The organism is Streptomyces sp. NRRL S-1813 (assembly GCF_000719605.1).
Classification (GTDB): Bacteria; Actinomycetota; Actinomycetes; order Streptomycetales; family Streptomycetaceae; genus Streptomyces; species Streptomyces decoyicus.
Window position 1 is genome coordinate 1 of record NZ_JOHB01000011.1, and the last position, 57,328, is coordinate 57,328.

The following is a 57,328-nucleotide window of genomic DNA, read 5'->3' on the forward strand; positions in this document are numbered from 1 at the left end:
CACCACCAGCACACCCATCGAGAACAGCAGCTGCTGGAGCTGCATCAGGCAGAACGAGATGGGCAGGCAGGCGCGCGGGAAGTGCAGCGCCCGCACCAGGCCCAGGTTGCCCGAGATCGACCGTGTCCCGGCCATCACCGAGCTCTGGGTGAAGGTGAAGATGAAGACACCGGTCACCAGGAACGGCACGAAGTCGGGGACGCCCTTCCTCGTGCCGATCAGCAGACCGAAGATCAAGTAGTACACGAGCGCGTTCAGCAGCGGCGTCGCCACCTGCCAGACCTGTCCCAGCTTGGCCTGGCTGTACTGCGCCGTCAGCTTGGCACCGGCAAAGGCGGAGATGAAGTGCCGCCGGTCCCACAGCTGCCGGACGTACTCCGACAGCGAGGGGCGGGCCCCGCTCACCGTGAGGCCGTGACGCTCGGCCAGCGCGCTCAGCTCGGGGTCGGGAGAGGTGCCGGAGGCGGGCGCCCCGGCCGGTGCGGGAGCCGGAGGCGCGAGGGTCTGGGGCATGGAGGAGGCCGCTTTCGCTTGCGTACGGGGGCGGTGGAACGAGAACGGGGAGCCTACGACGGAACGGGTCCGTATCGTCGCGACGCCGACACTAAAGGGAGCTCACGTCGAAACGCAACCGTAGCGTCGTGACGCTATGCTCCCGGCATGGCAAAAGACGGCAGCGGGAACGACTCCGTGGCAGCGCGCCGGACCCCGGCAGGCGCCGCCGTACTACGCGAGGACAAGACCGAGGCGATCCGCGCCGCGGTCTTCGAGGAGCTCGCCGCGGTGGGCTTCGCCCGGATGTCGATCGAGGGCATCGCGCGGCGGGCGGGCGTGGGCAAGACCGCCGTCTACCGGCGGTGGCGCTCCAAGCTGCACCTCGTTCTCGATGTGGTCTCCGCGGTGGCCGCGGCGGGCATGCCGACCCCCGACACCGGTTCGCTCCACGGTGACGTGCGGATGCTGCTGGAGGTCGCGGCCCGTGCGCTGCGGCACCCGATGGCCTCGCAGATCATCCCGGACCTGCTGGCGGAGGCGGCCCGCAGCCCCGAGCTGGCGAGTGCACTGAAGGCCGCGCTGCACGACAGTCAGCAGGGGATCGCCGCGGCGATGGTGGCGCGCGCCGTCGAGCGCGGGGAGATCCCGGCCGGTGCGGACGGCCGGCTGGCCCTGGACCTGCTGACCGGCCCGCTCTACTGGCGGCTGCTGGTCGTCCGTGACGAGGTGCCGTCCGGCTATCTCGACGAGCTGACGGCGGCGGTGGTCAGCGCGCTCGGCGGGCGCTGAGACGGCAGGACCGGGCCGGCCAGGAACGGCGTGCGGGGCGCCGCGGCGGGGAATCCGCCGCGGCACCCCTCTCCGGGTCGGGCCCGATATCTCCGTGGTGCTCCTCAGGGATCTGGTGAAGTGGGGAGTTCCGGGTGAGCGGGATCGCGCGGGCGACCGAATACTGATGACGTGTCACCCGCGGACCCGCCCCGTGTCTCCCGCCGCTGGCTGCTTCAGGCCACCGGCGGCGGTGTGCTCGCCGCGACGGCGGGTGCGGGCGTATGGGCCCGGCTGTCGGACCGCCCTCCCCGTACGGCCGAACCGGCAGGCCCAGGAGGGTCCCTGGCCGATCCGGCGGCCCAGTCCTTCCTCCAGGTCATCGCGCATGCCGATGACGGGCTGTACTTCATGAACCCCGACCTGGAGCAGTCCCTGCGCGGCGGGGCGCGCTCGGTCACCGTCTGCCTCACGGGCGGCGAGGCCGACGGCCGCAACGTCAGCCGGCGCGCCCCCGATCCCGCCCGCGTCCCGAAGAACCGGGCCGCCTTCGCCCGGGCGCGGGCCAACGGACTGCGTGCCGCCCACGCCGCGATGGCCACCGGAAACCCCGCCGCCCGCTGGGACGTCGCGGCGCTCTCGCTGCTCCCCGGCTTCGAGGTGGAGATCCAGACGCTGCGCGACGCCCCGCAGCACCAGCTGATCTTCCTGGGACTGGTGGAGGCCAGGGCCGTCTGGCAGTCCCGGGCGGCCAGTCTGCGCGGTCTGTGGCTGGGGGCCACCGGCACCCTCCCCACGCTGCGCCCCCTGGGCACCCCCGTGAAGCGGCAGTTCCACTACACCCGCGACCAGCTCACCGAGACCCTGGTGGCGGTGCTCGACCGGGTCCGGCCCACGGTCGTCCGCACCCTGGACCCCAACGCGGTGCACTCCCGCAGGCGGCCGCCGGCCACCCCGGACCGCGACCCGCGGCTGGTGGGACTGCGCTACTACGACCATCAGGACCACACCGCCTCCGCCTACTTCGCGCAGGCCGCGCTCGCCGCCTACGCCGGCCGCGGCCGCCCCGCGGTGGTGGAGAACTACCTCGGTTACGAGGCCGGTGCGCTGCCCAACGACCTCGACCTCAGGGCCGCCCGCCGCAAGGCCCGGCTGCTGTCGGTCTACGGCTGGGCCGACCACCGTGCCTGCGGCGACCCGGCGGGCTGCGGCGACCGCAAGGTGGGCGGCTCGGCGCTCAACGACGGCTCACGCAACTGGACCCGCAGCACCCGGCTGCGCGCGCCCGGCTCCAACGCCTGGGTCCGCCGGGCCGCGGACGGCCGGCTCGCCGCCTTCGCGGTGCTGGGCGGTACGGCGTACTGCTGGGCGGAGACCCGTCCGGGCAGCGGGAGTTTCGGTGCGCCGGTGCCGGTCGGCGGTGAGCTGTTGCAGGGGCAGATCCATGTGGTGCGCCGCCCCGGCGGTGCGCTCCAGCTGTTCGCCTCCCGCACCGTGCTGCCGGGCCGCAACGCCGCCCACCGCCGCGAGGTGCTGACCGCACCGCAGAGCGGCACCGCCCCCGACGGCAGCCCCGTCTTCGCGCGCTGGGAGTCGCTGGGTTCGCCGGACCCGGACCCGGTCCGGTCGCTGGAGACCGGCTTCCCGGCTGCGGTGGCCACCCCGGACGGCACGGTGCATGTCTTCGTACGGACCTGGGACGGCAATGTCGCCCATCGCAGCGGTCGGCACGGCGGGAACTGGTCGCTGTGGCAGCGGCTGGAGGGCCCGGTCAGCACCCTGAAGGCCTCACCGCGGATCGTCGACGGGCTGGATGCGTGTGTGGACTCCGACGGGCTGATCCATCTGGTCGCGCCGACCGTCGGGACCGTGCAGCACTGGGTGTCCAAGGAGCCCGGCCAGATCCCGCGGCCGGCCGCGGCCACCGGACTGCCGCAGCCGGCCGGCCCGGTCAGCATCGTCCCGGTGGCCGATGGCGCGGTGCGGGCCGTCTTCCGGCGGTCGGTCACGGCGCAGGTGCTGATCGCCGAGCGGCAGCGGATGATCGGCGGCTGGCGGGTGTCGGCACGCTGTGAGGCGGCCGGCGGCCACGGGCGGGTGGCGGTGGCGCCGGTCGGCAGCGGCGACCGGATGGTGCTCGCGGCGCGCGATGACGCGGGCGATGTACGGATGGCCATGGCCCAGGAGGGCCCCAGGCCCTGGCAGCGGGGCAGGGTGCCGCACTCGGCGGCGGCCGGTGTCGCCCAGGATGCCGTCGGGCGCGCGGTGGTGGTCGCGCTGGGCCTCGACGGCAGGCTGTACACGACGCGTCAGACCTCCGTCGGGCAGACCGCGTTGTTCGGCGGCTGGCGGGCTCAGGCGGGTCCGCCGGAGCGGACCGGTGGCGGAGCGGCCTTTGTGCTCGGACCGGTCCGGGCGGACGGGCGCAGAATGCGCCGGGAGACCAGATAGCTGAACGGGAGGGCGCACAGCGCCGCCACCAGCGGCGCCACCGCGGTGTTCATCCCGCACCAGCCCACCAGCGCCACCAGCCCCGCGCTCTGCACGCCGTAGTTGGTGACCTGTGTCAGCGGGAAGAGCAGGAACTTCGTCCAGCTCGGGCGGGTGCGGTAGGTGAAGTAGGTGTTCAGGAAGAACGAGCCGACCATGCTCGTCACAAAGGCGGCGGTGTAGGCCGCGAAGTACGGCAGCAGACGGTGCAGCGGCAGATAACAGGCGTAGAACGTCAGGGTGTTGACCCCGCCGACGGCGGCGAAGCGCACGATCTGGCACCGGCGGCCGGGCGTGGGCAGGGCGCGCATCAGCCGGCCCGTTGGCCGGGGGTGGCGGCGCCCGCCGGACCGCGGGCGGCGGGCGGGGCGGGGGTGGCGGGGGCGACGGCGTTGCTCTCCTTGACCAGGAAGTGCGGCCGCCGCTTGGCCTCGTAGTAGATCCGCCCGATGTATTCGCCGATCAGCCCGAGCATCACCATCTGTAGCCCTCCCAGGCCCACGATGATGGCCACCAGCGTCACATAGCCCGGGGCGGTGACGCCGCCGACGAGGGCCGCGCCGATGATCCACAGGGTGTAGACGGCGGCGAGCGAGGCGAGGCCGAGCCCGGCGTAGATGGCCAGCCGCAGCGGGCGGCAGTTGAAGGAGAGCATGCCGTCGATGCCGTAGTTGACCAGTGAGCCGAAGCGCCACTTCGTCTCGCCCGCCTCCCGCGCGGCATTGCGGTAGTCGAAGGTGACGGTGTCGAAGCCGATCCAGGAGAACAGGCCCTTGGAGAAGCGGTTGTACTCCGGCAGCGCGAGCAGCGCGTCCACGGCCTTGCGCGACAGCAGCCGGAAGTCGCCCACCCCGTCGGTGAGTTCGACATCGACCCAGGTGTTGACGGTGCGGTAGTAGAGCCGGCTCAGTACGGTCCGCAGCCGCCGGTCGCCGGTCCGGCTGCGCTTGGCGACGACCTGGTCGTGGCCGAGCTGGTAGAGGTCGAGCATCGTCTCGATGAGCTCGGGCGGATGCTGGAGATCGGCGTCCATGAGGATCACCGCGTCGCCGGTCGCCGCCTTCAGGCCGGCCAGTATGGCGGGCTCCTTGCCGAAGTTACGGCTGAAGGAGAGGTAGCGGGTGGTGCCGCGGTGCTGCTGGGCGAGGCCGCGCAGCCGGGCCAGGGTGCCGTCGGCGCTGCCGTCGTCCACGTAACAGAGCTCGTACTCGACGGCGAGCGAGGCGAGGACCGTGCGGACCGTCGCGTCGAAACGGCTCAGGACGGCCTCTTCGTTGTAGCAGGGGACGACGATGGAAAGCTTCATGAGCAGCCCTTTTCGCCGGGGCCAGGGGGCGGCTCGGACACCGGCCCCTGAGGGGTGATCCTGCGCATCTGCGGGGCGGTCGCCGGGTGCGGGGCGGGGTGGTGGCGGACGCGCCGCCGGCCGCGCAGGGCGCCGGAGACGGCCACCGCGGCGACCACGAGCGCCGCCGCGACGCTCCCGGCTAGCCCCGTGTGCAGGCCCGGCGGCAGGTAGGAGCACGACAGCCGCCCGGCCCCCGGGCCCAGCGGAACGGCCAGCAGACCGCCGAACGAGTCCGGTGCGTGCCGCGGCCCGCCGTCCACCGAACAGCCCCACCCCGGCACGGCCGGCAGCGCCAGCACCGCGCTGCCCCTGCTGCCCGGGTGCAGCCGGGCCGTCAGCCGGTGGCCGCCCGTGGTGAGCGCCACCGGGCCCCGGGCCCGCAGCGCGTGCACCGCCGCCGTCAGCTTGCGCCCGGACAGACAGCCGAGCGCCTGCCGGGGGACGTGCTGCGGGCCCTTGCCGAGGAAGCGCACCGCCACCGTGCCGTCCGCGGGCACCCGGCCCAGGGGCCGCAGCGGATTGGCGGTGACGTCATGGCTGCCGATGCCCGTGGAGCGCCCGCCCAGGCCGCTGACCTCTCCGAAGAACCAGGGCGCGGACCAGAGAGCGGTGCTGCCCGGGGTGCAGTGCGCCGTGAAGGTGGTCCCCGCGCTGTCCGGGTCCGTCCCCGGCCGCCGCGCGGCGGGCAGCAGCCAGCCGCCACGGTCGGGCACCGGGGCCGCGCCCGCGGTGGGCGTCAGGGCCGGCACCTCGTACACGGCCGCTCCCAGCACCCGCTCCTGGCGGGCGAAGACGGTCTCCTCGCCGGCGGCGGGCGGGAGCGTGCGGCGTACGGTCAGCAGCGGGGCCGGGCGCGCCGGGCGGGGGACGAACAGGGCGCGGTGCTGCGGCACCGGGGACAGATAGCTGCCGACGCCCATGAGCGCTTGGCCCACCGGGTCCTCGAAGCTGAGCGTATGACGGCCCTTCATGTACCAGCCGGCGCCCAGGCCTTGGAGGGTGCGGGCGGTGGCCGCGGGCACGAAGCTGCTGTAGTACGAGCCGCCCTCGCCGCCGAGCAGCAGCGGGTCGTTGTCGGCGAACTCGTGCGGGCCCGGATCGGTGCGGGAGCGCGGCCAGTCGGCGCGGGCGAGCAGCCCGTCCCGCGCCGCGAGCGAGGGGCCGGCCAGCGTGATCTTGGGCTGGAACCAGTCGATCCCGTCCCGTACCGCGGTCACCGACAGCGCGGTGTACGCCGAGCCGAGCAGGACGGTGCAGGTCAGCACGGCGGTGACGGCGGTCCGGGTGCGGGAGGTGTGCGGCGCGGTGAGCGCGGCCAGCCCCAGGAGGGTCACCGTGCCGGCGCCGGCCAGCAGGATCCAGGTGGTGGTGCCGACCGCGGCCTGGTCGCGGCAGAGCCAGGCGAGCAGGGCGACCAGCCCCGCGCCCGCGGCCAGTTCGCGGGGCCGCGGGTGGTGTGCCAGCGCGAGCCAGGCGATCATCACCAGGATGCCGCTGAGGACGAAGGCGGCGCGGTAGAGGCTGCCGTTGGGCAGGGCGAAGCCGTGCCACAGCAGGATCGTCGGCTCCCAGGTGAACGAGGCCGCGACGGCCGCCGCCAGGCCGTACCAGCCGAGGCGCACCCGGAGCGGCAGGGCGCGCACGAACGGGAAGACGGCCACCAGCAGCAGCCCGGGGATACCGGTCGAGATGTTGGGGGCCGAGGTCCCGGCGGGGCCGCCGGGCAGCAGCTGCGCCCACTGGTCGAGCGGCGACGGCGGGTCGTCGTAGGGCATCGCCGGGGCCGGCTGGGCGGACCGGCCGGCCTGGAGGGTGACGGTCAGTACGGGGGCGGCGAGCAGGATGCCGGTCAGCGCCATCGAGGCGGCGCGGGCCAGCGCCGCCCCCCGGTCGCGCCACGCCATCCGGGAGGCCGTCAGCAGCCGTACCGCCAGCACCAGCGCCATCGCCAGGGTCGCCATCGCGGCCGTATAGAAATTGCCCGCCCAGGCGAGGGCGACCAGCAGGGTGCCGGCCACCCAGCGGGTGCGGCGCAGACACCAGTCCGCGGCGATCCCCAGCAGGGGCAGCGCGACCAGGCCCCACATCCACATCGGGTCGGCGAAACCGTCGTTCAGCACCCAGGCACACAGCCCGTACCCCACCGACAGCAGCGCCCGCAGCAGGCCGGAGCCCTGGTGCAGCCGGCCGAGGAAGACGGTCATCAGGGCGGCGCCCAGGCCGATGCTGAGCAGGGTGACCAGGAAGACGGGGAGGTCGGCCAGCGCGCGGGGGAAGAGCCCGACGAGCCAGGAGAAGGGGTTCATCAGATAGGTGAAGAAGTCGGCGAGGAACGGGACGCCGTAGCCGCTGCTCCAGTTGAAGAACAGATCGCCGCTGGTGGTGCCGTGCATCAGGTCCCACAGCCGGGCGTGGAACGGCACGAACTGATTGCCCAGGTCGTTGACGGCGCGCGAGCGCGGGCCGAAGGGGTAGCTGCCGTACAGAGCGAGGGCGAGGCAGTACGCCCCCATGGACAGGGCCGCCGCGAGCCAGGGCGCCGTCGGCCGCCCGCGGGGCCGGTGCCCGGCGGGCGGGCGTTCCCTCGGGGGAAGGGGCCGGGCAACCTCCAGGGGCCGGACCGCCTCTTGTGAGGTGGCGGGCGTCGGAGCCACCGGCACTCCTCCACGATCGGCGAACGTTCACCCCACGTTATATGTCTTAATAGTCCCTTTTGCTCGGCTGAGACGCCGGGCAATTCGGGGGATTGAGTAAAGAACGGAGGGCACGTTGCCCGCCCCTGACGACCTCGTGGCCGCGGCTCCCGCCGCCCCGGACACCATGACGCCGACGGTCTCCGTGATCGTGCCGGTGCACAACACCCGGCGCTACCTCGACCGCAGCCTCGGCTCCGTCTTCGCCCAGACGCTGGAACAGCGCCGCATCGAGGTGATCGCGGTCGACGACGGATCCACCGACGGCAGCGCGGAATGGCTGGCCGAACAGGCCCGCCGCCACCCCAATCTGACCGTGCTGCACCAAGAGGCCTCGGGCGGCGCGGGCAAGCCCCGCAACGCCGGACTGGACCGCGCCACCGGCGACTACGTCTTCTTCCTCGACTCCGACGACCGGCTCGGCCCCGAGGCCCTGCTCCGCCTCACCCGGATGGCCGAGAAATGCGGCTCGGACGTCGTCTACGGACGGATCGTCGGCGCCGACGGCCGCGCCGCCCCCGTCGAGCTGCGCACCACCAGCGAAAAGGTCTCGGTCTTCGACTCCCCGGTCTACTGGTCCCTGGCCGCCTACAAGCTCTTCCGCCGCTCCTTCATCGAAGAACACCGGCTGCGCTTCGTCGAGGGCCGGCTGCTGGCCGAGGACCTGCCGTTCGGCATCAGCGCCCTGCTGCGCGCCGAGACCGTCTCCGTCCTCGCCGATCACGACTGCTACTACCTGCACGGACGCGAGGACAACAGCAACGCCAGCCGCCAGGACATGGACTGGTGCGAGTACCTCGCCTACATCGGCACCGTCCTCGACGGTCTCGCGGCCGAGGTCCCGCCCGGCGAGCAGCGCGACACCCTGATGGTCCGGCACTTCCACGGCGAGATACTCATGCCCTTCGGGGCCGCCTACCTCGCCCGCGACGCGGCCGGCCGGCAGCGGATGGCCGCCGCCGCGCGCCCGCTCGTCGCGCGCCACCTCACCGACCGGGTGCTGGCCGCCCTGCCGCCCGGGCTGCGGCTGCGCGCCCACTGTCTGCGCGCCGGGCTCGACGACGAACTGACCGCCGTCGTCCGCGCCGACACCGCACAGGAACCGGACCGGCCGCACCTCGACGGCGACGGCCGGGTGTACGCCCGCTACCCGTACTTCCGCGACCCGCAGCGCGCCCTCCCCGACGCCTGCTACGACCTCACCGACCGTGTGGTGCTGCGCCAGCGGCTGATCCGCCGGCGCTGGGCGGGCGGCGTACTGCATCTGCGGGGCACCGCCACCCTTCCCGCTCTCGGCGGCGACACCGTCGAGATCGTGCTGCACCGCAGCGGCGCCACCCACCGCCTCCCGGCCCACTACGCGGACGGCGCGTGGCAGGCCGCCGTCGACCCGGCGACCGCCGCCGACGGCGGGCCGCTGTCCGGCGGCATATGGGGCCTCAAGATCGCGGTCACCGCCCATGGCACCGAGGGCGCGGACGGGCCCGCCTTCCGCCGTGCGGCCTGGCTGGTCCCCGAGGACGACACGGAGGAGGAGTGCGTGCCACGGATCGTCGGCCGGGGCCCGGCAGGTCCCGCCGTCGCCGCGCTCTTCCTGTCCCGGCCGCACGGCCATCTCCACCTCGACCTGGACCCGGACGGGGCACGCCGCCCGCTCGGCGGCGATCTGCGCGGCGCGGCGGACTGCACCCGCTCCGGGCGGGCCACCCTCACCGCGCGCCTCACCCTGCCCGGCTGCCCCATGGACGCCGAGCTGCGGCTGATCCTCTACGACGCGACACGCACGGTGGCACTGCGCACCACCGTCGAACGCGGCGCCGCCGACCACTACACCGTGCGCTCCCTGCTGCGCAGCGGCCCCCCGGGCACCTGGCGGGTGGCCCTGCGGGTGACCGCGGGCCCGCTCCGCCGCGAACTGCCGGTCCGGACGGCCGGCGGCCCGGCCGACGGGCGGACACCGCTGACCCTCACCGTCCCCGGCGCCGGTTCCCTGGCGCGGCAGCTCCGCCGCTGGCGCGGCTGACCGGGACGGACCGCGTGCGCCTGCCGGCCGGCAGGCGCACGCTGGTAGCAGGGGCTCCGGAGGTGACCGTCATGTTGCAGACCACTGTCGGATGGCATGTCGACATGGAATTCGAGGAGGACACCCACCGCACCCGCGCGGCCGCCCTCGTACGGCTCCCCGACGGGAGCGAGGTGCGGGCCCACGGATACGCCAGCCGCCACCCCGTCGACTCGAACCAGCCGAGGGTCGGCGAGGAAGTCGCGGGAGCCAGAGCGCTCAACGAACTGGCGATGAAGCTGCTGACCAAGGCACACGACGAGATCGACGAGGCCTCGGGCCGGACCTCGCACCCGCTGGCCTGACCCACGTCCCCCGGGCACCTCGCGGGTGGCCCCGGGCGCCCGCGGAGTAGGGTGCCCGACCGTGACCGAACCGGATTTCCTGCGGACGACCCGGGCGTTCTACGACGCCATCGCGGAGGACTATGCCGATCACTTCCGCGAGGAGGTGGGGGCCAGACCGATGGACCGGGCGGTGCTCGCCGGGTTCGCCGACCTCGTACAGGCCGCCGGCGCCGGACCGGTCGCCGATCTCGGCTGCGGACCCGGCCGCGTCACGGCCCATCTGGACGCCCTGGGGCTGTCCGTGTTCGGGGTCGACCTGTCGCCGCGGATGGTGGCGCTGGCCCGGCGGACGCACCCGGGCGTGCGGTTCGAGGAGGGGTCGATGACGGCCCTGGACGTGCCGGACGGCGCCCTCGCCGGCGTGGTGGCCTGGTACTCGATCATCCACACCCCGCAGGAGCGGCTGCCGGACGTGTTCGCCGAGTTCCACCGGCTGCTGGCACCGGGCGGCCATCTGCTGCTCGCCTTCCAAGTGGGGGACGAGCCACTGCACTTGAAGGAGCCGTTCGGCCACCCGGTGTCGCTCGGCTTCCGGCGCCGGCAGCCGGACCGGATCGCCGAGATGGCGGGCCGGGCCGGTCTCGCCGTGCGGGCCAGGACGGTGCGCGAGCCCGAAGAGGACATGGGGGAGTCGACCCCGCAGGCCTACCTCATCATCCGCAAACCGGCCGCGGCGGGCGGCTCATGACGGGCGGTGGTGCTGCCAGCCCGCCCAGGCCGAGGTGATCATGTCGCGGACGTCGTGACGGGCCTTCCAGCCCAGCTCGGCGGTGATCCGGTCGGCGGCCGCGACCACCCGGGCCGGGTCGCCCGCACGGCGCGGGGTGACCTCGGCGGTGACGCCCTGATGCCCGGTGATCTCGGTGATCAGATCGACCATCTCGCGCACCGAAACACCCTCGCCGCGCCCGATGTTGAGGGTCAGATCGCGGACCGGGCCCGGCTCGGCGAGCTTGCGGGCGGCCGTCACATGGGCCTCCGCGAGGTCGGCGACATGGATGTAGTCGCGGATGCAGGTGCCGTCGGGGGTGTCGTAGTCATCGCCGAAGATGCGCGGTGCGGCGCCCTCGGTGAGCTTCTCGAAGACCATCGGGACGATGTTGTAGACCCCGGTGTCGGCCAGCTCGGGGGTGGCCGTCCCGGCGACGTTGAAGTAGCGCAGACAGGCGGTGCTGATGCCGTGCGCCTTGCCCACCGCACGCGCCATCCACTCGCCGACGAGCTTGGTCTCGCCGTACGGGTTGATCGGAGTGCAGGGGGTCTCCTCGGTGACCAGGTCCACATCCGGCATGCCGTAGACCGCGGCCGAGGAGGAGAACACCAGCCGCCCGACACCGCCCGAGGCCATCGCCTCCAGCAGCGTCTGGAGACCGTGCACGTTCTCGCGGTAGTAGACCAGCGGCATCTCGACGGACTCGCCGACCTGCTTCTTGGCGGCCAGATGCACGACATCGGTGACGCCGTGCTCGGCGAGGGTGGCATCGAGCAGCTCGCGGTCGAGCGTGGAGCCGACGACCAGGGGAACGCCCTCGGGGATCCGGGCGGCCACGCCCGTCGTCAGATCGTCGAGGACGACGACCGTCTCGCCGGCCTGCCGCAGGGCCCGTACGACATGGGCGCCGATGTAGCCGGCACCACCCGTGATCAAGTAAGACATAGCGCCAATCCTAGGTCGGGGTCGAAGAGTGCGGGGGGCGGGCCGGGGCGGGTCAGCCGCGCAGCCGTCGGGCGGCGATCCGCCATACGCTGCGCGGGCCCGAGGCGACCCGCAGTGACAGTGCGCCGCCGGTCGTCGCATACGGCTGCACCAGCAGCACGGCATGGCGGCGGCTGGGCAGCACCCGGCGGCGCAGGCCCGGACCCGTGGCCCGCAGCGCGGCCCGGAAACCGGCCCCGTCCACGCAGCTGACCTGCGCCATCAGGTCCCATGGCTCGGGGTCGGCACGGTGCCGGCCGCCCCGTTCCACCAGCGCGCCGAGATCCAGCACGACCTCGGCGGTCCAGCAGGCCTCCGAACCGCCGACCGCCGGGGCCGGGGTGAGCGTGGCGGTGTGGACCGGGCCGCGCCGGTCGTCCCGGCGGCGCCGCAGCTCGACGTCGATGCTCTCGGGACCGGCCGCGGCCAGCCGCCCGTACAGATCGTGCACCCGCAGCCGCAGCACACCGGGGCTGCTGACGGACGGCTCCGCATCTATGGTCACCGGCAGACGGTGCATCGGCTTGGTGCCGATCGCGTCCAGTTCGACCTCCGGCAGGTCCTTGGACCACACCGCGCGGCCGTCGGCCTCCGCGTACGGCGGCAGCAGCCGGCCGGGCCGGGCCGCCAGCTGGGTCAGCCGTCCCAGGTCCCGCGGGGCCGGCGAGGCCAGCACCACCCGGGCCAGCCAGCGCGCCGGGGCGCGCGCCGCCCGCAGATCGGCCTCGTCGAAACCGGCCAGATAGTCACGGGTCAGCCGCCACCACTCGGTGCGGTAGTCGGCGCCGCGGGTGTGCAGCTCGCGGACGTACATCCGCAGATCGTGGTCGAGGAACTTGGTGGCCGCGGCGTGCGCCAGCGCCTTGTGCCCGGCGTCCTGGAAGATCTGCACGCTGGCGCGGTGCGCCGCGATCCGCGCCTGCCAGTTGGCGACGTCCTTGCGGTCCAGCGAGATCGACTGCCTGGCGGCCGACCGGCGCACATGCCAGAGATAGACGCGGTCGGGGATCGTGACGACCCGCGGGGCGGCGGCCAGCACCCGCGCGGTGAACACGAAGTCCTCGTAGGTGAAGCGGCCCTCGGGGAAGGTGATGTTGTGCGCGGAGAGGAACGCCCGCTCGTAGAGCTTGTTGACGCACAGCGTGTCCCGGACCAGCTGGGGGCTGTCCTCGGGGGAGTGGTGGACCGCCGGCTCGCGGTAGAGGCCGGGCTGCCAGGCGACATCGCGGTGCGCGGGCAGCTCACGGCGTACGCAGGCGCCGGCCGCGACCGGGGCGTCCTGTTCCAGAGCGGCGGCCAGCAGCGCCCGGGTCGCGCCCGGGGGCAGCACATCGTCGCTGTCGAGGAACATCACGAACCGCCCGGTGGCGGCGCGCAGACCGTCGTTGCGCGGGGTGCCGCAGCCGCCGCTGTTCGTGTCGCGGTGGATCACCCGCAGCCGCGGCTCGGTGTGGGCGAGGGCGTCCAGGGCGGCGCCGGTGCCGTCGGTGGAGGCGTCGTTCACCGCGATCACTTCGGTGACCGTTTCGCCAGGGGGCCCCTGCGCGAGTGCGGAGCGCACCGCCTCGCAGACATGGCCGGCATCGTTGAAGGCGATGACGACGATGCTGACCTGTGCGGATGGCGTGATGGTGGGCCCCGTCAGCGGATCGAGGGCTTCTTTCACAGTCACTGAATCTACATTTCGTGTCGACAGCATCTCTGGGCGCGAGCGGGGTCCGAACCTGTTTCCGATGGTTCAGAGGGCGAATCCCGTCGAGCGGTTGCACCCCCTGCTCCGCTTTTCCGCCCTCTTGCCGTCTTGTTGCCGGGCGGGAGTCGGGGCTCGGGGGTGTGCAGGCCCGTAAGGGCACCTGCACATGCTGTAACGACGCGAGTGCCGCACGATGTTGATCCGCACGCCACCACCTTGCGGCGGACCGGTCCCGGTCACCGCTCCATCAGATCCGCGACCCGGCCCGCCGCACCTCCGTCGTCCCGGTGGCAGAACGTTTCCCGGAAATCCGCATACGCTTCCGCCCCCGCCGCGGCGATCGCCTCCAAGTCCCCCAGCGCATCGATCAGTTCACCGGTCGTGGTGAGCAGCGGACCCGGCACCCGGGCCTCGAAATCGAGGGTGAAGCCGCGCAGGGTGTCGCGGTAGTGCGGCAGGTCGGGCGTCAGAAAGAGCATCGGGCGCCCGGTGTTGGCGAAGTCGGCCGCCAGCGACGAGTAGTCGGTGACCAGGACGTCCGCGGCCAGCAGCAGTTCGGTGGCGTCCGGATGGGCGGACACGTCGAGGGCGAAGGGAGCGTGGTGGGCGGGCAGCCGGTCGGCGACCAGCGGGTGGCTGCGGACCAGCAGGACATGGTCGTCCGCCAGCTCCCGCCCCGCCAGCTCCAGGTCCAGCGGCAGATGCAGCCGGTGATGGCCCGCGTCGTAGGCCAGATCGTCGCGGGGGGTCGGCGCGTACAGCACCACCTTCTTCCCGGGCTCGATGCCCAGGCGCTCGCGGACCGCGGCCGCTCTCCCGTCACGGTCGGCGGCGAAGAAGGCGTCGGTGCGCGGCAGTCCGGTCTCCAGCAGCCGGCCGGAGTAGCCGAGCGCGGAGCGCAGCACGGGTGTGCTGTGCGCGTTGGGCGACAGCAGCACGCTCCACTGCCGGCTGACCCGCGGCCGCGGCGCCAGATGGGCCAGCCCCGCGCACAGCGTCCCGGCCAGGTCGGCGCCGATCCGCTTGAGCGGGGTGCCGTGCCAGGTCTGGATGATGCGCTGGCCACCGCGCCGGGTGAACCAGCGGGGCAGATGGGTGTTGGTGACCACCCAGCGGCTGTGCGCCAGCGCGCCGTGCCACTCGGCGCTGCCCACCAGCACCGCCCGCGCCGTCTCCGGCACCGCGGTCTGCGCATCGCGCACCGCCCACAGATGCTCCACGTCCATGCCCCGGCGCACCAGCTCCTCGTGCACCGCACGCGGCGAGTCCCCGTACGCGCGGCCGCCGAAGCTGCTGTAGAGGACGGTGTCGCGCAGCGGGCGCGAACGGTGCAGCGAGTAGTGCTGCTCGCGCAGCACCCGGCGCCGGTAGGGGCCGCGGTCGGTGGCGGGCAGCGCGGGACCCGCCACCACCAGCGCCTCGTCGTGCCGGTGCCGGTCGAGGGTGAGCGGCTTGCCGCGGACCGTACGGGCCGCCGGCAGCCCGTCGAGGAGGGACGGCGCACAGCGCACCGGGGCGTCCAGCGGGGAGCCGGGCGCGCCCTGCTCGCGCAGGTGCAGCGTCCAGCGGCCCTCGCGCAGCGGCACCGTCCCGGCGAGCGAGGGCAGGGCGCCCAGCGGCAGCGTGCCGTGGAACCGGCCGTCGTCGTGGACGGTGGGAAAGGCCAGCTCGGCGGCGTGCGCACCGTGCTTGAGGACCAGTTCGGTGGCGTGCGGCGCGGCGTCCGGCAGCCTCCCCGCCACCAGCAGGGTGCCGTCCACGCGCCACAACGCCCGGTCCGCGAACGGCTGCGGGGTGCGGTCGTGCAGCACGAGGTGCCCGGCCGGGGTGGCCGCCACGACCAGCTCACGGCCGTGCGAGAGCGGATGGGCGACGGGGGCGAGCCGGGGGTCGCAGGCGATCGGATCGGTGCCGCCGTCGGCCAGCACCACCTCGGCCGCCCAGCTCTCGGTGTGCCCCGGCAAGATCGCCAGCGGCGCGCCGTCCCGGGTGGGGCGCGCGGCGGCGAGGGCGTCGAGACGGACACGGAAGGTGAGCGGCGGGGACGGGGCGCCGGGCGCGCCGTCGGAACCCTCGCCCGCTTCCCGCTGCCCATGGCCCGGCCCCGTCCCCGCGGGACGTTCCGTCTCCACCGGGAACGACACCACCGTGCCGCTCCCCTGGTGGGTCAGCCGCAGGGCCGAGAGCGGCGGGCCGGGCGTGGTCACGGTCAGGTCCAGGGAGCCGGCCGCCGCCGCACGATGGCCGGCCAGCCGCCGGGCCGGACGGGCCACCGACAGCCGCAGCCGCCCGTCCGTGAACCGGGGCGTGATCCGTACGCCGTCCCCGGGCAGCTCATGGGCGCACGGTGTGGCGCCGGAGCCGGTCTCCGGGGCGTGCAGGGCCGTGGCCCGCACCACGCCTGCCGACGCCAGCACCACCCCGACCGTCCAGTCGTCCTCCTCCCAGCGCCCGCCCTTGCGCAGCCGGGCCGGATCGATCCGCAGCTCGAAGCCCGACCAGTCGTAACAGTGCAGCTCCTGACCCGACTCGGCGGTCGCCTCCACCATCGACACCGGCCGCAGCGGCAGCAGGATCCGGCGCCGCCCGCAGGACAGCACCGCCGTGCGGAGATAGCTGTGCCGGGCCGCGGCGTCCAGATTCCGGATGTAGGCGTAGCCGCGCAGCACCAGCACGCCGTTGCGCCACACCGCTTCCCGGACCCGGGCCCGTACGGGGAAGTCGGCGCTGTTCAGCCGGGTCACGCCCGGCGGCAGCTCCAGCGGCGGCGTCAGCGGCAGCACCGCGCGCTTGCGCAGCGGCGGCCCGGCGACGGTGAACCCGGCCGGATTGCGGGCCTCGTGCACGAGCAGGGTGAGCAGGTCGGCCAGGCGCCCGGCGCGGACCAGATACCAGCGCATCCGCAGCTCGACGGGCAGCGTGGGGAACAGCCGCGGGTCGACGCCGGAGAGGAAGTCGCGGGCGCAGTCCAGGAACGCGGTCCGCCACTCCGGCGCGGCCGCCGGCAGGGCGTCGATCAGGTCGAGCAGCCCGTCGGTGAGCTGTGCGCGGTCGTAGTCGCGCTGATGGACGTTCAGCCGGGCGTGGGCGGGGTCCGCGAGGAAACGCCGGATGCCGGCCACCGCCGCGAACCGCTCCCGTACGCCCCGGGCATCGAGCCGCCGGTGGCGGTCGGGCCCTTCCGGCAGCCGCCAGTAACAGACGTGCTCGTGCAGGACGTCGATCGCCCCGGCGAGGAAGAGCGCGGGCAGCGTCACCGCCGCGTCATGACACAACTCCCCCTCGGGAAAAGCGAATTGATGGGTGTCCCAGAAGGTGCGGCGGAAGACCTTGTTGCGGGCGAAGTGGTCGGAGAGCAGGGTGAGGTCCTCACCGATGTGGGTGCGCAGCGCGGTGGCGCGGGTGGCCGGGTGGTGGCCGGACTGGCTGCGTCCGGCCGCACCGAGCCGGTAGACATTGCCGGTCGCGAGGTCCGCACCGGACTTGTCCAGCAGGCCGACCAGGTCCTCGTACGCGCGCGGCAGCAGCACATCGTCGGCGTCCAGGAAGGCCAGATATTCGGTGTGCGGATAGGCGTGCCGGGCACCGGTGTTGCGGAGCGCGCCACAGCCGGGCGCCGGACCGCCCCCGGGATGGTGGACGATCCGGAAGCGCGGGTCGCGCTCGGCGAAACGGCGGGCGGGAGCGGCGGGCGCGCCCGCCACGGAGGCGGCGTCCCCGCCCGCGTCCGCGGGCGGACCGTCGTCCACCATCACCACATCCAGCGCGGTCAGCGTCTGGGCCGCGACCGACTCCAGGCACTCCTCCACATTCCGCTCGGCCCCCTCGAGGCGATGGACCGGGACGACGACGGTGAGCCGAGGCTTCATACGTGGACCGAGCCTTTCCGGACTGGCGATGCACAAGACCGGTCCGTTCAACTCGCCCGCGGCGGCACGGTCACCGGATCTGCGCTGAAAGGGTGAGAGACGTCTTCGACAGTCCGTGTGTGCACCGTTACGCTCGGTGTGCGAATTCGGCGCGCCGTAGTGCCGGGCCGCGTCCGATGCCGTAGACCCGTTGCACAGCTTCAGGGCGCCCCGCGCGCCGTGTTTCCCCAGGGAAGGTGACCGCGTCCCGATGCCCGGCCGAACCGACAGCTCCGCCGCGACCGACAGCCCCGACGCCGGGCCGCCCGGCAGCGACACCCGGACCGCCCGGCCCGCGCGCCCCACGGGCACCGCACCGGCCGCCTCCACCGCGCGGCTGCCGGCCGAACGGGGGCGCGGCGGCCCGGCCCGGCTGCTGCCCGCCCGGTCCCCGTACCGCAGCCAGCTGCGGCGGATCGGCACCGGCCGGGTGCTGGAGATCGGCTGCGGGACCGGCGACACGCTCGCCGACTGCGCGCCCGGCAGCGTCGGGGTGGACCACGACCCGCAGTCCGTGGCGCACTGCCGCGCACGCGGCCTGACCGCCTACACGGCCGACACCTTCCTCGCGAGCCCGCACGCCCGGCCCGGCGCCTTCGACGCGCTGCTGACCGCGCATGTCCTGGAGCATCTGGACGACGAGCAGGTCGAGGTCCTGCTGCGGGCCTATGTCCGGTACGTACGGCCCGGCGGCGGGGTGCTGCTGATCACCGCGCAGGAGGCCGGGCACCGGGCCGGGCCCGTCCCCGTGCGCTTCACCGACTTCGCCCTGCTGCGGGCCTTCGCCGAGTCCGCCGGCCTGGCCGTACGGCGTACGTACTCCCATCCGCTGCCGCGTCCCGCCGGGATGCTGCTGCGGTCCAACGTCTTCGTCCTGGTGGGACAGGTCCCGCGCTGAGGCGGGCCCGGCGCAGCGGGCCGGACGGCCCCGGGGTGCGGCAGGGCGCGGGCCGGGGCGCAGTTCCCCGCCCCGGCCCGCGCCCGATGCCTCAGTGCGTACGGGCCCGTCGGCGGGCCTTCACCAGCGCACGGGTGACGACCGGCGGCAGCACGTCCAGGGCGACCCGGCGCAGCGCGGCGCGCGAGCGGACCGGCGGGCGCGCGGCCGGGCGGGCCGCGGAGGCCTTCGGCGCCCGCGCCGTCGGCCGCTGCGGGGCGCGGGCGGCGGACTTGTGCCGGGAGACCGGATGAGCGGGCTCCGCGGCGCCCTTGGCGCTCAGCCGCACCAGCGGGGCGTCGTTGACGTACTGCACCTCGTGCCAGATGTCGCCGCGCGAGGTGATCCACTCCACCAGCGCCTTCTGGAGCGGCTCGGGATCGCCCCAGGTCCCGTAGAACTTGGTGCCGGTGATGCAGATGGGGCGCAGCCCCTCGTTCGCGACGGCCTGCCAGGTGGCGGCGGCCACCCCCGGGCAGTGCTCGGCGCGGTAGTCGTCCATCACCACGACGCCCTGGGCCGTGAGCAGCTTGCGCACCGTGAGGATGTCGCCGTGCACATGCTCGTACAGATGCGAGGCATCGATATGGGCGAAGCGCACCGACCCCTCGTCCACATGGTCGCCGACGAACGAGCTGAGGCCCTGGATGATCGTGGGCAACTCCTCATGAAAGGCAAGGTAGTTCGCCTCGAAGGCACGGCGCGTCAGCGTCGCGTAGGACTTCTTCATCTCCTTGGAGTTGGAGGCGTCCTCGGCGGGGGAGTCGAAGAGATCGCAGATCGTGAAGCGCTCGTCGGGACGCAGCCGCGCACCGAGGAAGATGGCGCTCTTGCCCATATACGCGCCCAGTTCGAGCAGATCACCCGGCTCCGAACGGTCCTGCTGGTGCGCCAGGAACCAGTCGAAGAGCAACTGGTCGGCGGTGAAGAACCAGCCTTTGACATCGGACAGCCGGGTGGGGCGCGGGAGTTGTTCGGCACTCTGGTCTGCGATGGGGGCAGTCATGTGCGGTCCGTCTCCAGACGGTCGGGAACGTAGGGCTGAGTACGACGCGTGCAGGGGGAGTACGTGCGGTATGTGCCGGCGCTGTCCGCCGTGGATGTACCTCGTGTGCGAGGAGAAAACCGAGAGATCTGAGGGATCTACGTGATCTGAGGGATCTGCGGGATCTGGGAAGGGATCTGCTGTTGTCGGCGTCTGTTGCAGTTATGGACGCGCCCGGCGCCATGGCAGCCGCGCACCGCCGCGCACCGGCGCGGCCTCGTGGCACGGCAGCGACGTCACTGTAGGCGGACGAAAATGAACGGGAGATGGCGTGACGACGGGGACCGCCGGGACTGCCGGGCCCCACGGGGATCTCACTTCACCGCGCCGGCCATCACACCGGAGACGAACTGACGCTGGAAGGCGAAGAAGACGATCAGCGGCACCACCATCGACAGAAAGGCGCCGGGCGCCAGCACATCGATGTTGTTGCCGAACTGGCGCACCTCCTGCTGTAGCGCAACGGTCACCGGCGGATTGCCGCTGTCCGCGAAGATCAGCGCGATCAGCATGTCGTTCCACACCCACAGGAACTGGAAGATCCCCAGCGAGGCGATCGCCGGCCCGCCCAGCGGCATCACGACGCGGGTGAACAGCCGCAGCTCGCCCGCCCCGTCCAGCCGGGCCGCCTCCAGCAGCTCGCGCGGGATCTCGGCGAAGAAGTTCCGCAGCAGGAACACCGCGAACGGCAGCCCGAAGGCCGTATGGAAGAGGATCACCCCGGCCGTCGTCTCGAACAGCCCGACCGCGCCGAACAGCTTGGCCACCGGGATCAGCGCCACCTGCACGGGCACCACCAGCAGCCCGACGACGACCATGAACCAGCCGTCCCGCCCGGGGAACTCCATCCACGCGAACGCATAACCCGCCAGCGACCCGATGACCACGACCAGTACCGTCGCCGGCACAGTGATCGCCGCCGTCGTCAGCAGCGAGCCCATCACCTTGTCGTTCGACAGCAGCTGGCTGTAGTTGTCCCAGGTGATCTGGGCCGGTGCGCTGAAGACCTGCCACCAGCCGGACTCGGCGATCTGCTGCGGGCTGCGCAGCGAGGACAGCAGCAGCCCCACCGAGGGCATCAGCCAGAACAGGGCGACAAGGACCAGGAAGACCCGCATCGCGCCGCCACCGGCCCGCGCCGCGATCCGGGCGGCAAGCGGCTGCCGGGCCCGTACGGCACCGGCACTGCCGTAGCGCCCGTCCGGTACGACACCGTCCACGGTCGTCATCGGCGACGCTCCTTCCGTATACGCCGGAGATTGACGTACATCACCGGCAGCACGAGCAGCAGCAGGAATACGGCGATCGCGCTGCCCAGGCCCTCGTCGACATCGGTACCGAACGACGACTGGAAGAGCTGGAGCGCCAGCACATTGGCGGATCTGATGCTGGAGCCCGGCGCGATGATGTAGACCAGATCGAAGATCTTCAGCACATTGATCATGAGGGTGACCAGCACGACCACCAGGACCGGCGCCAGCAGCGGCACCGTGATCCGGCGGAAGACCTGCCACTCGCCCGCGCCGTCCACCCGCGCCGCCTCCAGCAGCTCCCGCGGAACGCCCGCCAGCCCCGCCGCGATCAGCACCATCGCGAAACCCGCCCACATCCAGACATAGGACCCGATGATGGCCGGGGTGACCAGAGCCGGGCCGAGCCAGTCGACGCCGCGGTAGGCCTCGGCGAAATCGGCCGCGGGCAGCCGGAGGCGGGCGCCGTCGGCCTGGGCGGCGGGCAGCGCAAAGGTGCCGTCCGCCGCCGTCGTCGCCGAGCCGACCACCCGGCCTCCCCTGACCGCCTCGACCGTCAGCCCGGCCAGCGCCTTCTCGCTGCCGTCGACGACGTCGGGGCGGCCGCCGCCACCACGGGTGAAGTCCAGCCACACGGTGCCGGTGACCTGGCCGGGCCGGGACCCGGCGGCGGCCGCGGACCGGGCGCCGCGCAGATCGCCCGGCTGGACGGCGACCAGCGGCAGCTTCACCGGGGACCCCGCCCGTACGGCCGAGCGCGTGGTGAACGCACCGCCGCCGGACGGTGCGAGACCGGCCTTGGGCCGCGGTTCGGCACCGGGGAACGGCGCCGGGTCGGCGAACGTGTCATGAATGCCGACCCACACCGCGTTGCCGACCCCGCGCTGCGGGTCCTGGTCGTAGACCAGCCGGAAGATGATGCCCGCCGCCAGCATCGAGATCGCCATCGGCATGAACACGATCAGCTTGAAGGCGGTGCCCCAGCGGATCCGCTCGGTCAGCACCGCGAAGATCAGCCCCAGCACCGTCGAGACGGTCGGCGCCACCACCACCCAGATGACGTTGTTCCTCAGCGCCGTACGGATACCGTCGTCCGAGAACATCGCCCCGTAATTGCCCAGCCCCACGAAGCCGTTGCCGGACGCGTCGAACAGACTGCGGTACACGGAGAAGACGATCGGGTAGACGACCAGCGCCCCGAGCAGCAGCAACGCCGGCAGCAGAAACACCGCGGCGGTCCAGGGGCGGGTGCCCAGGACGCCGCCGCGTCGCTTGTCCCCGCGTCGCCTGTCGCCGCGCCGCCTGCCGCCGCTGCGCCGGCCGCCCTCGCTGCTCTCGCTGGCCTTGCTGACCTGTACGGCGCTCATCGTGACGGTCCCCCCGGTCCCGGTCGAGGCGGTCGGCGGCAGATGCTCTGCGTCCGGACGGCTTCGCGTACTCGGTGCCCGGACGGCTTCACGGACTCGGTGCGTCCGGACGGCTTCACGGGCTCAGTGCCCGGACGGCTTCGCGTACTCAGTGGCTGAACGACTTGGCGGCGTCCTTCTCCAACTGCGCCTGGGTGCCCGCGACATCCTTGGGGTTCTTCAGGAAGTCCTGTAGGTCCTTCCACTCGCCCTGGCCCGGCTTGCCGCCGAACGAGGCGGGCGCCTGGTCGGACATGTCGAAGCGGAAATCGTCACCCGCCGCGATCAGCGCCTTGGCGATCTCGCGCATCACCCCGTCGGCATACGCCGCCTGGTCGAGCTCCTTGTTCGGCGAGATGAACCCGCCCGCCTGCGCCCAGATCTTGGCGGCATCCGTCGACGCCAGGAACGTCAGCAGGGCCTGCGCGGCCTTGGTGTCCTTGAGGGCCACCGCCACATCGCCGCCGGTCACCACCGGGGACTTGGCGCCCACCGCCGGGAACGGGAAGACCTTGGCGTCGGTACCGACCTTGGCCTTGGTCTGGGCGATGTTGGCGGCGGCGAAGTCGGCCGAGGAGACCATCGCGGCCTTGGGGGTGTCACCGCCGCTGAAGGTCCGGGTCACCGACGTCGGGAAGTCCGTCTGGAGCGCACCGGAGTTGCCGCCCGCCAGCAGATCCTTACGGCCGAAGAGCTGCCCGAGCGTGATCAGCGCCTGCTTGACCGTCGGGTCAGTCCACTTGATCTTGTGCTGCGCCAGCTGGTCGTACTTCTCCGGGCCCGCCTGGGAGAGGTAGATGTTCTCGAACCAGTCGGTCAGCGTCCAGCCGTCCGAACCGCCCACCGAGACCGGCTCGATACCCGACTCGGCGATGATCTCCGCCGCCTTGACGAAGTCCGGCCAGGTCTTCGGCTCCTTGGCACCCGCGTTGTCGAACGCCTGGGTGTTGTACCAGACCAGCGACTTGTTGCTGGCCTTGAAGTAGACGCCGTACCCGGTGCCCTTGTGGGCGCCGAGATCCTGCCAGCCCTTGGTGTAGTTCTTGGCGAGCTGCGCCTTGGCGGCGCTGCCGAGCGGCTTGAGCCAGCCCTTCTCGGCGAACTCACCCAGTACACCGACCTGCTGGAGCATCGCGACGTCCGGCGGCCCGCCACCGGCGATCTTGGAGCCGATGAAACCGGCCATGTCGTCGCCGCTGGGCACGAAGTCGACCTGGGCGCCGGTGCGCTTTTCGAACTCGTCCAGCACCTTGACGAAGTTCTCCCGCTCGGGGCCCGTCCAGACTGCGGTGACCTGCAACTTCTGGCCCTTGAGCGGGGGGAGCTGCACGGTGGGGGCGGTGCTGCCGCCCTTGCTGCCGCCGCTGCCGTTGTCCTTCGTGCCGCCGCCGCTGCCGCAGGCGGCCAGTGTCAGGGCGAGCGCCGAGGCCGCTGCCACCGCGGTCGTGGCGCGTACAGCCGTGCGGTCGAGTCGTCTGCGCATCCCCGTAGCCCCTTATCGCTGCGCCTGCCGTGCCGGGTGCGAAGGGGGCCGTATCACGTCGTGCCGCGGCGCCCTTGCCGTGCCGTTCGCGTCGTGCCGTGCGGTGGTGCTGTGCGGTGGTGCGTCGTGCGTGCGTTGGTATGTGGTGCTGTGCGGCGGTGCGTCGTCGCGCTGCGCCTGGTCGTGCCGGGCGGTGGTGCGTGGTCGCGCTGCGCCTCGTCGTGCCGCGCGACGGTGCGTCGCCGCGCTGCGCCTCGTCGTGCTCTGCGGTGGGTGTGCGACAGTCCTACGCCCTGGCCACGGGGTCCGCAATACCGCGTTCCGTGTCAACCGGCCTTTCGTGACGGTGCTGTTATGGGCGGGGCCCGGGGCTCACAGGAGGGGCGGGGCGGAGGGGGCGCCCGAGGACTGTGCGGCCCGCTGGAGCGCGCTGGCCAGCAGGGCCAGGTCCGTCGGGCCGTTGCCCAGTTCGCGCAGCGGGCGCCGGGCCGGCGGGTCGCCCATCCGCTGCCACTCCAGCGGCACGACCGTCGGCCGGAGGGTGGACGTCCGGGGTATCCGGCCGGTCACCCGGCCCGCCTGGAACGGCGTCGAGGAGCCGTCCGCCGCGCGGTGCAGCCGACCGCGGCCCGCGGGCACCGGCTCGGACGGATCGCCGTCGGCGCCCAACCGGACCCGCAGACCGGCCCGTTCGCTGGTCGCGGTCTCCGCCGTACGGTCCGGATGGCCGGTGGCGGCTATCAGATGGACCCCGAGCGCCGCCCCGTCCCGGGCCACTGCCTCCAGGGCGCGCACCACGGAACCGGCGGCCGGCCGGCCCGTGCTGCCCAGTGCGGGGGCCACCAGGGCGTCGAAGTCGTCGACCAGGACGAACAGCCGCGGCATCGGCACCGCGGTCTCCGTGCCGTCCGCCGCCGGCGGTTCGCTGCGCGCCCGCAGGCGGAGTGTTCCGGTCGTCGAGGGGTCCGCCGGTGGGCCGCTTTCCCCTTCCTTGTTTCGGCAACGATTACGGAGAGTAGTTGGTTCCTGCTCTCTGTAATCACCGCCGCCTTCGGTCGAACGCCGCGGCGCGATGACCCGCGGCGCCGGCAGATGCTTGCTGCGCCACTCGGCGAACGGGGTGCCGGCCAGTATTTCCGCCCGCCGCTTCAGCTCGGAGGACAGCGCCTGGGCGAACTCCCGCATCCGGACCGGGTCCGAGGCGGCGAGATACGTCGTGACATGCGGCAGGTCCGTGCAGACCCGCAGCCCTTCGCCGCGCTCGCTGCCGCCGCCGTCCACCAGTACCAGCGACAGCAGATCCGGGCGGTCGGCAGCGGCCAGCGAGGCGGCCATCGAACGCAGTAGCTCGGTCTTGCCGGTGGCCGCCGCGCCCTCCAGGACGAGATGCGAACCGTCACCGGCGAGATCGGCGCACAGCGGTCCGTGCGGTCCGGCACCGAGCACCGCGGCGGCGCCGGGCCGGTCGGTGTCCAGCGCGGCGGCCCAACGGGCCATCAGGGACGCCGGGGTGGCGCGGGCCAGCCCCAACTCGTCCAGCAGCCGCGCCGAATCGGGCAGCGGGACGGCGGCACGGGGCGCCGCCCGGCCACCGGCCAGGGCCGCCGCATCGGTCTCGCGCAGCGGCGCCAGCGCCCGCGCGAACCGCTCGGCCCAGGCGCCGGAGACCGCGTCCACCGCCGCGACCGTGCCGTTGGGCCCGGAGCCCGGCTGGACCACGCGCAGTGCCGTGGCGACATCGCCGCTGAGCACCGCGACCGCCCCGCACTCACCGAAGGCGGGCGACGCCTCCCGGGCCGCCTCGTACGTCGCGGCCAGCGGGAAGGCGGGGGAGGCGGCCGGGGTCTCGGCCAGGCACAGGAGATGGATACCGGCCGCCGGGCCGCCCGCGGCGAGCCGGGCGGTGGTCTCGCGCAGCGCGGAGCTGCCGGGGTCGCCGTCCACGACCACGAGGGTGTACGGGCCCTGGTGGCGGGCGGCGGCGGAGGCGATCTCCGCCCGGTCGGCGTTGGCCCAGCCGTGGCCCAGTGGGCCGTCGTCGAGCCGGCGCACCAGCTCGGACGTACGGGCCAGGGCCTGTTCCTTGTCGTACGCGAGCAACAGCCGGCAGTCCTGGCCGTGGGCCGGGCGGACCTGCGGCAGCCAGCCGAGCCAGGACCAGTCCGCCACCCGCTCCTCGGCGGGCCGCGCCCGGTCCGCGCTGATCAGCACGAGGTCGAGGGTGCCGGGGGAGTGCAGGGCCGCGAGCTGGGCGAGGGCGCTGCGGGCCAGCCCGGCCAGCCGCGCACGCGGCCCGGCGAGGCCCAGGGAGCCCGCCCGGCGCAGGTCGACGGTCACCGGCACGGCGGTCCGGCCGCCGCCGCGGGCGGCCGTCCCCAGCCGGACGGTCAGTGCGTCGGGATGGTCCGGGCCGCGCTCCCACAGGCGGGGTCCCGGGCCCAGCGCGGTGAGCAGGACCGCGGCGGCGTCCGGCCATCGTTCGTCGGCGGCGGGCCCGGAGCGCGCTTCGGGCGCCTGGGCGTCCTCGGGGGCGGCGGCGAAGGCTGCCGCGGGGGCGTCGGCCGGTGCGTACTCCGGTGCGTAGGTGTCCTCCGGCCCCGCCACGGCGGGCCGGCCGCCGGCCAGCCGCCGTGCCCAGGCGCCGATGCCGCCCCGCCGCCCACCCTTACGGGGCGCCTCGTCGGACGGCGCCAACGGCTGCTGCCCGCCGTGCGTCCGCTCCTGCGCACCGGCCGGAAAGCCGTCGGTGCGCTCGCGGACACCGGGCCCGAAGCCGTCCGCCGGGGCGCCGCCGTCGGTCGTGCGGTCGTAGACATGGCCCGTGCGGGTGGCCGGGAAGGGCGTACCGGCGCTGCCGCGCGGGGAGTCGTGGCGCGGGGCCGGGGTGCCCTGTCCGGGTGCGTCGTACCGGGCCGGGGTGCCGCGCAGGGGGGTGTCCCGCCGTCCCGTCGCGCCCGGTGCCGGTGCGATACGGGAATCGGGTGCGGCACGGGAGTCCGGTACGGGAGAGACTGCGCCGTCGGCCACCCGGGCGTAGGCCCCGGCTCCCGCGTACGCCCCTTCCGCGGCGGCGGTGGCACCCCGCGGGCCCGGCGCTCCGTACTCCTCCGCCCGGCCCGCCGCCCCCGCGTCCGGGACGGGGCCCGCCGTCCCGGGGGTGATCCGCAGATGCCCCTCGCCGTCCGGGGCGGTCGGCAGGGCCGGGTCCGGTGCACTCGGCGCGGACTGGAGGCGCAGGGCGGACTCGCCGATGCGCAGCAGGGCGCCGGGCCGCAGCGGCGCGGGCCGTTCGCCGAGGTCGGTGCCGTCCACGACGGTGCCGTTCGTGGAGCGCAGATCGGCCACGTACACCGAGCCGTCCGGTTCGACGGTCACGGCGCAATGCAGCCGGGAGACATCGGGGTCGTCGAGGGGGACGTCGGCGTCGGCGGAGCGGCCGATGCGGATCTGGCCCCCGTGCAGCAGATGCACTCCGCCGGCGTCGGGGCCGGAGATGACCCGCAGGCGGGCGGAGCCGTGCGGCAGGCCGTGTGCCGGGGCGGGGCCGGGGCTCTGGAGGGAGAGCACCGCGCCGTCGATCAAAGGGGGCTCGCCGATCGCCGCGCGCTGCGGATCGAGCCGCTCGGCCCCGGCATACAGCGCGACGGGGCCGCTGCCGCCCGCACCGCCGACATCCGCACCCGAGCCCGCCACGGAGGCCGCGAGTGCGCCCGCCACCGCCGCCAGGGCGGTCCCGGCGGGGGCCGTCACGAGCACATCGCAGGTACGTGTGGTGTGGCCGCTGCGCGGCCCGAGGACGGTCAGCCGGATCTGCATCGCCGTCAACGGTCCCTTCTGCCGGGATCCGGCGAGGGCTCCGCTCACTCCCCCCACCACACCCGGGCACGTCGGCACGTACGAGTCCCAAGTGCACGGCGCGACAAAGACCGCCCGCCCCCACCGCATCGTGCTGGGTGCATCCTCGCACCTGCCGCTGACAACACGCCCGCCGACCGCCATTCAGTGATCTTGATTGGTCTTCTAAGGGCGAAAAAGTGCCTGCTTGCGTGCCGTGCCCGGCCGGATTTCGACGCCCGTGGTCAGCTCGGGACGGTGCCGGGCAGGATGCTGCGGGCGGCGTCCGGCACCGGCCGGGCGCGGCGGGCAACCATCCGTCCCCGAAGTGCGTCTTCCCCACAAGCCCCCAGCGGGCCGACGGACCGAAAAGTTTGTACGACGGCACTACAGTGGGTCGGACGGGCCGCGCGGAGTCGATCATTCAGACCCGGCGGGCCGGGCAGGAGAACCACCACGACCAGGGAGCGCATGACGTGCGGCCGGTAGGCAGCAAGTACCTGCTCGAGGAGCCGCTGGGACGCGGTGCCACGGGCACCGTCTGGCGTGCCCGCCAGCGGGAGACGGCGGGCGCCGAGGCCGCCGTGGCAGGAGAGCCCGGTGAGACGGTCGCGATCAAGGTCCTCAAGGAGGAGCTGGCGCACGACGCGGACGTGGTGATGCGCTTCCTGCGGGAGCGCTCCGTCCTGCTGCGGCTCACCCACCCCAACATCGTCCGTACCCGCGACCTCGTCGTCGAGGGCGATCTGCTCGCCCTCGTCATGGACCTGGTCGACGGCCCCGACCTGCACCGCTATCTGCGCGACAACGGCCCCTTCAGCCCGGTGGCCGCCGCGCTGCTCACGGCCCAGATCGCCGACGCGCTGGCCGCCAGCCATGCCGACGGTGTGGTGCACCGCGACCTCAAGCCCGCCAACGTCCTGCTCGCCGGGTCGGACGGCAGCAGCGAGATGCACCCGATGCTGACCGACTTCGGCATCGCCCGTCTCGCCGACTCCCCGGGCCTGACCCGCACCCACGAATTCGTCGGCACCCCCGCCTATGTGGCGCCGGAGTCCGCCGAGGGCCGTCCGCAGACCTCCGCCGTGGACATCTACGGCGCCGGCATCCTGCTGTACGAGCTGGTCACCGGCCGTCCGCCGTTCGCCGGCGCGACCGCGCTGGAGGTGCTGCACCGCCACCTCAGCGAGGAGCCGCAGCGTCCCGGCACGCTCCCCGAGCCGCTGTGGACGGTGATCGAGCGCTGTCTGCGCAAGCGGCCCGAGGAGCGGCCCAGCGCCGAGAACCTCGCCAGGGCGCTGCGCACCGTCGCGTCCGGCATCGGGGTGCACGCCACCCCGGCCGCTGCCGAGGCCGCGCTCGGCGTCGCCGCGCTGCTCGCCCCCGACCCCGCGCCCGCCCCCGTCCCCGGAACGGGCGAGGGCAGCCGGCCCGGCGGAGGCGACGCCGACCCCACCCAGGTGCTCCCGTCCGGCGCCGGTTCGTACGACCCGGGAGCGGCGACCAGCGTGCTGCCGTCCACGGGCGGACCCGGCGGGCAGGGCGGCGACCCCACCCGGGCCATGCCGCCGATGTCCATGGGCGGACCGCAGGGGCCCGACGGCCCGCATCCGTGGGAGTCCCAGATGCGGGCCGCCCGCGACCGCAACGAACAGACCCAGGTGCAGTACCTGGACCCCGGCCAGGACCCGCTGCGCCGCCGCCCGCAGCGCCAGGCCGCTCCCCAGCAGCAGCCGCCGCAGCGCCCGCAGCAGCCGCAGTACCGCCAGCAGCCCGCTCCGGCGCCGTACGCCCAGCAGCAGCCGCAGGCCCCCCAGCGCCGCCAGGAGCCGCCGCCGCAGCGCTACGAACCGCAGCGGCCGCCCGCCCCGGAGCCCCGGCCCCGGCGTGAGCCCCGTCAGCGCAGTGCCAACCCCATGAAGATCCCGGGTCTCGGCTGCCTCAAGGGCTGCCTGGTCACGCTGATCCTGCTGTTCGTGGCGGCCTGGCTGGTCTGGGAGCTGACGCCGCTCCAGGAGTGGATCGGCACGACGCGCGGCTTCTTCTCCCAGGTCGGGCACGTTTTCGAAAGCGTGCAGCGCTTCGTGCAGAAACTCGGCGGCTGACGCCGGCCGCCGGCGGGCTCGGTGCAGTCCGTGGGCGTGGGGGAGCGGGTCCGGCGGATCGTCGCCGGGCCCGCTCCGCCTTTTCAGGCCGGGCGGGCCGGTGCCGTCCGTCCGGTCCCGAGGCGTCGACGCGGCGATGCGCCGTGGCGCCCGGGGCCTCCCTGCGGCGACCCGTCGGACAGCCCCGGGAAGCAACCCAGTGGATTTGTCGACTTCTGACGGTCAATTTCGCTCACAGAAGTGAAGGTTGCCACGTTCCGGGGCACTGAACCCCCTGGCACCCGCGTAGCTTTGACGCCAACCTCAGCCCCCGCAGGACGCTCGGGGGCCCGACACGTCGGAGCAGTCTTGGCACGGAAGATCGGCAGCCGGTACACCGCCCACCAGATCCTGGGGCGCGGCAGTGCCGGCACGGTATGGCTGGGCGAGGGCCCCGAAGGGGCCGTGGCCATCAAGCTGTTGCGTGAGGATCTCGCATCCGACCAGGAACTCGTCGGCCGCTTCGTGCAGGAGCGGGCGGCACTGCTGAGCCTGGACCACCCCCAAGTCGTCGGCGTCCGTGATCTCGTCGTCGACGGCAACGACCTGGCGCTGGTCATGGACCTCGTACGGGGCACCGATCTGCGCACGCGCCTGGAGCGCGAACGCCGGCTCGCCCCGGAGGCCGCCGTCGCGATCGCCGCCGATGTCGCCGACGGGCTCGCCGCGGCGCACGCCGCCCGGATCGTCCACCGCGACGTCAAGCCCGAGAACGTCCTGCTGAACATGCAGGGACCGCTCGGCCCCGGCGGTGCGCACCCCGCCCTGCTCACCGACTTCGGCATCGCCCGGCTCGTCGACTCCCCGCGCCGGACCAGGGCCACCAAGGTCATCGGCACCCCCGACTACCTCGCCCCGGAGATCATCGAGGGGCTGCCGCCGCGCGCCTCCGTGGACGTCTATGCGCTGGCGACCGTCCTGTACGAGCTGCTCGCCGGGTTCACGCCGTTCGGCGGCGGGCACCCCGGGGCGGTGCTGCGCCGCCATGTGACCGAGAGTGTGGCGCCGCTGCCCGGCATCCCCGACGAGCTGTGGCAGCTGCTGTTGCAGTGCCTGGCCAAGGCACCGGCCTCCCGGCTGCGTGCCCCGGAGCTCGCCGCCCGGCTGCGCGAGATGCTGCCCGGCCTGGCCGGTATGCCGCCGCTGGACATCGACGAGCCCGACAGCGAGCAGCCGGAGGACGAGCAGGAGGCCGCCGCCGGTTCCCGCGAGGAGCCCTACTACCCGTCGGCGCCCCCGGGGGAGGCCACCCCGCCGCGCGGCGCGGTCCCGCTCGTCCAGGGCGCGGTCCCCGACTCCAACCGGGAGACGCACACGAGCATGCGGGTGCCCGGCCCGGACGAGCTGGCGGGCGGCGCGCACGGCACCGCCCGTGCCCCGCGCGCCGCCGGTGAGCGCCGGGCGGGCTCGGCCCGGCACCGCTCGTCGCCGGATGCCGTGCGCCGCCGCCGGATCAAGCTCGGCGCGGCCGCCGCCGCGGTGGCCCTGGCGGCCGGCCTGGGCGGCTGGCTGGCCTCCGGCGACGATACGGCGGGCGACGCCACACCGGGCGTCCACCAGCCGGAACCCGGCACTCCGTGACGGCCCGCCCGCGCGCCGGCCGGGCCCGGAAACGGCCCGCCGGCCCGGGGCGGTGCCCGGCACGCGGCGTCGCGTACGTCCTGCCGGGGGCCCGCCGCCCACGGTTCCGGGCAGGTCCGACCTGCCGGGGCCGGGTCACGCTGACGGTGGTAGCCGTTAGGCTGGGTGCGTGGCAGTCGTCGATGTATCCGAAGAGCTGAAGTCCCTCTCCTCGACCATGGGGTCGATCGAGGCCGTCCTGGACCTCGACAAGATGAGGGCCGATGTCGCCGTGCTCGAGGAGCAGGCCGCGGCGCCGTCCCTGTGGGACGACCCCGAGAGTGCGCAGAAGATCACCAGTCGCCTGTCCTACCTCCAGGGCCAGCTGCGCAAGGCCGAGGACCTGCGTGGCCGGGTCGACGACCTCGAGGTGCTCTTCGAGCTCGCCGAGGCCGAGGGCGACGAGGACGCCAGGGCCGAGGCCGAGGACGAGCTCACCGCCGTCCGCAAGGCGGTCGACGAGCTGGAGGTCCGCACCCTCCTGTCCGGCGAGTACGACTCCCGTGAGGCCCTCGTCAACATCCGTGCCGAGGCCGGTGGCGTGGACGCCGCCGACTTCGCCGAGAAGCTCCAGCGCATGTATCTGCGCTGGGCCGAGCGGCACGGCTACAAGACCGAGCTCTACGAGACCTCGTACGCGGAAGAGGCCGGCATCAAGTCGACCACCTTCGCCGTCCAGGTCCCGTACGCCTACGGCACGCTCTCCGTCGAGCAGGGCACGCACCGCCTGGTGCGCATCTCGCCGTTCGACAACCAGGGCCGCCGCCAGACGTCGTTCGCCGGTGTCGAGGTGCTCCCGGTCGTCGAGAAGACCGACCACATCGAGATCGACGAGTCCGATCTGCGGATCGATGTGTACCGCTCCTCGGGCCCCGGCGGGCAGGGCGTCAACACCACCGACTCCGCGGTCCGGCTGACGCACCTCCCGACCGGCATCGTCGTCTCCTGCCAGAACGAGCGCTCGCAGATCCAGAACAAGGCGTCCGCGATGAACGTCCTCCAGGCCAAGCTCCTCGAGCGCCGCCGCCAGGAGGAGCAGGCCAAGATGGACGCGCTCAAGGGCGACGGCGGCAATTCCTGGGGCAACCAGATGCGTTCGTACGTCCTGCACCCGTACCAGATGGTCAAGGACCTGCGGACCGAGTTCGAGGTCGGCAACCCCACCGGTGTGCTGGACGGCGACATCGACGGCTTCCTGGAGGCCGGAATCCGCTGGCGCAAGCAGCAGGAGAAGTAGCGGATCCGCCTCTTCCGTACGTGAAACAACTGCCTCCTTCGGGGAGGCAGTTGTTTTTGCTGTGGCGGTTTGGTCACAGTCGTATGTCCATGTACCGCCCACCGCTTGGCAATTCGGGCATCCGGCCTTTAATCGACCTTGACGATGTTGGCCGAACTGGGAAGGCTGGGCGCGGCATGCGTATGTCTGGGGCGCGTGTAAGAACGGGGAATTGAGCGGCCTGCCCGCAGTGCGGGGCCGAAGCTCGTGAACCCCGACATCGGCTCGTCGCCCCGTACAGCGGTGCTCCAATGACGAGTTCAGCTACTGGGGGTAGCAGTACATGACGAAGAAGACGCGGCTGCGCGTAGCGCGCATTGCGGCCGGCGCAGTGATTGCGGCCGGTGCGTCGCTCACGGCCGCCGGAGCTGCTTCCGCGGCCAGCCCGGGTGAAGGCCCGAGCCAGGACGGCGGCATCATCGGCGGCATCATCGGCGGGATCATCGGGGGTGGTGACTCCGGCGGTGACTCCTCCACCGGTGGTGACTCCTCCACCGGCGGTGACACCACCACCGGCGGCGAGATCGGCGGCGACGACAGCACCGGCGGCGAGATCGGCGGTGACGACAGCACCGGTGGCGAGATCGGCGGTGACGACAGCACCGGCGGTCAGTCCGGCAGCACGACCGGTGGCGACGAGACCACCGGTGGCCAGTCCGGCAGCACCACGGGCGGTGACGAGACCACTGGTGGCCAGTCCGGCAGCACGACCGGTGGCGACGAGACCACCGGTGGCCAGTCCGGCAGCACCACGGGCGGTGACGAGACCACCGGTGGCCAGTCCGGCAGCACGACCGGTGGCGACGAGACCACCGGCGGCCAGACCGGCGGTCACAGCACCGGTGGCAACGCCACCGGCGGCGACTCCACCGGTACCGGCACCGACAACGAGGGCTCCAAGCCGATCGAGCAGCCCGGTCAGGGCAAGGAGCAGATCGCTGACACGCCCGGCCAGGCGAAGCAGCAGGCCAAGGGCGGCGAGCTGGCGGAGACCGGTTCCACCGGTACCACCTTCCTGCTCATCGGCGCTGCGACGATGATCGCGGGCGGTGTCGGCTTCCGTATGCTGCCCCGTCTGATCAACAAGAACGGCGGCGGCGCCGCAGCGGCCTGACGCTGACGCGGTACAGCTGGCTGGAGGGGCCCGGGACGCGCTTGCGTCCCGGGCCCCTCGGCCGTTCGCGTGCTCTCTGTCGCCGGGAAGCCTCGTACGGGTGCCGGCGGGTGTCAGGAAGCCTGGTGGAGGAGTATGCCCACCGCGATCAACACGATCATCAGCGCCACCAGCATGGCAGGGCTGAGCTGGGCGAATATGCCGCCCGCTTGCTGTTGAAGTCGTTCTCTGCTGGCCCGGCACACGGGGCAGCGGCCCTCGGTCACAGGGGCCGCGCAGTTGGCGCACACCAGTCGGTCGTACGTCATGCGACCTCCTTCTCCACTGCGCCAACGCACCGGAAGGCGCGTTGGTTCCCTCTTCCACTGTGCCAGCACATCGCCGGAACGGCGCGCCCCGCGAGATTGTGCGCCTTTTGTCCCGTAGGTGCCGTGAATAAACGCACCAACCCCCTACGGCGACTGCGCCGCCCCGCGAGGTTCGCGTATGGTCACGCACACCGACGGGAGCCGCAACTCGGCAACCGTGCCCCTATCCAGGTCGACCGTGGTGCATCAGTGATCCGATTCGACAACGTCTCCAAGACCTACCCGAAGCAGAACCGCCCTGCACTCAGGGACGTCTCGCTCGAGATCGAGCGCGGCGAGTTCGTCTTCCTGGTGGGCTCCTCGGGATCCGGTAAGTCCACCTTCCTGAGGCTGCTGCTGCGCGAGGAGCGCACCAGCCATGGCCATGTGCACGTACTCGGCAAGGACCTCGGGAAGCTCTCCAACTGGAAGGTCCCGCAGATGCGGCGCCAGGTGGGCACGGTCTTCCAGGACTTCCGGCTGCTCCCCAGCAAGACCGTGGGGGAGAACGTCGCCTTCGCCCTCGAGGTGATCGGCAAGCCGCGTGGCCAGATCCGCAAGACGGTTCCCGAGGTCCTAGAACTCGTCGGCCTCGGCGGCAAAGAGGACCGTATGCCGGGTGAACTCTCCGGTGGTGAGCAGCAGCGTGTCGCCATCGCCCGGGCCTTCGTCAACCGCCCGATGCTGCTCATCGCGGACGAGCCCACCGGCAACCTCGACCCGCAGACCTCGGTCGGCATCATGAAGCTGCTGGACCGGATCAACCGGACCGGTACGACGGTGGTCATGGCCACCCACGACCAGCAGATCGTCGACCAGATGCGCAAGCGGGTCATGGAACTCGAGAAGGGCCGGCTCGTACGCGACCAGTCGCGCGGCGTGTACGGCTACCAGCACTAAGCGTGTACGGCCCCCAGCACTGAAAGGACGCCATGCGCGCCCAGTTCGTCCTGTCGGAGATCGGCGTCGGTCTCCGCCGAAACCTCACGATGACTTTCGCCGTCATCGTCTCCGTGGCCCTCTCGCTGGGCCTGTTCGGCGCCTCGCTGCTGATGCGCGACCAGGTCAGCACGATGAAGGGCTACTGGTACGACAAGGTCAACGTCTCGATCTTCTTCTGCAACAAGAACGACGCCGACTCCGGAGCCAACTGCGCCAAGGGCGCGGCCACCCAGCAGCAGAAGAACGACATCAAGGCCGAGCTCGACCGGCTGCCGATCGTGCAGAAGCCGGTGACGTACGAGTCCAGCGACCAGGCGTACAAGCACTACAAGGAGCAGTTCGGCGACACGCCCGTTGCCGGGCTGGTGACGCCCGACCAGCTTCCGGAGTCCTTCCGCGTCAAGCTCAAGGACCCGACGAAGTACGCCGTCATCAAGTCGGCGTTCTCCGAACGGCCCGGGGTCCAGGAGGTACAGGACCAACGGGACACGGTCGAGCCGCTGTTCAACCTCCTCAACGGCATGAACATCGCGGCGATATTCGTGATGGCGCTGATGCTGGTCGTTGCGCTGATGCTGATCGTCAACACCGTGCGGGTGTCGGCGTTCAGCCGGCGGCGGGAGACCGGGATCATGCGGCTGGTGGGAGCGTCCAGCTTCTACATCCAGATGCCGTTCATCCTGGAGGCCGCCATCGCGGGGCTGCTGGGCGCCGCTTTCGCCTGTGTGCTGATCGTCGGCGGCAAGTACGTCCTCATCAACAACTGGCTGTCGAAGAAGATCCAGGTGATCAACTTCATCGGCTGGGACTCGGTGGCGGCGGTCCTCCCGCTGGTCCTCCTGATCGGGCTGCTGATGCCCTCGCTCGCCGCGTTCTTCGCGTTGCGCAAGTACCTCAAGGTGTGAGCTTTGCCAAGGGGCGCCGTACGGTCAACTTGCCGTACGGCGCCCTTTTGTCCCCTAGACTCACCGCCATGTCGGGCCCGTGTTCGTACGACCGGCCCCGCCGCATTCGCCGCGGGGCGGCCCTGACGTTGTTCCTCGCGAGTGTGCTCGCCACCGGCGCGGCAACCGGCACCTGGAGCGACGAAGCAGAGGGCGCGGTGGAGCGGACCGCCCCGGACCGTACGGCCTCCGGAGCGCACGCACCCCGGTCCGCCACGGCGGACCGCGCGGCCGTCGAACGGGCCGCCGCCCAGGCCGTCGAGGACGGCAAGTCCGGAGCGCAGGCCGCCGCCGACGTCGTCAGCCGCAGCGGCGACCGCTGGTCGACGATCTATTCACCGGGCGAGTTCAAGGATTTCCAGGCGCAGTTGGACGGCTCCTATGTCGGCGTCGGGCTCTGGGTGCGGCAGGCGGCCCACGGCCGCATAGAGGTCTCCCGGGTCCAGCCCGGTGGCCCCGCCGCACGCGCCGGCATCACCACGGGCGACCGGCTGCGCGCCGTCGACGGCCGCCCGTCCCGGGGCGCACCGGTCACCGAGGTCGTCGGCCGGCTGCGCGGTGCCCCCTCCGGCGGCTCCCGTGGGCCCGCCGCCGCTGCCGGTACGCCCGTGACGCTGGACCTCCAGCGCGGCGCCCACCGCTGGACGGTCACCCTGCACCGCACCCGTCTGAGATCCCGGAACGTCGTCATCGACCGGCCGGCCGGTGCGCACGGCCCGACCCGCGTCAAGATCTCCGCGTTCAGCCAGGGCACCGGCGCCGCGGTCCGCCGGGCGGTGCGCCGCGCCTCCCCGCACGGCGGCCTGCTGCTCGATCTGCGCGGCAACACCGGCGGCCTGGTCACCGAGGCCGTGAAAGCCGCCTCGGCCTTCCTGGACGGCGGCCTGGTCGCGACGTACGACGTACGCGGCAGCCAGCGTGCCCTGTACGCCCGGCGCGGCGGCAACACCCGCCTCCCGCTGGTCGTCCTCGTCGACGGGGGCACGATGAGCGCCGCCGAGCTGCTCTCCGGCGCCCTCCAGGACCGCGGCCGGGCGCTCGTGGTGGGTTCCAGGACCTTCGGCAAGGGCTCGGTGCAGATGCCGAGCACGCTGCCGGACGGTTCGGTCGCCGAGCTGACCGTCGGCCACTACCGCACCCCGTCCGGCCGGACCGTCGACGACAAGGGCCTGACGCCCGACGTGATCGTCGGCAGCGGAGCGGAGGAACGGGCCCGCACAGTATTGAGTGGCATCGGGGGCGGGGCGTAGTGCGAAAATGGCCGCACTATGGCTAAGGACAAGGGCAAGGACAAGGAACCCGGGCGCAAGCTCGTCGCGCAGCACAAGAAGGCGCGGCACGACTACCTCATTCTGGACACCTATGAGTGTGGCCTGGTGCTGACCGGCACCGAGGTGAAGTCGCTGCGGCAGGGCCGGGCGTCGCTGGTGGACGGTTTCATCCAGATCGACCGGGGCGAGGCCTGGCTGCACAACGTACATATCCCCGAATACGCCCAGGGCACCTGGACGAACCACAGCGCGCGACGCAAGCGGAAGCTGCTGATGCACCGCGTGGAGATCGACAAGCTGGAGGCCAAGAGCCAGGAGTCGGGGCACACGATCGTGCCGCTGGCCCTCTATTTCAAGGACGGCCGGGCCAAGGTCGAGATCGCTCTGGCCAAGGGCAAGAAGGAGTACGACAAGCGGCAGACGCTCCGCGAGCAGCAGGACCGCCGCGAGACGGACCGGGCGATCTCGGCCGTCCGGCGGCGGCAGCGGGGCTGATCTGCCCCGATGGGACCGGTCCCGGCCGGCCCGCAGGGAATACGCTGGCAACGGCAGCCGTTGTTCACGTACGATGGCTCCATCACCCCATGAGGGGTGCGGGCACCACCTTGATAAATCAACATGGGGATGATCGGTTTCGACAGCGGATGTCGAAGCAGGGGAAGCGAGTCGAGGAAGCGGCAATGATCTCGTAAACCATATGTCGCAACCAATAATCGCCAACACCAAGCGCGATTCCTTCGCCCTCGCTGCCTAAGTAGCGACTTGCGAAGTGTCAGCCCGGGGCTGTTCCCGACCCGGATCCTGGCATCGACTAGGGAACTAAACTTCTAGACCCGGTCACGGGGTTTAGAAGGAAATCAAACAGTGACTGAGCCCGTCGGAGACTTGTTCGCGTGATCTCCGGGGCCGAGAAAATCGCAGCGAACTGCACTCGGAGAAGCCCTGTTTCTGCACCGTTGGACGCGGGTTCGATTCCCGCCATCTCCACAATTCCCATGTGAGGCCCAGGCCCCGCTGTCCGACAGGACGGCGGGGCCTGGGCCGTTTCGGGCGCCGGTTCCGGGCGCCGGGCACCGTGTTCCCTTCGGGGTGCGAGTTTTTCTGCGGATTTCCACCCGATAGGGAATTCAGGCCGATATGCGAGCTTCGGGCCGAGCGGTGGGTGAATGCCCCAGGGGTGTTTGACGAATCCTTGACTCCAGGTGTGTCATTGCCAGGCAAAGTGATGGCAATGGGGGAGCAACGGGGGAGCAATGGGTCAGGGCACCGATGTCGAGGGCGATGCGCTGCGTCGCTATGCCAGTGCGGCGGAGAGCGCGGCGGACCGGATCGACAAGATCCGCAAGCGGACGGCCGGGCTGGATCTGTCGGACGGAGTGTTCGGGCAGCTGCCCGAGGCGAACAGTCTGAGGGCCGACTACATCGATCAGAAGGACCAGTCGGGCACGGACCTCGAAGGGGCCGGAGAGATGCTGCGGTCCATCGCCGATGCGGTCCGTGGCTCCGCGGACAATTACGACGCCAACGAAGAGGACACCGCGAACAGCTTCGGCGGCGGTGCCTGATGGGGGCGGGACAGGCCGCGTCGAGCGCGCTCGACCGGATCAACTACACCCTGGACTGGAGCAATCCGCTCGCCGCGACCCTCGACGAGATCATCAAGGGCGTCCTGAAGCAGTGCGGCGCCGACGACTGGTTCGACTGGGTCACCGGCGACAGCGAGCTGCTGGAGGAGACCGCCCAGGAGTGGCGGAGCGCGGCGCGCGATCTGCGTGGTGTGGTCGAGGACCTGGTGGCGGAGCGCAAGGCCGTGCGGCACGCGTGGCAGGGCGACGCCGCCGAGGGGTTCGACAAGACCATGACGGACTTCGAGCAGGCCCTGCTCGGTGAGGCCGACGACATGGACACCGTCGCCGAGCTGCTGGAGATGGCCGCCGCGGCCTGTGCCATGGCCGAGCAGGCCATGAGCGAACTCCTCGTGGAGATCGTCGAGGCGCTGATGGTCACCGCCGCCACCACGGCGATCCTCTCGCTGCTGACGGCCGGTGCGGCAGCGGCGATCGGGCCGATGGCGGGTGCGGCGAACGTCGCGTACCGGGCCGCGAAGGCCACCCGGATCGCTGCCAAGCTCGCCGACAAGCTCGCCGATATCGCCAAGCGGACGCAGGCGCTGGCGAAGCTCTCCCGGCTCCGCCGGTATCTGCGCGGGCTGGACCGCGCGAAGATCAAGGAGTGGAAGGGCGCACGGCGGCGGATCGCCGGCGACCTGCTGCACGGCAACCGGCCGTCGGGTACGGATGTCGCCCAGTTCCTCGCCTGGAAGCAGGGCAAGAAGATCGCCAAGGGCGTCCTCGGGGTCGATCCCGGTGGTGCCCTGACGGGTGCCATGATCGAGAACGGCCCGGCGCTCGCGGAGGAGACAGTGGAATATCGGACGCGCCCGGAGCCGAAGAGCTTCGACGAGCGCATGGACGAGTCACCGGCGCAGGCCAAGCAGTCGGTGCGGGAGGCCTTCGGGTGAAATTCGCCGACGAGCTGTGGTCGGGGCTCAAGTCCGCCTTGGTGCCCGCGGACCGGCATGCACTGGCCCGTGCGGCCAAGGAGCGGGCGGCGGCCGTGCTGCCGCCCGGGGAACGGGTCGTCGCCGGCCATCCGGTCGAGGCGGGCGAACAGCTCCCCGAGCCGCCCCGGCAGCTCCGGCAGCAGGCGTTCTCGGTGCAGCGCACCACCGGTGACCGGCTCGTCGACGGCATGGGGCGGGCCGAATGGGGACTGCACCGCCTCAACCCCGTCAACGCCGTGGTGGACCGGTGGGACGACCGCCACCACCCCGACACCCCTCAGCTGTCGGGCGGCTGGGAGAGTCTGGCCGGGCAGCTGGCGGCGGTGCTGCGGCCCCGCTGTTCGTTCCGGTATCTGTCGGTGCTGCTGGTGACCGACCAGCATCTCCATGTGGTGCGGGTGCGGCTGGCCGGCAACCGGCGGGAGCCGATGGCCGGTGCGGAGGCGGTGGAGTACGCCTGGTGGGTGGAGCGGCGGCAGGTCGCCTGGGTGCGGAACCGTACCGACGTGCGGCACGGCACGCACGAGGTCGGCTTCGTGGACGGTTCCTGGGTGACGTTCGCGTTCACGGTCGGGGGGTACGGCCCGGTCGTTGCGACCTTCCCCCGGCAGTTGCGGTACACGGACCCGATCAGCTGACGGGCGCCGCCGGACGGTTCGGGCGACGGCGTGCCGTGAGCAGGGTGACGGCCAGTGCGAGGGCGGCCGCCGCCGCGGGAACCCCGTAGGCGGCGCCCGCCCCGGCCAGGTGGTCGACCGCCCACCCGCCGCTCGCCGATCCGGCCGCGATACCGCCCAGCAGCGCGGTCACGGCGAGCGTCATGCCCTCGTTGAGCTGACCGGGCGGCGTCAGCGACTGGACGAGTCCCATGCCGGTGACCATGGTCGGCGCGGTCGCCATACCGGCCAGGAGGAGCGCGACGGCCAGTGCCGCGAGGCTCCCCGTCGCGGCCGCGAGCAGCGGGAGCAGCATCAGGGCCGCCATCGCCGCGGTGCAGCCGAGGAAGCGGTGGGCGGCATGGCCCGCCGGCCGCAGCAGGCCGTAGAGCAGCCCGGCCGCGCAGGAGCCCGCTGCCTGGAGGGCGAGCAGGCCGCCCGCGGCGGTCCGTATGCCGTGCCTGTCGGCGAAGGCGATCGTCACGACCTCCAGGGAGCCGAAGACCGCGCCGGTGGCGAGGAACGTGACCAGGAGCGGCGGCAGTTCCGGCAGGCGCAGGGGGGAGCGGGGCCGGCCGGTGGCCGGTACCGGTGCCACGGGGGGTTCGGTGCGGTGCTGGGCCGCGAAGAGCAGCACCCCGGTCAGCAGCAGTGCCGCGGCCACCGCCGTACCCGCCTCCGGGAAGAGGGTGGTGCACAGCAGCGTGGCGAGCACCGGTCCGAGCATGAAGCACAGCTCGTCCGCGGCCTGTTCGAAGGAGTTGGCGGTGTGCCGGGCGGCCGGGTCGTCGCGGAAGAGGTGCGCCCAGCGGGCGCGGGACATCCCGCCGGTGTTCGGGGTGGGGGCGGTGGCGGCGTAGGAGGCGAAGAGGGTCCAGTCGGGCGCGCCGTGGCGGACGCACAGGAGGAGCGAGAGCGAGCCGAGGACGGCGAGCGCGGTGGCCGGGACGGCGATACGGGCCTGGCCGTGGCGGTCGACCATCCGGGCGGTCCACGGCCCGACCAGCGCCGTTGCCGCCAGCCCGGTCGCGGTGACCGCCCCGGCCAGCGCGTAGGAGCCACGCGACCCGGCGATCATCAGCACCGCGCTGACGCTGAGCATCCCCATGGGCAGCCGCGCCAGCAGGTTGGCGGCCGTGAAGGATCGGGTGCCGGGGACGGTGAAGATCCGGCGGTAGGGCGCGAGGGGACGGAAGCGGGCACGCCGCGGGGCCGGGCGTACGGGCGGGGCTGGGCGTACGGGCGGGGCCGTGACCGGCCGGGCGGCGAGGAAGAGGATCATGCCTCTACGGTCGCTGCCGCTCCTTCCGTACGTCCAACACCTGGTCAGCGCCCATTCACGCACCTGCGTTGGCAATGCGCGTCGGCCCTCGGCAGGTATCGGCATGCATCGGCAGGAAGCGCTGCTGCCAGGATGACCCGATGCCGTCCGACACCGATCCGCGTCTGCTCCGTGCCTTCCTCGCCGTCGCCGAGGAACTGCACTTCACCCGGGCCGCCGCCCGCCTCTACGTCGCGCAGCAGGCGCTGAGCCGCGACATCCGGCGCCTGGAGCGGGAGCTGGATGCCGCACTGTTCGTACGGACCACCCGCCAGGTGGCGCTGACGGCGGACGGGGCGCGGCTACTGCCGCTCGCACGGCGGGTGTTGGCGGCGCACGACGAGCTGGCCGCCGCGTTCCGGGCCGCCCCCGAGCGGCCGCTGCTGGTCGATGTGGGGGTCCCGATCGGCACCGCCCACGGGGTGCTGGAGGCGGCCAGGGAGCGGGTGCCGGACAGCTGTGAGCTGGTCGCCCGCTTCCACAGCGGGCTGACGGGTGCGGCGGCCGAGGTCGCGGCCGGGCGGCTCGATGTCTCCTTCGGCCGGATCGCGGCGCTGCCGCCCGGTGTGCTGGCCGGGCTGGAACATCAGCCGGTCCGGCTGGAGCCGATGGCGGTCCTGCTGCGCGAGGACCATCCGCTGGCCGCACGGCCCGCCGTCGCCCTCGCCGAACTGGCCGGCGAGACGTTCTACGCGGCCGCCGGAAACCCGCGGACCGCGGAGTGGACGGACCTGGCCGAGCGGCTCTTCGCGGGCCGCGGCATCGCGACGGCCGAGCCGTTCCCGGAGATCGAGGGCTCGCAGGAGTTCGTCCGGGTGGTGCGCAAGAGGGGGTGGTCGGTGCTGGCGAGCGTGGAGTTCATCGAGGTGCCGGGGATGGTGCTGCGGCCGCTCGTCGATCCCGTACCGCTCTCGCCGGTCTCGATGGTGTGGCGAAGGGGTCTGCGGCATCCGGGGCTGGACGCGTTGCGGGCGGCCGCCCGGGAACTGGCCGGGAAGCAGGCCTGGTTGGCGCTGCCCGGGAGCGCCTGGTGGCTCCCGGAGGGGGATGCGCGAGTGATGGGCATACGGGGGTGAGGGGCCCGGCGTGTGCGGCGTTCGGCAGAAGATGTGGTCGCAGAGGCAACCCCGGGCGCGCAAAAACTTTCCTTAACGGCAGGGAAATCGGTGCGCAACGAACAGGGGGAGCCGTGCGACGGCGTTCACTTCTCGCGGTGGGGGCGGCCGCGCTGACCTTGACCGTGACGGCGGGCCTGGCCGTGACGGGCTGCGGTACGTCGCGGATGACGGCACTGCACGCCAACTGCACGACCAAGGGCCTGCGCTGGAAGCTCACCGTCCTGAAGAAGAAGCCGCGCACGGTGCATCGCGAGGCGCGGCTGTCCATCGCCAACACGGGCGCGGGCCCCTGTGTGTTCCGCGGCTTCCCGGCCTTCGAGATCCACGTCGGCAAGGGGCCCGAGTCCGATGCCGTCGGGCATGGCAAGACCCTGCCGATAGACCTGCCGCGCGGCGGTACGGTCCTGGCGCCTCTGCGCTACAAGGACTGCCCCAAGGGCACACCGCCGAGCGCCGGGATGGTCAGCAACGACACCGCCGTGGTGTCCGCGCCCCGCGACTACCCCCGCCGGCAGGCGGTCGTGGCACGGGACGAGGCGGGCAAGCGCCTGCGGATGACCCTCTGCGCGGACCGGATATGGATGGACCCGCCGCGGGAGGCGGCCGAGTAGCCCCGGCTACGGAGCCGTTGCGGCGGCAGCGCTACGTGCGGCGTACGAGGTGAACGAGGCCCAGGCACCCGGCGAGAAGTCGAGGTGCGGGCCCCGGGGGTCCTTGGAGTCGCGGACGTGGATGGTGGTGGGGTGGGCGGCGACCTCTACGCAGTTGCCGCCTTGTTCGCTGCTGTGGCTGGACTTGCGCCAGTCGTAGGCGACTTCGAGACAGGCGCCGCCTTGCTCGCTGCTGTAGCTGGACTTGAACCACGTCAGGTCGGTCATTGCTCTCCTAGCAGCCGGTCCAGAAGGCCCATGGTCTCTTCGGCGTTGAGGGCCTGCATTCGCAGCATTCCATATTTCTGGGTGAGACTGCTGACCTTGTCCGGGTCGGAGATGAGGTGGCTGCCGAGCTGCGTCTCGGAGTATGCGAAGTGCTGGTGGTCGGGGGTCTCCAGCAGCACGAAGGGCCCGGAGAGACCGGCATGGCTGGTGTTGCCGAACGGCATGACCTGGATTGCTACTCCGGGTAGATCGGCACATGCGCGCAGATGCCGCAGCTGCTCCCGCATGACGTCATGGCTGTCGAGGTGATCCTTGAGGACGGCCTCCGAGATGATGAAGCTGGCGATGACGGGTACGGCGCGATGCAGGATTTCTTGGCGTTCGAGCCGGGCCTCGACACGCTGCTCGATCGTCTCTTTGCTCAGGGCTGGTAGGTCGTTGCGGAATGTCGCGCGGGCGTACTTCCCGGTTTGGAGCAATCCGGGGAGTACTTGGTTCTCGTACGACGACAGGGCGACAGCCACCCGCTCATAGGCGATGAACTCCTCCGCCCAGATCGGGTACTTCTCCTTCGGCGGCAGCTTGGCCACTCCCGCCGCCAGTGCCCCGCCCGTGTTCAGGAGCTGGTCGAACTCGGTCGCCAGATGCGGCATCAGGGCGCGCCTGCCCTGTTCGATGGAGGCGATGGTCTCCTCGGACGCGGTGGTGCGCTCTCCGAGGCTGCGCTGGGTGAGGCCGGCGTTGATGCGGAACAGCGCTAATTGGGCGCCGATGACTTCCATGGCTGCGGAGTGTCGGTTCTTGGGCTTGGTTCGCGGCTGCATGGCGTTGCACTCCCCGTACTTCGGTGCCGGTGACCGTGCGTGCGCCCGTACTCACCACGTGTACGGGTTCACCCACTGTGCAGCTTAGTTACTCACTGCGACCGTCGTCGCATGAACGCAGAGACTCAACTTCCCTTTCCACGCGAGCGGTTCTACCGGCGGGAGCGGCGGTCGGTGCCGCTCGCGCGGGAATTCGTGCGGGCGGCGCTGGTGGAGTGGGGCGCCGGGGAGCGGGCGGAGGCGGTGTTGCTGTGTGTGAGCGAGCTGGCGACGAACGCGCTGCGTCACGGGGTCCCGCCGGGGCGCGGGTTCCAGCTGTACGTGTGGCCGCCGGCGGGCGGGGTGCTGAGGCTGGAGGTGCACGACAGCGGGGACGGGTGGCCGCGGGTGCGGACGGGCGGCGGGCCGGTGGACGAGGGCGGGCGCGGGCTGCTGCTGGTGGAGGCGCTGGCGGACAAGTGGGGCGTGGGGGAGCGGATGCCCGGCAAGATCGTCTGGTGCGAGTTCGCCCTGTGACGAGGTGCTCGCCCCGCCCGCCCTCACCGGCCACCGCCCCGTCGCGTGAGTGCAAGGTTGCGTCCCCGTCACCGGGCGGCACGGTACGGAAACCCGTCGTCCCTAGCGTCAGGGAGCAGGACCTGAACCCTGGAGGCGCGATGACGGCCGCGGCAGCAGATACCCGTAGCGAGAACCCCGACGACACCCCTGCCGACACCCCTGCCGACGGCCGTAGCGACGGCCGTACCGAGGGCCGCGCGAGGCGGGGCGGGCGGTGGATCGAGCACTGGGATCCGGAGGACGAAGGCTTCTGGCGGGAGACGGGGGAGCGGGTCGCGCGGCGGAACCTCGCGTTCTCCGTGGTCTCCGAGCACATCGGGTTCTCCATCTGGAGCCTGTGGTCGGTGATGGTGCTGTTCATGGGGCCCGAGTACGGGATCGATCCGGCCGGGAAGTTCTTCCTGGTGGCGATGCCGACGCTGGTGGGCGGGGTGCTGCGGGTGCCGTACACCTTCGCGGTGGCGCGGTTCGGCGGGCGCAACTGGACGGTGATCAGCGCGGCGATGCTGCTGGTGCCGGTCGCGGTGGCGGCCGTGGTCATGGAGCCGGGCACGTCGTACACCACGTTCCTGCTGGTCGCGGCGCTGGCGGGGGTCGGCGGCGGGAACTTCGCCTCGTCGATGACCAACATCAACTCCTTCTATCCGCTGCGGAAGAAGGGGTGGGCGCTGGGGATGAACGCCGGTGGGGGGAACATCGGCGTGCCGGTGATCCAGCTGCTGGGGCTGCTGGTGATCGGGACGGCGGGGGCCGCGCATCCGCGGATCGTGCTGGCCGTCTATGTGCCGCTGATCGTCCTCGCGGCGGTGCTCGCGGCGCTGTTCATGGACAACCTGGCGCCGGTGACGAACGACACCGGGGCGGCCCTCGACGCCGCGCGGGAGCCGCACACCTGGGTGATGTCGCTGCTGTACATCGGCACGTTCGGGTCGTTCATCGGCTACAGCTTCGCCTTCGGGCTGGTGCTCCAGAACCAGTTCGCGCGCACGCCGCTCCAGGCCGCGTCGCTGACGTTCATCGGGCCGCTGCTGGGGTCGCTGATCCGGCCGGTCGGCGGGCGGCTGGCGGACCGGTTCGGCGGCGCCCGGATCACCCTGGGGAACTTCGTGGCGATGGGCCTGGCCACCGGGGTCGTCATCTACGCCTCGACGGTGCGCTCGTTGCCCGTGTTCCTCGTCGGGTTCATCGCGCTGTTCGTGCTGACGGGGCTCGGCAACGGCTCCACGTACAAGATGATCCCGGGGATCTTCCAGGCCCAGGCGCTGCGGCGCGGGCTGGAGGGAGAGGCGGCCGCGGTATACGGACGGCGGCTGTCGGGGGCGGCGATGGGGCTGATCGGTGCGGTGGGTGCGCTCGGCGGGCTGGGCATCAATCTGGCGTTCCGGCAGTCGTTCATGGTGGCCGGATCGGGCACCCCGGCGTTTGTGTCGTTCCTGGCCTGCTACGTGGTGTGCGGGGCGGTGACCTGGGGCGTGTACCTGCGTCCCGCGGTGCGTGGGCGGCGTGCGGCGCAGGCGGCGGACGGGGCGGACGGGGCGGATGCGGTGGCTGTGGACGGGGAGCGGCCGGCGGTGTACGCGGAGGTGTGAGCGGCGGGAGGGGCGCGGGGCCGTCGTATCGGGCGCCGCGCCCCTCCCGCTGTCTCCGCCCCTGGCCGTGCCGTGCCCGTGCACCGGCCGGGGCACGGGGCGTCGTACGGGTGGGCAGGCGGCCGCCGTAACCGCGGGGAAATACTGGAGGACCGGGACCGTCACGTGCCCTTGACACCTTGGCACCTTGACACCCTGGTACTCGGTGCCGCCGGAGCCGCGGCGGTACGGGAGCACGAGGCAACACCACTCTGGGCGGAGCGGGACGACCATGCACGATCAGCAGCAGGAGCACAGCGAGCAGGAGCGGACGGCGCCGGAGGCGGAACCGGCCGTCCGGCCGCTGGACGGGTTCACCGTCGGGGTGACCGCGGCCCGGCGGGCGGAGGAGCTGGGCGCCCTGCTGGAGCGGCGCGGCGCGCAGGTGATGCATGCGCCCGCGCTGCGCATCGTCCCGCTGCCGGACGACACCGAGCTGCTCGACGTGACCCGGGGCCTGATCGACCAGGTGCCCGATGTCGTCGTGGCCACCACCGCCATCGGCTTCCGCGGCTGGATCGAGGCCGCGGAGGGCTGGGGCCTGGGCGAGGCGCTGCTGGACCGGCTGGCCGGGGTGGAGCTGCTGGCGCGCGGGCCCAAGGTGCGCGGCGCGATCCGGGCCGCCGGGCTGACCGAGAAGTGGTCACCGGCCTCCGAGTCGATGGCCGAGGTACTGGACCGGCTGCTGGCGGAGGGCGTCTCCGGGCGCCGGGTGGCCCTACAGCTGCACGGGGAGCCGCTGCCGGGGTTCGTCGAGGCGCTGCGGGCCGGTGGTGCGGAGGTGGTCGGCGTCCCCGTGTACCGGTGGATGCCGCCGGAGGACATCGGGCCGGTCGACCGGCTGCTGGACGCGGTGGTGTCGCGCGCCCTGGACGCGGTGACGTTCACCAGCGCGCCGGCCGCCGCGTCGCTGCTGCGCCGGGCGGGGGAGCGAGGCATCCGCGAGGAGGTGCTGGCGGCGCTGCGACAGGAGGTGCTGTCGGTGTGCGTGGGGCCGGTGACCGCGCTGCCGCTCCAGGCGGAGGACATCCCCACGCTCCAGCCGGAGCGCTTCCGGCTGGGGCCGCTGGTGCAGCTGCTGTGTCGTGAACTCCCGGGCCGGGTGCGGACGTTGCCGGTGGCGGGGCGGCAGGTGGAGATCCGCGGGCACGCCGTCGTGGTGGACGGGGCGCTGCGGCCGGTGCCGCCGGCCGGGATGGCGCTGCTGCGTGCGCTGGCGCGCCGCCCCGGCTGGGTGGTCTCGCGCGCGGAGCTGCTGCGCGCGCTGCCGGGGTCGGGCACGGACGAACATGCGGTGGAGACCGCGATGGCCCGGCTGCGGGGGGCGCTGGGCGCGCCCAAGCTGATCCAGACGGTCGTCAAGCGCGGCTACCGGCTGTCGCTCGACCCGCATGCGGACACGGACAAGTACGGCGGGGAGTAGGCGGACGCGGGCAAGTACGGCGGGGAGCAGCGGACGCGGGCAAAGTGCGGTAGGGAGCAGCGGGCCTCGCGAGGGCCGGGCCCGGGGCTGTTCCGTCGGGCCGGGGACGGCTACTTTCGGCCATGATTCCTCGGGCCCGACCCTACTCCGGGTTGTTCACACGGATCTTGGACTGGCCGTGCGGCCGCTTCTCCCAGTCCTCCATGAAGCGCGCCTGAAGTCCGTGCTCACGGGCCAGCCGCAGCAGGGTCTCGGTCCGGTAGTAGAAGTCCTCGCGCAGTACCTGGTGTTCGGCGCCCTCGGTGCGGTCGAAGGTGAAGTCGAAGAAGCCGCCGGGGGCCAGGATCCGGCCGACATGGGCCAGGCACTCGTCGATGACGCCGATCGGTGAGTGCGAGAAGACGCTGTGCGCGTGGACGACGTCGAAGTGGGCGGACGGCAGGAAGTCCAGCTTCAGGTCCTGCGTGAGGGTCAAGTGCGGCAGTTTGTCCTGGAGTTCGTAGGTCGTCAGGGTCTGCTTCGCGGAGATCAGGATGTCCGGCGAGATGTCGATGCCGTAGTAGTTGCCGGTGTCCAGATGGGCGATGAAGCGCCAGCCCGCGCGCAGATTGCCGCAGCCGATGTCGAGCATCCGGTGGCCGGGCTCCAGGCCGTGCCCGGCCAGGTAGTCGAACTGCATCTCGCCCAGCGCCAGCCAGCGGTCGTGGCTGCGGCTGCCGACCGCGGCCTCCGGGTTGCGGCCGGCGTCGGAGGCCATCACCGCCCGGTAGTACGCGACGTGGTCGGGGTGCTTGAGGCGGAGCCAGGTGTCGCGGGCGGTGCGCTTGACGTACGGGGTGATCCGGGCCGGATGACGGACTGCGTACCCGATCTTGTGGGTCAGGCTGGCGCGGTTCGCGAGCAGGGACTTGCGCGACATGGAGACCTTCGTCCTGGAGGGGCGGGGGAGCGCTACGGCATGTGGCGGGCCGGGGGCCCGCCGACCGCCGCGCCGCGGACTATACATGAGATGTATACGTAGAGCGTCTACTCACGGTGTCTACGTGCGGTGCATGCATGGAGTGACCGCTTCCGGAGGGTTCCGGCGGGCCCGCGCGCCGGGCACTCTGGGAGCACACACGTTTGGTCCCTAAGGAGTGACAGGCACATGGCGACGCCTTGCGACCTGCGGTTCGACTGTGGGCGGAGCTGCCTGGACCTGGCGGCCACGACCGGCGGCGCCCCCGCCGAACGGCTCACCGGCCCCGACCAGTTGCGGGCCTGGCTGGTCGGGGCGGGGCTGGTGCCGCGCGGCACCCCGCTGGACGGCCTCGACGCCGCCTGGGTCGGCCGCTTCCGCGCCCTGCGGGAGCTGGTGCGCCGCCTGGTGCACGACGAGCTGCGGGGCGCGGCGTCCGATGCCGATCTGGCGCTGCTCAACTCCGCGGCCGCGTCCGGGCAGCCGCCCGCCCCGCGCGCGGTACGCACCGCCGACGGCACCCTGGCCCGTGCCCTCCCCGGCCCGCCCGACTGCGCCGGGCTGCTGGCCGCGGTGGCCCGGGACGCGGTCGGGCTGCTGACCGACGAGGTGGCCCGCGAACAGCTGCGCCAGTGCGAGGGCGAGAACTGCACCCTGGTGTATCTGGACACATCACGCGGCCGGCGCCGCCGCTGGTGCTCCAGCGAGGTGTGCGGCAACCGGGAGCGGGTGGCGCGGCACCGGAGGCGCACGACGGTGCGCCGGGCGCAGAACGGAAGCGCTGGTCAGGGCCCCGTGCCCGGCGCAGAAAAATATTCTGCCGAACTCTGAGTAACCCGCCCGTCCCGTCCGTACTCCTCACCGCAAGTCCGATTCATGGCAGGGTCCCCCGGCGATCTTGGGCGATCTGGGCTATCGACCCGGGAGTTGGAGTGCGTAAGGATGCCGTCGTGGCAGACAGGACGACACCTGACGAGGAGCTCATGCGAGCCCTCTATGACGATCACGCGGGCCCGCTTCTCGCCTTCGTCCTGCGATTGGTGGCGGGCGACCGGCACCGCGCGGAGGACGTGGTGCAGGAGACGCTGGTGCGCGCCTGGCGCAACGCCGATCAGTTGCAACGGGCTACCGGCTCGATACGACCCTGGCTGGTGACCGTCGCACGGCGGATCGTCATCGACGGGCACCGCAGCCGGAAGGCAAGACCCCAGGAGGTCGATCCGACCCCTCTGGAGACGATGCCGGCCGCCGACGTCATCGACCGGGCACTGCGCATGATGACGATTTCGGAGGCGCTGAGCGACCTGAGCCAGGCCCATCGAGAGGCTCTGGTCGAGACGTACTTCAAGGAACGTACGGTCAACGAGGCAGCGGAGGTGCTGCGCGTACCGGCCGGGACCGTGCGGTCCCGGGTGTTCTACGCGCTGCGCTCCCTGAGACTCTCGCTAGAGGAACGAGGAGTGACGGAGTGAACCCGCCCACGCAGCACACCGACGTCGGCGCCTACGCGCTGGGCGTCCTGGACGCTGCCGACGCCGACCGGTTCGAGGCACATCTCGTCGGCTGTCACCAGTGTGCGGCCGAACTCGAAGAACTCATGGGCCTGTCACCGGTACTGGCCGAGTTCAAGCAGTCCGCTCCGACCCCGCAGACCATCACGGCCGTGCCCGGCCCGGGGCTGCTGGACGGACTGATGGGCGAGGTCGCCGCCACCCGGCGCGGCCGTGCCCGGCGCCGGCTGTTCCTGGTCGCCGCGGCGGTCGTGCTGATCGTCGGCGGGCCGGTCGCCGCCCTCTCCCTGAAGCCCCAGGCCCCCGAGGAGAAGCCGGCGCCGCCGCTGGCGAACGCCGTCCGGGCCCAGTACGCGGCGGGCGAGAAGGTGAACTCGGTCGACCCGGACACCAAGGTCTCGGCGGGCGTCTCCATGGAGGCCCGGCCCTGGGGCACCCAGGTCGTCCTGGAGCTCGCCAACGTCAAGGGGCCGCTCACCTGCGACCTGGTCGCCGTCGGCAAGGACGGCAAGCGGCAGACCGTCACCACCTGGGCGGTGCCCAAGGGGGGCTACGGCATCCCGGACGGCGCCATGAAGTGGAACCGCGAGCCCCTGTACGCGGCGGGCGGCGCGGGCTTCAACCGCGGCGATATCGACCACTTCGAGATCAACACGCAGGACGGCAAGAAACTGGCGAAGGTGGACGTCTGAGGCGGGCGGGCGACGCCCCGGGCCGGGTGCGGCACGGGGTGCCCCGTCAAGGACCGCCATGCCGACGACCGGCAATCCCCACGACCGGGGAACGCCCGACGTAAAGCCTTGAGTCAACATCCGACCAAACTCGCCCGACTTTGTCCCTTTCACCAGGTGCGCGCGGTGCCTGGTTCGCGTACGGTTGACGGCTGCCCTACGCACAGCAGAAGGGGGCCTGGGTGGCCGCGCACAACGCCACGCACGCACCGGATCACGCTTCGGATTCCGTTCGCGACCGTGAGATCGAATCCGAGCAGACGCATCTGGACCGCGTCTACCGGCGCCTTGAGGAGAAGATCCACGAGGCAGAGTTCCTGATGGACGACGCCGCCAAGCGCGGCCAGGTCGGCACGCCCGGCGCGCTCGCCGAGCGTGACGCGCAGGTCTTCCAGGCCGGCGCCCATCTCCACCGCCTGAATTCCGAGTACGAGGACTTCCTCTTCGGCCGGATCGACCTGCTCCTCGGCAAGGACGGAAAGAAGGGCCCGGACGGCGCCTTCACCTCCGTCGAGCCCGCCGACGGGGCGATCGAGGACAACCGCGCCGCGATCGCCGAGACGCTGCACATCGGCCGCCTCGGCGTGCTCGATGCGGAGTACTCCCCGCTGGTCATCGACTGGCGGGCGCCGGCCGCCGCGCCCTTCTACCGGGCCACCCCGGTCGCCCCCGGCCGGGTCGTCCGACGGCGGGTGATCCGTTCCAAGGGCCGTAAGGTCCTGGGCGTCGAGGACGATCTGATGCGCCCGGAGGTCAACGCCACGCTGGACGGCGAGGAGCTGCCGGCGGTCGGTGACGGTGCGCTGATGGCCGCGCTGGGCCGGGCCCGCAGCCACACCATGCGGGACATCGTCGCCTCCATCCAGGCCGAGCAGGACATGGTGATCCGGGCGCCCGCCGCCTCCGTCACCGAGGTCGAGGGCGGCCCCGGCACGGGCAAGACCGCGGTCGCGCTGCACCGCGCCGCCTACCTCCTCTACCAGGACCGGCGGCGCTACGCGGGCGGCATCCTGATCGTCTCCCCGACGCCGCTGCTGGTCGCGTACACCGAAGGCGTGCTGCCCTCGCTCGGCGAGGAGGGCCAGGTCGCCATCCGGGCGCTCGGCTCGCTCGTGGACGGCGCCGAGGCGACGGCCTACGACCCGCCGGCGGTGTCCCGTATCAAGGGCTCGTCGCGGATGCAGAAGCTGCTGCGCAAGGCGGCCCGCGGGGCGCTGGAGCTGGCGGCCCCCGCGGCCGCGGCGCCGGCAGAGGCCGACGGGGCGGCGGGCGCGGACGCCCAGCTCTCCCTGGAGGACCTCTTCACCGCGCCCGCGCGGAACGGCGACGACGGTGCCCGCAACGGCCGCCGGACCCGCTCCAGACCCTCCCGGCCCGCCCCGGCCGCACCCGCCCGGCTGCGGGTCGTCGCCTTCGGCGGCCGGATCGAGCTGGACGCCGACGAGCTGCACGCCATCCGGCAGTCCGCGCTCAGCGGCACCGCACCGGTCAATCTGCTCCGCCCGCGCGCCCGCCGGCTGATCCTGGACGCCCTGTGGACCAAGTCCGGCGCCGCCCGCCGCTACACCGACCCCGAACTGGCCGCCGAGGCCCGTGAGGGCTTCGACGAGGACATCACCACCGAGCCCGACTTCCAGGAGTTCCTGGACGCCTGGTGGCCCGAGCTGTCCCCGCGCGGGGTGCTCGCCGCGATGGCCGACGAGCGTCTGCTGGGCCGCTGGGCGCGCCGCCTCCTCAACCAGCGCGAGGTGCGCCAACTGGCCCGCTCCCTGCGCCGGCTGGACAGCAAGGGGCACGGCCCGCTGTCGGTGCACGATGTCGCGCTGCTGGACGAGCTCCAGATGGTTCTCGGGGCCCCGCTGCGCCCGCCCCGGCCGCGCGAGGCCGATCCGCTGGACCATCTGACCGGACTGGAGGAGCTCTCGACCTACGCGGACCGCAACGGCGGCGGCCGCAGCCGCCGCGAGCGGCTGGAGGAGGAGCGCACCGACTACGCCCATGTCATCGTCGACGAGGCGCAGGACCTGACGCCGATGCAGTGGCGGATGGTCGGCCGCCGCGGCCGGCAGGCGACCTGGACGGTCGTCGGCGACCCCGCGCAGTCCTCCTGGTCCGACCCGGACGAGGCCGCCGTCGCCCGCGACGAGGCGCTCGGCACCCGCCCGCGCCGCCGCTTCACGCTCACCGTGAACTACCGCAACCCCGCGGAGATCGCCGCGCTGGCCGCCAGGGTGCTCGCGCTGGCGATGCCCGGTATGGAGTCGCCGAAGGCGGTCCGCTCCACGGGCCTCGAACCGCGCTTCGCATGCGTCGCGGACGGGGACCGGCAGACCGGGCCACCCGACGAAGCCGCGCTGGCCGAGGCCACGGTGGCCGAGGCGGAGCGGCTGCTGGGCCAGGTGGACGGCACGGTCGGCGTCGTGGTGGCCATGAACCGTCGGGCGCAGGCCCGGCGTTGGCTCGCCCCGCTCGGCGACCGGGTGGTGGCGCTGGGCTCCCTGGAGGCCAAGGGCCTGGAGTACGACGCCACGCTGGTGGTCTCGCCGGCCGAGATCGCCGACGAGTCCCCGGCCGGACTGCGGGTGCTGTACGTGGCGCTGACCCGCGCCACCCAGCAGCTGACCGTGCTGTCGGCCGGACGGGACGATCCGGACGCGGCCGGGGTGCCCGACCTGCTGCGGGACTGACCGCGCGCCGGCGCGTGCCGGCACCCGTACGGCGGCCTCGGCCGGGCGCTGCGCGCCGCCGTACGAGGGGTCTTGAAATCGGCCCCGCGGGACGGGATTCGCTTCCGCGGTTGGTTTGTTAGCCTTGGTGACGGCACCGGCCCGATCCAAGCCCCCGGGCCCAACCATCGTCGCTACGAGCGACCACTTGCCGCGAGGCGAGCATGGCGGGTCGGTGTCATGACTTCCGAGAGGCCCACATCACCTGGTGATGTGGGCCTCTTTGCTGTGGACATGATTTCTCGTATGGTGGAAGTCGTTTTCCGAAGGTGCGCGCGCTCGCGAACAAAATGTTCGCAATGCGGGGCGGCTACCGCGTACTGCGCGGTAGGTGCGACGATCGGACGGCAATCCAGCGACACGGTGAAAGCAGAGGAAGTCGGCCATGGCAACGGCGCCCAGCGTCTCCTACTCGATGACGGTCCGGCTGGAGGTGCCCGCGAGCGGAACCGCGGTCTCCCAGCTCACCACGGCCGTAGAGTCCCACGGAGGCTCGGTGACCGGCCTCGACGTCACGGCGTCCGGACACGAAAAGCTCCGCATCGACGTCACGATCGCGGCGACCTCCACGGCCCACGCCGACGAGATCGTCGAGCAGCTGCGCCACATCGAGGGCGTCTCGCTCGGCAAGGTCTCCGACCGTACCTTCCTGATGCACCTCGGCGGCAAGATCGAGATGTCGTCGAAGCACCCCATCCGCAACCGTGACGACCTGTCGATGATCTACACCCCGGGCGTCGCCCGCGTGTGCCAGGCCATCGCCGACAACCCCGAGGACGCCCGCCGGCTGACGATCAAGCGCAACAGCGTCGCGGTCGTCACCGACGGTTCCGCGGTCCTCGGCCTCGGCAACATCGGCCCCAAGGCCGCCCTGCCCGTCATGGAGGGCAAGGCGGCCCTCTTCAAGCGCTTCGCCGGCATCGACGCCTGGCCGCTGTGCCTGGACACCCAGGACACCGACGCGATCGTGGAGATCGTCAAGGCCATCGCCCCCGGCTTCGCGGGCATCAACCTGGAGGACATCTCCGCCCCCCGCTGCTTCGAGATCGAGGCGCGGCTGCGCGAGGCCCTGGACATCCCGGTCTTCCACGACGACCAGCACGGCACCGCCATCGTGGTGCTCGCCGCGCTCACCAACGCGCTGCGCGTCGTCGGCAAGAAGACCGAGGACGTCCGGGTCGTGATGTCCGGCGCCGGTGCGGCCGGTACCGCCATCCTCAAACTGCTGATCGCGGCCGGTGTCCGGCACGCCGTCGTCGCCGACATCCACGGTGTGGTGCACGCCGGCCGTACGGACCTGGTCGACGCCGACCCGGACTCGCCGCTGCGCTGGATCGCCGACAACACCAACCCGGAGGGCGTCACCGGCACCCTCAAGGAGGCCGTGGTCGGCGCGGACGTCTTCATCGGCGTCTCCGCGCCCAACGTCCTGGACGGCGACGACGTCTCGAAGATGGCCGAGGGCGCGATCGTGTTCGCACTCGCCAACCCCGACCCGGAGGTCGACCCGGCCGTCGCCCGGCAGACCGCCGCCGTCGTGGCCACCGGCCGCTCGGACTTCCCGAACCAGATCAACAACGTCCTGGTGTTCCCCGGCGTCTTCCGCGGCCTGCTGGACGCACACTCCCGTACGGTGAACACCGAGATGATGCTGGCTGCGGCCGGCGCCCTCGCGGATGTCGTCCTGGAGGACGAGGTCAACCCGAACTACATCATCCCCAGCGTCTTCAACGAGAAGGTCGCGGGCGCGGTGGCCGGAGCGGTCCGGGAAGCGGCGAAGAGCGGCGACCCGGCTGTGACGGCTGCCACGGCGGTCTGAGTACGGCGCGTCGCTGGACACGCCGCCGTTGGGGCCCCCATAGGGTGGCGGGCAGCAAGCGACCGCCGCCCTGTGGGGCCGGCCCGGAGCGGGAATGATACGGAGCGTCACCACTAACGAGGCAGTGGCGCTTTTCGTGTGACCCTCCTGGGTGCCGGATTGGCTTTACCGCCGCAGGTGGGGGCAGGATGCGTAATCGGGCGCGAGGGTCTGGCACCAGACCCGGGTCCGGGGACTGTCCGAGGACCCTGGCAGCATCGGCTTCGATCTCACGCCTCATTGGCAAGAAGAACACGGGAGTACAAACATGAACCGCAGTGAGCTGGTGGCCGCTCTGGCCGATCGCGCCGAGGTGACCCGCAAGGACGCCGACGCCGTTCTGGCCGCCCTCGCCGAGGTGGTCGGCGAGGTCGTCGCCAAGGGCGACGAGAAGGTCACCATCCCCGGCTTCCTGACCTTCGAGCGCACCCACCGTGCCGCTCGCACCGCGCGCAACCCGCAGACCGGCGACCCGATCCAGATCCCGGCCGGCTACAGCGTGAAGGTCTCCGCGGGCTCCAAGCTCAAGGAAGCCGCCAAGGGCAAGTAACACCCCCAGAACGGCATAAAAGGCGGTCATCCCTCCCAGGGATGGCCGCCTTTTCGTGTGCCACAGGGGGCCCGCCCGGGGGTTCCGTCCGGGCGCCCGCCCGGCGGCTGCCCCGCGGAGCGGCCTGCGCCCGTCCGGGGCGGCCTGTGCCCGCCGGGATCAGGCGGGCCGGGGGAACGGGAAGTCCGCCAGGTCCACGTCCTCCAGAGAGGCCACCACGGCCGTACGGGACCCGGGCACGATGCCCGGCACGCTCGGTACGGCCAGCAGCCGGCAGCCCGCCGCCAGCGCCGCCGCGGCGCCCGTGGGGGTGTCCTCGACGGCCAGACAGTCCGCGGGATCGACGCCGAGACCGGCCGCGGCGGCCAGATAGGGGTCCGGGTGCGGCTTGCCGCGCGGCGCTTCGCCCGAGGTGACCGACAGTGCGAAGCGGTGCGCGCCGAGCGTGCGCAGCACCAGATCGGCGACATGCCGCTCGGAGGCGGTGACCAGGGCGGCCGGGATGCCCAGCGCCCGCGCCCGGTCCAGCAGCCGCAGCGCACCCGGCTGGACGGCGACGCCGGACGCGACCCGGGCGGTGAAGTCCTCGTCCAGCCGGGCGGCCGTCCGGGTGACACCGAGGCGCACCCCGTACGTGTGCACCAGGCGCTCGGCGGCGGCGTCCACCGGGGCCCCGGCGAAGTCGGCCAGCACCTCGTCCGTGGCCGCCAGGCCCTGTTCCCGCAGGAAGCCGGCCACCGCGTCCAGCCACTGGTGCTCGGTGTCGACGAGAGTGCCGTCCATGTCGCACAGCAGGGCCGCGGGGAGCGTGCGGGCGGGCGGCGGGGGGATCACGGGCATGGGCGGGCTCGCAGTTCGCTGGTGAGGGCGTGAGGGCGTTGGGGCGTTGGGGGAGGCGAAGGGCCGGGGCCG

Annotated in this window: 46 protein-coding genes and 1 other RNA gene; 29 read left to right on the forward strand and 18 right to left on the reverse strand. The window is 72.5% G+C overall.

What is annotated here, in order from left to right:
* Positions 1 to 513, reverse strand: a 513-nt coding sequence (locus IF67_RS0117770; RefSeq protein WP_037839524.1) for an ABC transporter, incomplete at its 3' end; no start/stop codon positions are given.
* 147 nt (positions 514 to 660) lie between these two features.
* On the opposite strand from IF67_RS0117770, the gene IF67_RS0117775 reads away from it, so the two are divergent.
* Both IF67_RS0117775 and IF67_RS0117780 read left to right on the forward strand, forming a co-directional pair.
* Positions 661 to 1,284 (forward strand): TetR/AcrR family transcriptional regulator, encoded by a 624-nt coding sequence (locus tag IF67_RS0117775; RefSeq protein ID WP_030083539.1) that lies wholly within the window; start codon positions 661 to 663, stop codon positions 1,282 to 1,284.
* Between the two features lie 171 nt (positions 1,285 to 1,455).
* Positions 1,456 to 3,714 (forward strand): PIG-L family deacetylase, encoded by a 2,259-nt coding sequence (locus IF67_RS0117780; RefSeq protein WP_063754360.1) that lies wholly within the window; start codon positions 1,456 to 1,458, stop codon positions 3,712 to 3,714.
* Here IF67_RS0117780 and IF67_RS0117785 read toward each other — a convergent pair.
* Genes IF67_RS0117785 through IF67_RS0117795 form a run of 3 tightly spaced genes read right to left on the reverse strand, consistent with a single transcriptional unit; the run spans position 3,618 to position 7,755 of the window.
* The gene (locus IF67_RS0117785; RefSeq protein WP_030986757.1) at positions 3,618 to 4,064 is read right to left on the reverse strand and encodes a GtrA family protein; all 447 of its coding nucleotides are present in this window, start codon (positions 4,062 to 4,064) and stop codon (positions 3,618 to 3,620) included. The genes IF67_RS0117780 and IF67_RS0117785 overlap by 97 nt on opposite strands.
* Positions 4,064 to 5,059, reverse strand: coding sequence for a glycosyltransferase family 2 protein (locus tag IF67_RS0117790; RefSeq protein ID WP_030986758.1), 996 nt, complete (start codon positions 5,057 to 5,059; stop codon positions 4,064 to 4,066). The genes IF67_RS0117785 and IF67_RS0117790 overlap by 1 nt, the downstream gene beginning before the upstream one ends.
* Positions 5,056 to 7,755, reverse strand: coding sequence for a YfhO family protein (locus IF67_RS0117795; RefSeq protein ID WP_078889486.1), 2,700 nt, complete (start codon positions 7,753 to 7,755; stop codon positions 5,056 to 5,058). Before IF67_RS0117795 ends, IF67_RS0117790 begins: the two co-directional genes overlap by 4 nt.
* Positions 7,756 to 7,870: 115 nt before the next feature.
* Here IF67_RS0117795 and IF67_RS0117800 point away from each other — a divergent pair, with 115 nt between their 5' ends.
* The 3 genes from IF67_RS0117800 to IF67_RS0117810 all read left to right on the forward strand — a co-directional run bounded on the left by IF67_RS0117800 (position 7,871) and on the right by IF67_RS0117810 (position 10,891).
* Complete coding sequence (locus IF67_RS0117800) at positions 7,871 to 9,817, forward strand: glycosyltransferase family 2 protein (protein WP_030986762.1); 1,947 nt, start codon at positions 7,871 to 7,873, stop codon at positions 9,815 to 9,817.
* 71 nt (positions 9,818 to 9,888) lie between these two features.
* Positions 9,889 to 10,161: a DUF1876 domain-containing protein gene (locus tag IF67_RS0117805; protein WP_030986764.1), complete on the forward strand. Its 273-nt coding sequence runs from the start codon at positions 9,889 to 9,891 to the stop codon at positions 10,159 to 10,161.
* Positions 10,162 to 10,222: 61 nt separating this feature from the next.
* Positions 10,223 to 10,891 carry a class I SAM-dependent DNA methyltransferase gene (locus tag IF67_RS0117810; protein WP_030986765.1) on the forward strand — a complete coding sequence of 223 codons (669 nt, stop codon included), beginning with the start codon at positions 10,223 to 10,225 and terminating at the stop codon, positions 10,889 to 10,891.
* Here the strand turns inward: IF67_RS0117810 and galE are convergent.
* The 3 genes from galE to IF67_RS0117825 form a co-directional block, all read right to left on the reverse strand.
* Positions 10,886 to 11,860, reverse strand: coding sequence for a UDP-glucose 4-epimerase GalE (gene galE, locus IF67_RS0117815; RefSeq protein ID WP_030986767.1), 975 nt, complete (start codon positions 11,858 to 11,860; stop codon positions 10,886 to 10,888). The two genes, IF67_RS0117810 and galE, sit on opposite strands and share 6 nt — an antisense overlap.
* Before the next feature lie 52 nt (positions 11,861 to 11,912).
* Positions 11,913 to 13,565, reverse strand: a complete 1,653-nt coding sequence (locus tag IF67_RS0117820; RefSeq protein ID WP_078889487.1) for a glycosyltransferase family 2 protein — start codon at positions 13,563 to 13,565, stop codon at positions 11,913 to 11,915.
* A gap of 263 nt (positions 13,566 to 13,828) precedes the next feature.
* Positions 13,829 to 17,461, reverse strand: a complete 3,633-nt coding sequence (locus IF67_RS0117825) for a bifunctional glycosyltransferase/CDP-glycerol:glycerophosphate glycerophosphotransferase (RefSeq protein ID WP_030986771.1) — start codon at positions 17,459 to 17,461, stop codon at positions 13,829 to 13,831.
* A gap of 250 nt (positions 17,462 to 17,711) precedes the next feature.
* Between IF67_RS0117825 and IF67_RS0117830 the strand changes: the two genes are divergently transcribed.
* Positions 17,712 to 18,398 carry a class I SAM-dependent methyltransferase gene (locus IF67_RS0117830; RefSeq protein WP_030986773.1) on the forward strand — a complete coding sequence of 229 codons (687 nt, stop codon included), beginning with the start codon at positions 17,712 to 17,714 and terminating at the stop codon, positions 18,396 to 18,398.
* A 91-nt stretch (positions 18,399 to 18,489) separates the two neighbouring features.
* Here IF67_RS0117830 and IF67_RS0117835 read toward each other — a convergent pair whose 3' ends face one another.
* The 5 genes from IF67_RS0117835 to IF67_RS0117855 all read right to left on the reverse strand — a co-directional run bounded on the left by IF67_RS0117835 (position 18,490) and on the right by IF67_RS0117855 (position 27,437).
* Entirely contained in the window at positions 18,490 to 19,443 is a 954-nt protein-coding gene (locus IF67_RS0117835) for a class I SAM-dependent methyltransferase (protein WP_030986774.1), read from the reverse strand.
* A gap of 353 nt (positions 19,444 to 19,796) precedes the next feature.
* Entirely contained in the window at positions 19,797 to 20,711 is a 915-nt protein-coding gene (locus IF67_RS0117840; protein WP_030986777.1) for a carbohydrate ABC transporter permease, read from the reverse strand.
* Entirely contained in the window at positions 20,708 to 22,099 is a 1,392-nt protein-coding gene (locus IF67_RS0117845) for a carbohydrate ABC transporter permease (RefSeq protein WP_234341176.1), read from the reverse strand. Before IF67_RS0117845 ends, IF67_RS0117840 begins: the two co-directional genes overlap by 4 nt.
* A 148-nt stretch (positions 22,100 to 22,247) precedes the next feature.
* Positions 22,248 to 23,621, reverse strand: a complete 1,374-nt coding sequence (locus IF67_RS0117850) for an ABC transporter substrate-binding protein (RefSeq protein WP_051818218.1) — start codon at positions 23,619 to 23,621, stop codon at positions 22,248 to 22,250.
* Positions 23,622 to 23,993: 372 nt separating this feature from the next.
* Positions 23,994 to 27,437 (reverse strand): FHA domain-containing protein, encoded by a 3,444-nt coding sequence (locus tag IF67_RS0117855; protein ID WP_030986783.1) that lies wholly within the window; start codon positions 27,435 to 27,437, stop codon positions 23,994 to 23,996.
* Between the two features lie 494 nt (positions 27,438 to 27,931).
* Between IF67_RS0117855 and IF67_RS0117860 the strand changes: the two genes are divergently transcribed.
* The 4 genes from IF67_RS0117860 to IF67_RS0117875 all read left to right on the forward strand — a co-directional run bounded on the left by IF67_RS0117860 (position 27,932) and on the right by IF67_RS0117875 (position 33,609).
* A complete protein-coding gene (locus tag IF67_RS0117860; protein WP_030986784.1) occupies positions 27,932 to 29,560 on the forward strand; it encodes a serine/threonine-protein kinase in 1,629 nt (542 codons plus the stop codon).
* A gap of 348 nt (positions 29,561 to 29,908) precedes the next feature.
* On the forward strand, positions 29,909 to 31,180 hold the full coding sequence (locus IF67_RS0117865) for a serine/threonine-protein kinase (protein ID WP_030986786.1): 1,272 nt from the start codon (positions 29,909 to 29,911) through the stop codon (positions 31,178 to 31,180).
* 169 nt (positions 31,181 to 31,349) lie between these two features.
* Positions 31,350 to 32,456, forward strand: a complete 1,107-nt coding sequence (gene prfB, locus IF67_RS0117870) for a peptide chain release factor 2 (protein ID WP_030986787.1) — start codon at positions 31,350 to 31,352, stop codon at positions 32,454 to 32,456.
* A 322-nt stretch (positions 32,457 to 32,778) separates the two neighbouring features.
* Positions 32,779 to 33,609: an LPXTG cell wall anchor domain-containing protein gene (locus tag IF67_RS0117875; protein ID WP_030986789.1), complete on the forward strand. Its 831-nt coding sequence runs from the start codon at positions 32,779 to 32,781 to the stop codon at positions 33,607 to 33,609.
* 113 nt (positions 33,610 to 33,722) lie between these two features.
* On the opposite strand, the gene IF67_RS0117880 is transcribed toward IF67_RS0117875, so the two are convergent.
* Positions 33,723 to 33,917 (reverse strand): hypothetical protein, encoded by a 195-nt coding sequence (locus IF67_RS0117880; protein WP_030986791.1) that lies wholly within the window; start codon positions 33,915 to 33,917, stop codon positions 33,723 to 33,725.
* Positions 33,918 to 34,166: 249 nt separating this feature from the next.
* Here IF67_RS0117880 and ftsE point away from each other — a divergent pair, with 249 nt between their 5' ends.
* The 8 genes from ftsE (at position 34,167) to IF67_RS0117915 (ending at position 40,314) form a co-directional block, all read left to right on the forward strand.
* Complete coding sequence (gene ftsE, locus IF67_RS0117885) at positions 34,167 to 34,856, forward strand: cell division ATP-binding protein FtsE (RefSeq protein WP_030986793.1); 690 nt, start codon at positions 34,167 to 34,169, stop codon at positions 34,854 to 34,856.
* A gap of 32 nt (positions 34,857 to 34,888) precedes the next feature.
* Positions 34,889 to 35,803 (forward strand): permease-like cell division protein FtsX, encoded by a 915-nt coding sequence (ftsX, locus tag IF67_RS0117890; RefSeq protein ID WP_030986795.1) that lies wholly within the window; start codon positions 34,889 to 34,891, stop codon positions 35,801 to 35,803.
* A 68-nt stretch (positions 35,804 to 35,871) separates the two neighbouring features.
* On the forward strand, positions 35,872 to 37,092 hold the full coding sequence (locus IF67_RS0117895) for a S41 family peptidase (RefSeq protein WP_030986797.1): 1,221 nt from the start codon (positions 35,872 to 35,874) through the stop codon (positions 37,090 to 37,092).
* An 18-nt stretch (positions 37,093 to 37,110) separates the two neighbouring features.
* Positions 37,111 to 37,608 (forward strand): SsrA-binding protein SmpB, encoded by a 498-nt coding sequence (gene smpB, locus IF67_RS0117900; RefSeq protein WP_030986799.1) that lies wholly within the window; start codon positions 37,111 to 37,113, stop codon positions 37,606 to 37,608.
* 125 nt (positions 37,609 to 37,733) lie between these two features.
* Positions 37,734 to 38,103: a transfer-messenger RNA gene (gene ssrA / locus IF67_RS40800) on the forward strand.
* A gap of 263 nt (positions 38,104 to 38,366) precedes the next feature.
* Positions 38,367 to 38,678 carry a hypothetical protein gene (locus IF67_RS0117905; RefSeq protein WP_030986800.1) on the forward strand — a complete coding sequence of 104 codons (312 nt, stop codon included), beginning with the start codon at positions 38,367 to 38,369 and terminating at the stop codon, positions 38,676 to 38,678.
* A complete protein-coding gene (locus IF67_RS0117910; RefSeq protein WP_030986802.1) occupies positions 38,678 to 39,634 on the forward strand; it encodes a WXG100 family type VII secretion target in 957 nt (318 codons plus the stop codon). The genes IF67_RS0117905 and IF67_RS0117910 overlap by 1 nt, the downstream gene beginning before the upstream one ends.
* A complete protein-coding gene (locus IF67_RS0117915) occupies positions 39,631 to 40,314 on the forward strand; it encodes a hypothetical protein (RefSeq protein ID WP_030986804.1) in 684 nt (227 codons plus the stop codon). The genes IF67_RS0117910 and IF67_RS0117915 overlap by 4 nt, the downstream gene beginning before the upstream one ends.
* Here the strand turns inward: IF67_RS0117915 and IF67_RS0117920 are convergent.
* Entirely contained in the window at positions 40,307 to 41,614 is a 1,308-nt protein-coding gene (locus tag IF67_RS0117920; protein WP_030986806.1) for an MFS transporter, read from the reverse strand. The genes IF67_RS0117915 and IF67_RS0117920 overlap by 8 nt on opposite strands.
* A 140-nt stretch (positions 41,615 to 41,754) precedes the next feature.
* On the opposite strand from IF67_RS0117920, the gene IF67_RS0117925 reads away from it, so the two are divergent.
* A complete protein-coding gene (locus IF67_RS0117925; protein ID WP_030986807.1) occupies positions 41,755 to 42,729 on the forward strand; it encodes a LysR family transcriptional regulator in 975 nt (324 codons plus the stop codon).
* 113 nt (positions 42,730 to 42,842) lie between these two features.
* Entirely contained in the window at positions 42,843 to 43,382 is a 540-nt protein-coding gene (locus IF67_RS0117930; RefSeq protein ID WP_030986809.1) for a DUF4232 domain-containing protein, read from the forward strand.
* A 6-nt stretch (positions 43,383 to 43,388) separates the two neighbouring features.
* Here the strand turns inward: IF67_RS0117930 and IF67_RS0117935 are convergent, their stop codons facing one another.
* A complete protein-coding gene (locus IF67_RS0117935; protein WP_030986810.1) occupies positions 43,389 to 43,649 on the reverse strand; it encodes a DUF397 domain-containing protein in 261 nt (86 codons plus the stop codon).
* On the reverse strand, positions 43,646 to 44,473 hold the full coding sequence (locus IF67_RS0117940; RefSeq protein ID WP_234341177.1) for a helix-turn-helix domain-containing protein: 828 nt from the start codon (positions 44,471 to 44,473) through the stop codon (positions 43,646 to 43,648). The genes IF67_RS0117935 and IF67_RS0117940 overlap by 4 nt, the downstream gene beginning before the upstream one ends.
* A gap of 111 nt (positions 44,474 to 44,584) precedes the next feature.
* On the opposite strand from IF67_RS0117940, the gene IF67_RS0117945 reads away from it, so the two are divergent.
* From IF67_RS0117945 to IF67_RS0117955, 3 genes are all read left to right on the forward strand, one after another.
* A complete protein-coding gene (locus IF67_RS0117945; protein WP_030986814.1) occupies positions 44,585 to 44,989 on the forward strand; it encodes an ATP-binding protein in 405 nt (134 codons plus the stop codon).
* 140 nt (positions 44,990 to 45,129) lie between these two features.
* Complete coding sequence (locus IF67_RS0117950; RefSeq protein ID WP_030986815.1) at positions 45,130 to 46,620, forward strand: nitrate/nitrite transporter; 1,491 nt, start codon at positions 45,130 to 45,132, stop codon at positions 46,618 to 46,620.
* A gap of 271 nt (positions 46,621 to 46,891) precedes the next feature.
* Positions 46,892 to 48,082 carry a uroporphyrinogen-III synthase gene (locus IF67_RS0117955; protein WP_030986817.1) on the forward strand — a complete coding sequence of 397 codons (1,191 nt, stop codon included), beginning with the start codon at positions 46,892 to 46,894 and terminating at the stop codon, positions 48,080 to 48,082.
* A 142-nt stretch (positions 48,083 to 48,224) separates the two neighbouring features.
* Here the strand turns inward: IF67_RS0117955 and IF67_RS0117960 are convergent, their stop codons facing one another.
* The gene (locus IF67_RS0117960; RefSeq protein WP_030986818.1) at positions 48,225 to 49,001 is read right to left on the reverse strand and encodes a class I SAM-dependent methyltransferase; all 777 of its coding nucleotides are present in this window, start codon (positions 48,999 to 49,001) and stop codon (positions 48,225 to 48,227) included.
* 228 nt (positions 49,002 to 49,229) lie between these two features.
* Here IF67_RS0117960 and IF67_RS0117965 point away from each other — a divergent pair, with 228 nt between their 5' ends.
* The 6 genes from IF67_RS0117965 to IF67_RS0117990 all read left to right on the forward strand — a co-directional run bounded on the left by IF67_RS0117965 (position 49,230) and on the right by IF67_RS0117990 (position 56,416).
* Positions 49,230 to 49,871 carry a CGNR zinc finger domain-containing protein gene (locus IF67_RS0117965; protein WP_037839526.1) on the forward strand — a complete coding sequence of 214 codons (642 nt, stop codon included), beginning with the start codon at positions 49,230 to 49,232 and terminating at the stop codon, positions 49,869 to 49,871.
* Between the two features lie 101 nt (positions 49,872 to 49,972).
* A complete protein-coding gene (locus IF67_RS0117970) occupies positions 49,973 to 50,512 on the forward strand; it encodes a sigma-70 family RNA polymerase sigma factor (protein WP_088797889.1) in 540 nt (179 codons plus the stop codon).
* Positions 50,509 to 51,243 carry an anti-sigma factor family protein gene (locus IF67_RS0117975; RefSeq protein ID WP_030986822.1) on the forward strand — a complete coding sequence of 245 codons (735 nt, stop codon included), beginning with the start codon at positions 50,509 to 50,511 and terminating at the stop codon, positions 51,241 to 51,243. The genes IF67_RS0117970 and IF67_RS0117975 overlap by 4 nt, the downstream gene beginning before the upstream one ends.
* A gap of 221 nt (positions 51,244 to 51,464) precedes the next feature.
* Positions 51,465 to 53,969, forward strand: a complete 2,505-nt coding sequence (locus IF67_RS0117980; protein ID WP_030986823.1) for a HelD family protein — start codon at positions 51,465 to 51,467, stop codon at positions 53,967 to 53,969.
* A gap of 424 nt (positions 53,970 to 54,393) precedes the next feature.
* Positions 54,394 to 55,827 (forward strand): NAD-dependent malic enzyme, encoded by a 1,434-nt coding sequence (locus IF67_RS0117985; protein ID WP_030986825.1) that lies wholly within the window; start codon positions 54,394 to 54,396, stop codon positions 55,825 to 55,827.
* Between the two features lie 307 nt (positions 55,828 to 56,134).
* Positions 56,135 to 56,416 (forward strand): HU family DNA-binding protein, encoded by a 282-nt coding sequence (locus IF67_RS0117990; RefSeq protein ID WP_030083433.1) that lies wholly within the window; start codon positions 56,135 to 56,137, stop codon positions 56,414 to 56,416.
* A gap of 159 nt (positions 56,417 to 56,575) precedes the next feature.
* Here IF67_RS0117990 and IF67_RS0117995 read toward each other — a convergent pair whose 3' ends face one another.
* Positions 56,576 to 57,256, reverse strand: coding sequence for an HAD family hydrolase (locus IF67_RS0117995; protein ID WP_051818220.1), 681 nt, complete (start codon positions 57,254 to 57,256; stop codon positions 56,576 to 56,578).
* Between the last annotated feature and the right edge of the window lie 72 nt (positions 57,257 to 57,328).

What these genes read in the sequence shown, in the direction of transcription:
- IF67_RS0117995 (WP_051818220.1), bottom strand. Translation starts at nt 57,256, where the DNA reads ATGCCCGTGATCCCCCCGCCGCCCGCCCGCACGCTCCCCGCGGCCCTG.
- galE (WP_030986767.1), bottom strand. Translation starts at nt 11,860, where the DNA reads ATGTCTTACTTGATCACGGGTGGTGCCGGCTACATCGGCGCCCATGTC.
- IF67_RS0117775 (WP_030083539.1), top strand. Translation starts at nt 661, where the DNA reads ATGGCAAAAGACGGCAGCGGGAACGACTCCGTGGCAGCGCGCCGGACC.
- IF67_RS0117960 (WP_030986818.1), bottom strand. Translation starts at nt 49,001, where the DNA reads ATGTCGCGCAAGTCCCTGCTCGCGAACCGCGCCAGCCTGACCCACAAG.
- IF67_RS0117920 (WP_030986806.1), bottom strand. Translation starts at nt 41,614, where the DNA reads ATGATCCTCTTCCTCGCCGCCCGGCCGGTCACGGCCCCGCCCGTACGC.
- IF67_RS0117910 (WP_030986802.1), top strand. Translation starts at nt 38,678, where the DNA reads ATGGGGGCGGGACAGGCCGCGTCGAGCGCGCTCGACCGGATCAACTAC.
- IF67_RS0117925 (WP_030986807.1), top strand. Translation starts at nt 41,755, where the DNA reads ATGCCGTCCGACACCGATCCGCGTCTGCTCCGTGCCTTCCTCGCCGTC.
- IF67_RS0117905 (WP_030986800.1), top strand. Translation starts at nt 38,367, where the DNA reads ATGGGTCAGGGCACCGATGTCGAGGGCGATGCGCTGCGTCGCTATGCC.
- IF67_RS0117785 (WP_030986757.1), bottom strand. Translation starts at nt 4,064, where the DNA reads ATGCGCGCCCTGCCCACGCCCGGCCGCCGGTGCCAGATCGTGCGCTTC.
- IF67_RS0117875 (WP_030986789.1), top strand. Translation starts at nt 32,779, where the DNA reads ATGACGAAGAAGACGCGGCTGCGCGTAGCGCGCATTGCGGCCGGCGCA.
- IF67_RS0117825 (WP_030986771.1), bottom strand. Translation starts at nt 17,461, where the DNA reads ATGAAGCCTCGGCTCACCGTCGTCGTCCCGGTCCATCGCCTCGAGGGG.
- IF67_RS0117790 (WP_030986758.1), bottom strand. Translation starts at nt 5,059, where the DNA reads ATGAAGCTTTCCATCGTCGTCCCCTGCTACAACGAAGAGGCCGTCCTG.
- IF67_RS0117880 (WP_030986791.1), bottom strand. Translation starts at nt 33,917, where the DNA reads ATGACGTACGACCGACTGGTGTGCGCCAACTGCGCGGCCCCTGTGACC.
- IF67_RS0117830 (WP_030986773.1), top strand. Translation starts at nt 17,712, where the DNA reads ATGCCCGGCCGAACCGACAGCTCCGCCGCGACCGACAGCCCCGACGCC.
- IF67_RS0117950 (WP_030986815.1), top strand. Translation starts at nt 45,130, where the DNA reads ATGACGGCCGCGGCAGCAGATACCCGTAGCGAGAACCCCGACGACACC.
- IF67_RS0117945 (WP_030986814.1), top strand. Translation starts at nt 44,585, where the DNA reads ATGAACGCAGAGACTCAACTTCCCTTTCCACGCGAGCGGTTCTACCGG.
- IF67_RS0117935 (WP_030986810.1), bottom strand. Translation starts at nt 43,649, where the DNA reads ATGACCGACCTGACGTGGTTCAAGTCCAGCTACAGCAGCGAGCAAGGC.
- IF67_RS0117845 (WP_234341176.1), bottom strand. Translation starts at nt 22,099, where the DNA reads ATGAGCGCCGTACAGGTCAGCAAGGCCAGCGAGAGCAGCGAGGGCGGC.
- IF67_RS0117955 (WP_030986817.1), top strand. Translation starts at nt 46,892, where the DNA reads ATGCACGATCAGCAGCAGGAGCACAGCGAGCAGGAGCGGACGGCGCCG.
- IF67_RS0117835 (WP_030986774.1), bottom strand. Translation starts at nt 19,443, where the DNA reads ATGACTGCCCCCATCGCAGACCAGAGTGCCGAACAACTCCCGCGCCCC.
- IF67_RS0117840 (WP_030986777.1), bottom strand. Translation starts at nt 20,711, where the DNA reads ATGACGACCGTGGACGGTGTCGTACCGGACGGGCGCTACGGCAGTGCC.
- ftsX (WP_030986795.1), top strand. Translation starts at nt 34,889, where the DNA reads ATGCGCGCCCAGTTCGTCCTGTCGGAGATCGGCGTCGGTCTCCGCCGA.
- smpB (WP_030986799.1), top strand. Translation starts at nt 37,111, where the DNA reads ATGGCTAAGGACAAGGGCAAGGACAAGGAACCCGGGCGCAAGCTCGTC.
- IF67_RS0117895 (WP_030986797.1), top strand. Translation starts at nt 35,872, where the DNA reads ATGTCGGGCCCGTGTTCGTACGACCGGCCCCGCCGCATTCGCCGCGGG.
- IF67_RS0117940 (WP_234341177.1), bottom strand. Translation starts at nt 44,473, where the DNA reads ATGCAGCCGCGAACCAAGCCCAAGAACCGACACTCCGCAGCCATGGAA.
- IF67_RS0117990 (WP_030083433.1), top strand. Translation starts at nt 56,135, where the DNA reads ATGAACCGCAGTGAGCTGGTGGCCGCTCTGGCCGATCGCGCCGAGGTG.
- IF67_RS0117850 (WP_051818218.1), bottom strand. Translation starts at nt 23,621, where the DNA reads ATGCGCAGACGACTCGACCGCACGGCTGTACGCGCCACGACCGCGGTG.
- IF67_RS0117965 (WP_037839526.1), top strand. Translation starts at nt 49,230, where the DNA reads ATGGCGACGCCTTGCGACCTGCGGTTCGACTGTGGGCGGAGCTGCCTG.
- IF67_RS0117985 (WP_030986825.1), top strand. Translation starts at nt 54,394, where the DNA reads ATGGCAACGGCGCCCAGCGTCTCCTACTCGATGACGGTCCGGCTGGAG.
- IF67_RS0117805 (WP_030986764.1), top strand. Translation starts at nt 9,889, where the DNA reads ATGTTGCAGACCACTGTCGGATGGCATGTCGACATGGAATTCGAGGAG.
- IF67_RS0117855 (WP_030986783.1), bottom strand. Translation starts at nt 27,437, where the DNA reads ATGCAGATCCGGCTGACCGTCCTCGGGCCGCGCAGCGGCCACACCACA.